Genomic DNA, 43,342 nt, shown 5'->3' on the forward strand with positions numbered 1-43,342 from the left:
TACAATTGCCCTTCGACTTTGTGCGTAAGCTTTTCACTTACGAACGTGTCGCACGATTGTCGTTTCCATATCCTTCCAGAAGGTTTACGACACCCCACACGCCAAGACCTGCGCCGATTGCGACTACAAGAGTTTTTAAAGTTGTAATTGCACTGCTAAAAAATGCCATATACATTCACCAAAACTGACTTCTTTCAGGTGTTTACGGGAACGAAAATACACCGACTAAAAAGCCGGTGCACCTAGTGTCAGTTATTCCTTTCCTCATTATTTTCTGTTCATTCCCAAGGTTACTCCGACAGTTCTACATGAATTACTTCCACCTCTTCTTCAGATTTCGGTGTATACTGCGGATTTAACTCTTTCTCAACTTTGTACCGGTTCTTCTCGTTTTCATCTGCAAGAAGCCGATAGTTTTTGTGTTTCGTGATATCATATTTGTCCGAGAAAAATGGTCTGGCACCACGGATCTGCAGGATACATTTTCCTCCATCCATGACTGCAATCTCATCTTCAGTCATCAGCTGTTTACCTGTTTTCTGGTAATTCAGTCCAAAAGACTTCTGATTACTCCTCGTCTCCGAAGTGTTATACAGGTCAATGGTTTCCTTACCCAGAAGCTCGCTCATTTCCTTTAAGGTAGTTTTCTCTTTTCCTCCAAGAAATAGTGTGGTATCACAGTTACCCAGAATAGTATCTGCACTATCCTTATACATTGCCTTTAGCTGACTCTGTGACTGCAAAATAATAGAAGCAGAGATTTCCCTGCTTCGGATGGTTGCAATCAGCTTGTCAAACTGAGGAATTTGTCCAATATTGGCAAACTCATCAGCAATGACACGCACATGAACTGGCAGTCTTCCACCATATTCATCATCTGCTTTGTCACAAAGCAGATTGAAAAGCTGTGACTGTAACATGGCAATCACAAAGTTAAAGGTTGTATCTGTATCGGACATAATCAAAAACAAGGCTGTCTTCCTGTCCCCAATCTTATCCAGTTCCATTTCATCATAAGACATGATCTCACGAAGTTCTGCTATATCAAATGGTGCCAGCCTCGCACCACAGGAAATAAGAATACTTTTGGCTGTTTTGCCAGCCGCCATTTTGTATTTTTTATACTGTCTGACCGCAAAGTGCTGCGGATCTCTTTCTTCCAGTTCCTGGAACATCATATCCACTGGATTCTGGTAAGTTTCATCCTCTTCACGGGTTTCGCTTTCATTCAAAAGATCCAGAAGGGTATTCAGATTCTTTTCCTCTTCATCTCCTTCATACCAGATAAAAGCAATCAATGCCGTGTACAACAGCTTCTCTGCTTTCACCCAAAAATCTTCGGAAGCTTTTTCCCCTTCGCCTTTGGTATTAACAATAATTGTTGTAACCAGCTTCAGGATATCTTTTTCAGACCGTATATAAGCAAATGGATTGTAATGAAGCGATTTGGAAAAGTTGATAGTATTCAGAACCTTAATCACATATGGTTCGTGTACCACTTTTCCTGATTTATCTTTCATAATATTTCCATTCTTATCTTTCTTAGGTGGTCCCTTTGCTAACATCTTCCCGCACTCCTCGATCAGAGTGCCTTTCGGATCTGTAATGACCATGGAACAGTTCATCTGCATGACTGACGGCTTAACGAAAAATCGAGTTTTTCCGGAACCACTGCCGCCAATGACCACTATATTTTTATTTCTTGCATACTTTGGCTGTTTAGGTCTACTTTCCATAGTCAATGCTTCTGTTGCTGTTAATGGAATATTCATCCAGGGATCTTCCGACATATAAGGTTTAATATCCTCAGCGTTTCCCCATCTGGCTGAACCATACTCGATTCCTTTCCGGAGTTTCTTTGCATCTGACTGTTTCTGCCATACCAGTAATTTCAGAATGACAGCTGCTACAATTCCTGTCAGCATATCACGCCAGTTAAAACTTGGCTGCAATCCAGTAAGAATCCTGTCTGCATGTTCCATCGCATATAATAGCTTGTTCCCAATATCTTCTCCCAGACTGTTTCTGTAAAGAAATGATGCCCGATTTGTATAAAAAGCAGTTAAGATATATGGGATATTGGTAAGAACCAGTTTCTTTTTATCCAGGGCGGACAGCCTGACCCTGATCTTATTCTTCCATTTTTGCATCAGATTTTTACCGATTTGCTTTTTCATCGGCTCTGCTCCTGATGCCGGTTCTTTACTTTGTCCTTCGATTTCTTTGGCATCATTGCTCTGTAAGTTGCAAGACGCTTGTGAATAGAAGGCTTATTCGCTTTTTGAATCTGTTTCTGGGAAAACTCACGGAAAGCAGCATTGAGGGCATCCTGATCACGTCCTTTAAAAAACACCAGATACATCGGTGGATCTTTACTCTTATCTTTTTTCAAAGCATAATTGATCCCGTATTTTCTGGCATAACGTTCAAAGGACTTGATATTCTTATTTGTGATCTCGATATTGACCATCCCGGCATTTTGTTTTGCCAGCTCTTTTACCGTGACCTTTCCCTGTTTCGGCTGATTCTTCTTCGCTTTCTTCTCTACCGATTTCTGCTTCTGATGACGCAGATAAGCAGCAAGAACCTTTTTCAATAAATCTGCTGTTACTTTGGTAGTCCGAATGCAGAACGTGACCGTTTTCTGAGTTACCTCTTCCTGCATGATTTTCCCTCCTTTCAGCGATTTAACTGCTGTCCAGATCTGTAATCATGGCAACCACCTCCTTCATTCTTTACTCTTCCTCCGCACACAACGCTTTAAAAAATTCTTTTCCTTTTGGTGTAACCAATGTCTGTGAACCAAGATGTCCATTGTTAAAATAGTCTTTTACAATAAACAGATCATTGTTCTTCTCCACCGCATAGGGTAACAGCGTGCCGGATGGACTCCTATATAGAAATCCTCTATTTAAAAGAAGTTTCACAAATTTTCTTTCTGGAAATTCAATCTCTTTTGCCGTCGTTCGAATATTGGTGCATTCTCCTGTAATCATGAAATGATCATAATAATCTGCTTTTGGCTGCATATCCTTTACACGATTTTGCAATTCTCGATTTCGATTGTTTTCTGCCAAAAGTCTCTCGGCAAATTCCAAAAGAAGTTCCGGGTTATCTTTTACCCTGTCTAAAAGATCGGTCTCTAAATATCCGCCTGTTTTCCTAATAGCCGGAAGTACCTCATCAAATACCCACTTCTCAAAATTCTGTGCTGACTTTAAACGACTTTTTGTAATCAGCCGATATACATCTCCCTCTGGAATAAAAATCATTGGCTGTACCCCACCTGATGTAAGGACGCCCCGTTTCAGGGCCCCCTTGCAATGAACATTTATCGCATTTCTTGGTTTTGCATATCCCAAAGCAAATGCTACATCAATTCCAGAAAATAAAAGTCTGCCTCCATCTTCAATCATACGGATGGAACCAAACTCCGAATTGTGAAACTCTGTGATTTTATAATCCGTCTTCTCCATCCTCTTCTCCATCCTCTTCTCCTCCTGAACCGGCAAGTAACATCAAACCATTTTCAATGATTGTGCTCCTAATAAACTCTGCTACATTCACGGTTAAATAACCAAGATATTCTGCAAGGAAACTACTATATTCCTCTTCTGTCAACAATTCCTCCAGTGCTTCCAAATGAGCTGTCACTTTAGAAGTCTGCTTTCCGCCAAGCAGCTTGCCTAATATTTCTGTAAATTCCTCTGTGTCACATGACTCAAACATACATAAGATCATCTCCATTGTTGTTTCCAAAACCAAACGATCCATTTTCATTTGCGTCAGCTCTTCCATTGTTTTCATGGCAGTCATAAGCGCATCACTTGTCATATGTTCTGTATTGATTCTTCCTTCTGAATCAACCAATCCTATTGCAAATAATTCTAAAAAGTATTTTCTCATAAATCTTGTCCTCCTATCGAAATGGCATTTCTTGTTCAAGTTCTTCTGGTATATCGAATGGAATCTTCCTCTTCTCTGCTGGTTGAAATCCGTCAGATTCTTCTTTTTTTGTTTTGGCTTCTGCAAACTCTACATTATCCATAATGACTTCGGTATAATAGGATGCAGTTCCAGTCTGTTCATCTTTGATCTGAGAGATTACCAACTCTCCGGAAAGAGCAATCTTAATTCCTTTTTCAAGATATTTCTCCACAAATTCTGCATTATTTCCATAAGCTGTGATCATCACTACAAATGCTTTGCTTGTGCGATTTCTTTTTACTACCAGTGGAAACCTAGATACTTTGGTTTGTCCCTTTTGCGTAGATGTCAGCTTAGTTTCTGGATCTCTGGCAAGTCTACCCATTAAAACAATCGTATTCATTCTTTTTGTCCTCCCTTTCTTCCTGCAACACCCTTCCCTGGTATTTCAAACAGGATAATAATCTGTGCATTTTCTGCACGAAAAAATGAGGAATGGATTCGAACCATTCCCCACTTGCTACAGGATTTCTCCTGTAATATAAATAAGAAAATCTAAGTATTCACATTTGGGCTTTGTCTGTACATATACATCTGATCGTTATCATTCCAGATAACCCGGCTGTAAAAATACAGTCACAGTCTCTGTTTCAGCAGAGGTCCTGTACCCTTCGGTGGTATCATTATTGCTTCGCTCTTCCCGTAGGAGTCTTCGCCTGCACGAGCCGGATTATCTCCGGTAAGCATGTTCCTCAAGATGTATCAGCTCCTTCAATTGTCAAGGTGCAATCGGAAGAACTGTCTGAACCTCTTTTACGTTTGTGATTTTTGGAAATCAGAGGATTTTCAATTTGCCTTCCATATACTCTGTATTGGGAGCGACAAAATCGGACATGATTTTAGAAATTTTTTGAAATTATTTTTTGAAGTGTAAAAAGATATAAAAAAAAGATGCCAGGATTTCTCCTGACACCATAGTGACTATGCCAACTTCGTGCCCACTGGGCACAAGGTTGATTGTATTATTCTTCATTTCCTAATGATATTGGTTCTTTCTTTGTTTTCTTGTTTTTAGATATCATCTTATGACCTGTGTAAATAGCCATAATCATACAAAGCAAAGAACTTGCCGCAAAATATTTATGGCTTGATTTTGAACCTTTATATCCGCTATAAAAAGTTCCTAGCATCGTTATCAATGCTCCGACAGACCAATATTCATGAGCTTTCATTCTAACATCTCCCTTTGTGTTAATTTTAATATGTACCGTTTGATGAAATATGCAAACAGGAATTTGGAACGTGCTTTATAAATTTTTTCCGATCCCCTCAAGTTCGTTCATGGAATCCTTGTTTTTTTCAAGTTCATCTCTGGCTGTTGCATAATATGATTTTTTGAAAAGCATATCCCATGAAAGATATTTTGCCATACAGTCAAACTGCTTATCAATCAGCTCATACTGGATACTGTCTACGGGAGAACCGCCTACAACAATCGTGCCAACTTTTTTATTTTTTAACTGCAATCCACGGCAGTAGCACTTATCAATGATAAGTTTCAATTGTGCTGACATTCCCCACCAATAAACTGGTGTAGCAAAAAGAATCATATCTGCGGCAGCAATTTTATCAATTGTAGGATTTGTATCATCCTTATCGACGCATCCCTTAGAGCATTGACAGACACCACATCCCTTGCATGGTGCAATGTTGAGTTTGTCAGGTTCAATGATTTCAATTTCATTCTTTTCTGATGCTCCTTTTATAAATGCATTGATTGCTGTCAGCGTGTTTCCTTTTCTGGCACTTCCATTAATGATTACAATTTTCATGCGTGTATCCTCCAACTTCCGATTTCATGATATCATTTCTAATACAGATTTTACCGTATTTTTCAGATTCAGTCCATCTTTTAATCCCAGTCGATAGAAAAATTCTTCTGTTTCTGCTCCACTGCTAAAAATTGCATTACAGTATTCCGTAATCACTTCTTCCTGTTCTTGGGATAACGTTTCCAGTAATTTCTGGTATTTCTTATCAATCTCACTTACTGGCTCTTTATCCTGCTTTAACTTCCATTCTGAATATGCTTTCCCCATATGCTCTGTAATTGTCAGATTCACAAATTCCTGCACTTCCTCGGATATGGTGCTCGCAGATTCCTGTTTATCTTTCTTTTTATCATTTGATTTTTCAAGTGTCGTGTCATCAATATAACGAATGATTTCTCGAATATTTGACTTCATCGACTGCAGATATCCTTTCATCAGCACAGCTACTTTTCTAGCATCCGATTTTTCGGTTTCTTTTTCCAGCATATAAAACTCTTCCAGTTCTTTCAGAATATCCATCCCTGCTTTCATCTGAAATTCCACCTCAAGCAAATCATCCATCACTTTATATAATTCTTCCATTGTTTATTTCTGCCTTTCCATATAGCGCCACTATATTTTCCACAATCATCCAAAAATAAATTCCTGTAATCCACATTTCACAACTTCAATTACTGCAACTATCCCCATACCGATATGTGGGAGTAGAACAAACACTACTGTCGTAATAATCGCTGATTTCATTGTCCAGTCCGTACTGATTCCAAACCCAATACTCAAAACTTCTGTCACAACAGAGATTCCGGCTATCAGATAGCAGAATCCAGCAGATAACCCAACCAGGAACACCAGCACAATATTCACCGCTGCAAGTACCAGCCAAACAGGAGCTGCAATAATTCGAAATGGCAGTTTTATCATAAATCTCAACATAATTCTTCCTCCTACTTTGTGCCCAGTGGACACAAGGTTATTTTAGCATATCTGCCAGATATGACTATCTCTTTTTAAACTTCGTGCCCAGTGGGCACAAAGTTCTTACCTGTCTGGAATATCCTTCCCCCAGTACATGTCATGTCGAACTTCAGCATCATAAAACTGATTGATTGTTGCAGGAGCGTTATACAATACCGTCAGCATATACTGCCGGATATTCTTCACTTTGCTTGTACTCCTGTCAAGACTGAAAAACACATACTGGATGTGTTCATACCCGACTTTGAGCAAACGGCTCTTGACCACTTGTGTAGGCACAGCTTCCCCATTGATCTGTTGATATGTCTTTGTCGAACATATTGCATCCAGCATCAGCTCTACCAGCTCTTCTACTCGTCCAGTTCCATAGCTCTGACAAAGGATCTCATATTCGATATTATCATGAATTAACTGTCGATACTCATTTCTCTCCTGTATCCTATCTCTCCCTTTCTCTTGTTCAGATAGATATTGATAAGATTCATTCTCACTAAATTCAGTATAATTATATTCAGTATTATTACAGTTTGTTTTTGAAACTTCTTGAAGTTTGTTTTCTAAACTTCTTGAAGTTTGTTTTTCAAACTCCTTGAAGTTTGTTTTTGAAACTTCTTGAAGTTTATTTTTCAAACTTCCTGAAGTTTGTTTTTCAAACTTCTGTGTATTTACGGGCTTTTCCGGCTCTTTTTTCGCATATTCTTCTATTTCTGTCTCTGTATTTTCTTTTCTCTCTGCTACATTTTCCGGTGTTTCTTCCGAATCAAAGATTGCTGGCTCATCTGGATATTCTGTCAGGCTGAAATTTTTCACGTAAATAACATTTGTTTTTCCAAGTCCGATTCGCCTCTTCTCAATCAATCCAATCCCTTTTTCCTGATCCAGCTCTTTTAGACAATTCACAGCCTTATTCCTGCCACAGTTAAGCATTTCCATAATCTCTTCCACCGAAAAGAAAATATATGCCCTGTCCTCTTCATCAAACCACCGGTTCTTGATGGACAGTGACATCCGGTCTAACATCAGTCCGTACAGCACCTTTGCTTCGCAGGAGAGATTTTTAAAATATTCACTTGTAAACAGCAGTTTGGGAATACGATAAAAACTGTACATATCGCATTCCATTCCTTGAAAATAATGGAATGTTGCTCTTATACTCATGACACATCCCTCCCTTCGTACTTATCAATGATTCTGATTGCTCCATTCCTCCAAAAGCTGACATATAACAGTCCGTATCTTCTGTTCATCATACTCTGGAGGAAAATACTTCTTAATTTCATCCTGTTTTAATGTTACCGTTGTTTTCTTTTTACGCTCTCCTATAACCAGGAGCCGCACAATCTCTTTTGTCAGCGTTTTTTCTTCTCGATGTTGCCTTATTTTTTTTGCCTGTTCCAGACTTGGATATTTTCCGGTACTCTCATGCACTTCCTCCACCATCTCCTGTTCTGGAACCGTAAGGTAGGAAAGCTCTACACCTACCTGCAATCCGATCACATCACGATCTACTGCGTTTAATAGGTCATTCATCAGATAAGTAAGCCGGATATAGCGATACACCTGCCTTGCACTGTCATTTGCGTTCTTTCCAATGTCTTTCGCACTGATACCGCCTGATGTTCCCTGATGATTCATTGCTTCCATCTTCATACGGTAAGCAAATGCCTTTTCACTTGGGAGTATATTAGGTCTCTGCAGATTGCTGTCTACCATCGCACGGACAGCTGTATCTTGATCCATATTTCTGATAATAACCGGAACCTCTTTAAGACCAGCAAGTTGTGCCGCATGTCTCCTTCTGTGACCGGCGATGATTTCATATTCACCATCACCCAGCGGTCGTACCAGTAATGCTGTAAGAATTCCCTCTTCTTTCACACTTTCCACCAGTTCCGCCATTGCCTCATCATCATTTACTTGAAATGGATGGTTCTCGAAAGAATGTAAATGCTCAAGTGAAACCTGCTGGATATCGTTCGTTTCTTCTCCTCCTCCAAGTAATTCATCATAAGATGTCAGTTTTATCTTCGATGCACTTCTACCTTTCATCCAAAAGCACCTCCTGTGTCATCTGCCAATATGCAGCCGCTACTTTTCCTTTTGGATCATGCTCAAATATGCTGATTCCTTCCGCACTGATTTCAGCTGCTCGTACTGAAAATGGAATACTCTGTGGAAAAATCTTAATCTGGTTTCCATATGTATCAAAAATCAGATCAGATATATCTCTTGCATAGTTCGTTCGGTTATCCACCATTGTGATCAATATACCTCCAATTTTCAGTTGTTTGTTAAGCTGTCTTCGCACCTTTCCTATCGTCCGTATCAGCTGTTCTAGACCCTTTACAGGAAGATAAGCCGCCTGGACAGGTATAATAACTGCATCGACACTGGCAAGTGCATTGATCGTCAGCATTCCAAGTGATGGCATACAGTCAATCAATATATAGTCGTATTCTTCTCTCATTCTTTCTATATATTGTTTTAAGACAAGTTCCCTGCTCATAATATTTACAAGTGAAACTTCCATTCCAGAGAGTTCGATGTTTGCCGGAATCAAATCAATTCCTTCCTGGTGATGTAAAATTCCCAGTGTATTTTCAAATAGTTCATCTTCTACAATCTTTGTCAGAATAGTAGCCAGTGTGATTGGTAATTCATCTGGGTTATGATACCCAAGACTTGCTGTCATACTTCCCTGCGGATCATTGTCAATCACAAGCACTTTCTTCCCTGCTTTTGCAAGTCCGACTGCCAGATTCACGCAACTTGTTGTCTTGCCAACCCCGCCTTTTTGTGAACACAATGCCAGCACTTTACAATCCTTCATTACTTTCTCTTCCATCCTTTTTATCCTCCCATAAATAACTTGAACCTTTCAGCATCCATAATGCTGCTTCCAAAAATGCAAGATACCGTTCTGTCATACTATCAAGAACCGGTTCTGAAATAACTGGTTTTTCAGACTTCAAATCTTTTGCCACATCCTCCAAAACCAAACTCATTTCCTTCATTTCTGACCGGATAATCTCAATTGTTTCTTTCTTTCCAACAACACATACATGATTGTAAATGCATGATCGGACGATATAATCCTGTTTTTTCATTCCGCTCACTTTCACTCGTTCTTCAATTGTTGCTTTTTCATAAGAATTCACCCGAAAAGAAATGGTCGTTGTGTTGTGTTTTCCATGTCTGTCACCAGCCATCGCTTATTCCTCCTCTTCCTCATGTTTCTTATCTAGCAAACCTGCTAATTTACTCTGTGTAGACGGATACAGATGTGAATAAGTGTTCAACGTGGTTTCCACCTTTTCATGTCCAAGGCGTTCTGCAATCTCCAATGGAGCCACCCCCATATCAACCAGCATACTGGCATGGGAATGGCGGAGATCATGAAGTCGTATCCGCTTTACACCAGACCGCTCGATTCCGGTAGCCATACAATGTTCCATATGCGATTTGGTAAACCGAAAAAGTCTTTCCTTTTTCATAATTCCATACAAATGACTGCAATACTCCCTAAATTCCTCTGCAAGAAAATCCGGCATCGTAATCACACGGATACTCTTTGGAGTTTTCGGCTGCGTGATCATATCCTTTCCTTTCAGTCTCTGATAAGATTTATTGATTGATATGGTTTTCTCTTCAAGATTGATGTCATTATAAGTAAGTGCAAGCAATTCACCGATACGCATTCCGGTCCAGTACAACAAAAGAAACGCCATTCTTGTCTCCGGCTTATCACTTACTGTTTCCAGAAAAGCATTGAACTCTTCCTGCATCCAGAAGTCCTTCGGTTCTCCTTTACTCTTGCCAATCGCTCCTGCCTTCCTGCAGGGATTATCCTGCAGGTTATAATACCGCATTGCATAATTGAAGATTGCAGTCAGCTGGCAGTTCACTGTTTTCAGATAAGTAGGAGAATATCCTTTTCCATTCTTATCCTTATACGTCAGCAACTCATTCTGCCATGCACGGACGTCTGCCACCGTAATTTCACTGAGAATCTTCTTTTCAAAATAAGGCTTGATTTTCAGGTCAATAATATATCGCTTCGTGTACATAGTGTTTTCTCTGAGACGGACATCCATATCTTTGTAATAAATCTCCAGAAAATTTCCAAATTCAATATCCACACCCTGGCTCTGCTGTTGCAGGAAATCTCTTTCCCATTCCTTAGCTTCACCCTTGGTCCTGAATCCTCTTTTCTGTTTTCTTTTCCGATTTCCCTGCCAGTCTTTGTAATAGACCTGTACTTTCCAGTTTTTTCCTTCTTTGTAAACCCCCATTGCTAATCCTCGACTTTCATGCCATAAATCTTTTCTGCCAGGAATTTCGTAGAGATTTTTCCAGCTACTACAATATAGCCTTTTGCCTTCAATTCTTTGTTGTATTCTCGCATCAGACTATATGCATAAGTTTTTGAAACTCCAAGAATTGCACACACATCATCCACATCCATATACATTTTTTCCTGCATCATACTCATACCGCTTTATCCTCCTTCAAATACTGCTCAACATGTTCCAGACCATAGATCTTGTCCTCTACATAGCGGGTTGGCACCCGACCGAGAATCACATAATAGTTCTTGCTTGCCAGATCGGCATTCATTCTTTCCACTACCCGGTAAGCAAACGAAACTGATAATCCAAAGAGTTCTGCAATGTCTTCCACTGATAAATACATTTTTCTCTTACGCATGAAACCATTCCTTTCCCTCTTCCTGTGGAATCTCACAAGTATCTTCTACTCCGTAGAAACGCTTCACAAAATACTTTGTCGGAACTTTTCCTCTAAGCGTCAGGTAGCCCTGTTCTTCCAGTTCCTTGTTCAGATTTCCGATGATTTCATAAGCCGATGTCTGTTTTACTTCCAGAAGTTCACATATATCGGCTGCCTTTAAAAATAATTTATTCTGCATAATCAGTACCTCCTGTGTTTTGAATATTTATCTCTTCATATACTCTGTACTGGCAGATGCAAAATCGGACATCATTTTCCGAAATTTATCAAATTTTCTTGTTTTTTAATTCTCCATCAGTGTGATTACTGTGTCATGGAGTTTAAGCTCATCGAAAGTAAAGAACCTTTCTGTGGTATCTGTTTTCTAAATGCAGGCAACAAAAAAACAGTCTGCCTTGACGAAAATCACTTCAATCAAAACAAACTGTTCTTCATATTTACTCTAATTTTATTTTATGAGAATAACCGATTTCACGAAATTTGCAGGTGAATCTGGAATATAAACAAGAGAAAAAAATAATTTTTAAACTCCATTTGCACTCCATTTGGTCTTTTCGACACCCCGCAAAGCCTTTATTTATGGGCTTTTCCGCGATTTTTCAAGCTACTCGAATTCAATCGTTCCAGGCGGCTTACTTGTAAGATCATAGAATACGCGGTTTACGCCCTTAACTTCATTGATAATACGGTTCATCACCTTATTAAGTACTGCATAAGGAATCTCAGCGGACTCGGCAGTCATGAAGTCAATGGTCTTAACTGCGCGGAGTGCTACTGCATAATCGTAAGTTCTGAAGTCTCCCATTACGCCTACGCTTCGCATATTTGTCAGGGCTGCGAAGTACTGGTTTGGCATCCAGGATGGGTCTTCTCCGTGTTCTTTTTTGTAGTCGGCGGCTGCTTTGTCGACTTCTTCACGGTAGATGTAGTCTGCATCCTGTACGATGCGTACTTTTTCTTCGGTGACTTCTCCGATGATACGGATTCCAAGGCCTGGGCCAGGGAATGGCTGACGGAATACCAGTCTTTCCGGAATTCCAAGTTCGAGGCCAGCTTTACGAACCTCGTCTTTAAACAGGTCACGGAGTGGCTCGATGATTTCTTTAAAATCAACGAAATCCGGAAGTCCTCCTACGTTGTGGTGGGATTTGATCACTGCGGATTCTCCGCCAAGACCACTCTCTACAACGTCCGGATAAATGGTTCCCTGTGCAAGGAAATCTACAGCGCCGATCTTCTTGGCTTCTTCCTCGAAGATACGGATAAATTCTTCACCGATGATCTTACGTTTCGCCTCAGGCTCTGTAACGCCTGCAAGCTTGTCATAATATCTCTGCTGTGCATTAACACGGATAAAATTCAGGTCAAACTGTCCGTTCGGTCCGAACACACCCTCAACCTCATCTCCCTCATCTTTACGAAGAAGTCCGTGGTCTACAAATACGCAGGTAAGCTGCTTGCCGATTGCTCTGGAAAGAAGTCCTGCTGCTACGGAGGAATCTACACCGCCTGAAAGAGCAAGGAGAACTTTTCCATCGCCGACTTTCTCACGGATCTCTTTGATCGTGTGCTCAACAAAGGCATCCATTTTCCAGTCTCCGGCGCATTCACAGACACCAAGTACGAAGTTGGACAGCATGGTCTTTCCTTCAACTGTGTGCAGTACTTCCGGATGGAACTGGATCGCGTACAGTTTCTTCTCCTCATTCTGTGCAGTTGCTACCGGACAGTCTGCAGTGTGTGCAGCGATCTCGAATCCCGGTGCAGCCTGAGAAATGTAATCTGTATGGCTCATCCAGCAGATTGTTTTGTCGGATACATTTTTGAAGATCTTGGAATCTTTTTTATCAATGAGAAGCTCTGTCTTGCCGTACTCGCTGACATCTGCTTTCTCAACTTTTCCGCCAAGGACATGCATCATGAGCTGTGCTCCGTAGCAAAGTCCAAGTACCGGAATACCAAGCTCGAATAATTCTTTCTGGTAAGTCGGTGAATCTGCCTCATAGCAGCTGTTTGGTCCGCCGGTAAGGATGATTCCCTTCGGATTCATCGCTTTAATCTTCTCAAGATCTGTCTTGTAAGAATAGATTTCGCAATATACATTGCATTCTCTGACACGTCTTGCAACCAGCTGATTGTACTGACCGCCAAAATCAATGACAATAACTAATTCTCTTTTCAAGGCTTTCCTCCTGTTTTTTATAACATCTTTAGAATCTGTTACTCATTATAAATGAGTCACAGAATTTTTACAATGTCTATTTTCAACTCATCGAAAGATTTTGCTGATTTTTGTGTTATAATCTGTTTTGAAAACTTTGACTTTCAGAAAGAGAAAGGAAACCTTTTTATTATGTTCAGATGTCAACCCGGATATACCCTCCGGAAAATCAAAGATACCTGTTACCTGCTGCCATATGGCCAGCAGATCGCAGACCAGAAAAAAAGCTTTATCCTCAATGAGACCAGCTCATTTTTATGGAATATTCTGCAGCACAATGAAGGAGCAGAACCAGAGGAGCTGGTAAAACTGCTTGCCAGGGTTTATCAGCTGGATGAATCTTTTTTCCCTGAACTGTGCAGTGATGTGATGGATTTTCTTACACAGCTTACAGGCCTGGGAATGATCACAGAAGATCTCCATCCGATTTCCAAAGAACCTTCCGGCTCTATGGTCATTGCCGGGATCACAATGAAGCTATATGGTCCCCGGGAACTGTTTTCCAAATGTTTCGAGCCCTTTTATAAAAAGTTTTCTGCGGAACCAGATCAGATACTTGAGCTGATCACTGCACCTCCGGCCAGCCGCTGTTATGAGCAGGTTCTTCTGCAGAATTCTGAAATGACTATCTTCGAAAATTCTGACCGCTACGTTGTTCTTTTTCCTCAGATGCAGAATATTTACGAAGCTCACATGCTCAAGGATGGTTCCTATGTGCGGATCCACTGCCATGCCCAGGCAACTGAGCTTAATACAGACAACCTGTTCCACGCAATACGCCTGTTTTTTCTTTTTATTGCGCAGAAAAAAGGGCTCTTTGCCATTCATTCCGCATCCATTCTTTACCATGATAAGGCCTGGCTTTTTTCCGGGCATTCGGGAATGGGAAAATCAACTCATACAGCTTTATGGCATGAGCTTTTTGGCACGCCGTATCTGAACGGAGATCTGAATCTTCTGGGATTCGAAGACGGTCATATCACTGTTTACGGAATTCCCTGGTGCGGAACCTCGGAGATTTTTACTACAGAACAATATGAGCTCGGAGGGATCGTGCTCCTGGGGCAGGACTCGCAGACAGACCGACTGGAAAAATTACCTCCTTCGGAAAAAATCCTCCGGGTTATGCAGCGTATGATTTCTCCTGCCTGGAAAGAAATTCAGCTTACCAGAAACCTGTCCTTTGCAGAAAAAATCGCAGACTGCGTGCCAGTGCTCCATTTTCTGTGCACAAAAAATCCTTCTGCTGCCTATACTATTAAGAACGCCATTGACCTGCGGAGGAGCTGCAATGAAAGATAAAATATTTCTGGTCTGGAAGCATCTGAAACAGGGCACCTTGAAAAAAATATGGAAACAGACCTTATGGATCTATCAGTACGGCAAACGTTACTGGAAAGCTATGATCCTCTATACTTTGCTTGGAATTACCGGAACCGGCGTTTCCCTGATCTCCAGCCTGATCTCCAAAGATCTGGTCGATATCATCACCGGCCACCAGACCGGAAAACTTCTGAGTACTTTTGCTGCAATGATCGGTTTTTCCGTAGCCAATATCCTGGTTTCACAGGCTTCCGGATATGCCTCCACATTTATTAATTTAAAGGTGGATTCAGAGATCAAAAACGATATTTTTTCCAAAATGCTGGTGACTGACTGGGAATCTCTTACGGATTACCATACCGGCGATCTGGTGACACGGTGGAGCTCCGATGCTTCCAATATTTCCAGCGGAATCCTGAACTGGATACCAAACCTGATCATTTATACGTTCCGTTTTATCAGTGCTCTCGCAATCGTACTTTACTATGATCCTACCTTTGCGTTGTTCGCACTGCTTGGAATACCGTTCAGCGCACTGCTTTCCAGACCGCTTCTTCGGCGTATGCGGGATAATAACCAGCGAAGTGCTGCCATGAATGCAAAGCTCTACGGATTTAACCAGGAGGCCTTTTCCAATATCCAGACCATCAAAGCTTTTGACCTGATCCATTTTTACACGGACAAACTGAAATCTCTTCAGAAAGATTATATCGATATGAGGCTGGATTTCCAGAAAATGTCCATCCTGACCTCTGTCCTTATGTCCATTATCGGTTTTATCGTATCGTACAGCTGTTATGGCTGGGGAATTTACCGTGTGTGGAGCAATGCGATCAGTTACGGAACCATGACCATGTTTCTTTCTCTTTCCGGCACGCTGACAAGTGCAGTGAATTCCCTGGTCAGCCTGATTCCTTCTGCGATCTCACTGACGATCTCTGCCGGCCGACTGATGGATATCGTGGAAATGCCCCAGGAGGATTACAGCCAGGATTCTGCTGTCCGAAGCTTCGAAAAGCAGTATCGGGAGGAGGGAATCGGCCTGAATATGCAGGATCTCAGCTATACTTATCATAACGGAACTTCTGTTTTTGCCAACGCTTCCATGGAGGCTTATCCTCATGAGATCGTTGCCCTGGTCGGGCCTTCCGGCGAAGGTAAGACAACTATGCTGCGTCTGATTTTGTCCCTTCTGGCGCCACAGACCGGTTCTTTCCATGTCTGTGCGGGCAAAAATCACTCGAATATGCTGGATATGTCACCGTCTACCAGAAAGCTATTTTCCTATGTGCCTCAGGGAAACACCATGTTTTCAGGAACGATTGCTGAAAATATGCGAAATGTGAAGCAGGATGCCACAGATGAAGAAATTATCGAGGCACTGAAACTGGCATGTGCATGGGATTTCGTGGAAAAGCTTCCGGATGGAATCGAAAGCGTCATTAAAGAACGGGGCGGCGGTTTCTCAGAGGGCCAGGCCCAGAGACTTTCCATTGCCAGGGCACTCCTCAGAAAATCTCCGATCCTTCTGCTGGATGAAGCAACTTCCGCGCTGGATGTGGCCACAGAACGTAAAGTTCTCAGAAATATCATGCAGGATACTTACCCCCGAACCTGTATCGTGACAACTCATCGGCCTACGGTCTTAAATATCTGTACGCGGGTTTATGCGATACGGGATAAGAGGTGCGAGGTGCTTGGGGATGGGGAGATTCAGAAGATGGTGAAGGAGTTCTGAGCTGCGATATAATCGGCCTGATTTTTAATCATTAACTTGTCAAATGTGTTAAAAAATCCCCCACAGAAATGGTTGCCTGTTTCTGTGGAGGATTTTTTATATTTGAATCATTCTGATCTAATTAGTCTGTGATGCTGACACCGGTAATTGCAAGGCCTGTATCAGCTGTTACAACTAAATCGCCGAAGTCGATATTGTCGCTTGGATTCTGATGATAGCCTAATTGCACCTTAAGCGTTGGTGTTCCATTTCCTGAAATCAGTCCTGCTCCACTAGCCGCATACACACCCTCAGCCATCCCTGCATCAACAAAAAACCACCGGTTTCTCGTATACCTTCACGTTAATCTCCCACCACATCTTACACTATCAAATAAAACAGATATTCACCTTCCACCTCACTGAATATTCATAAATCCAATCTCTCAACATTCGTGTCAAGTGAATAAAATCATCCGCATCCGATACATAGCTCTGCACCGAATAACTGATTCGCAGATTCAGTTAGTTCACAGAGTATGTAAATCCAGTCATCTTCAGATCATCAATACTTGTTCCGTGATTCAGATGAATTCCGATCGTCAGTGGATTACTTGCTGTACTTGCGAATGTAAATGTCGCTGTCTTTCCTGACCAAGAAGTCTGTACAGATGCATCGTCTGTCTCTGCCTGATCCACAGTATCATTAAATGTAACATTCAGTGTGATCGTCCCGTCAATACCAGACCAGTCGGCCATTGCAAGGCCTTTACCGCCATTAGTTCCCCAACGATCCCATACACCATGATATGTTACATTCAGTGTACCCTTTGCACCGCTTGCCGCATATACACCTTCTGCCAGTCCGGCATCAACAGTTACTATCGGTTTTTTATACATTTTCATATTTTATTTTCCTTTCTTATGCCATCAAAAGCTAGTAATTTATCTGTTTCATCTTTTCTTTTATGATATCTATCAGACCCTTGAAAGTCAAGTATTCTTATAAAAAATATTGTGCTGTTTCTGACACGTTTCTGTCAGTTATTGTTGTTCTTTATTTACAGGAATGCTATAATACGCTCTAACTAGGCAAACAAAATCCTCTTCATCGAGCAGATACTCTGCCGGGTACAACCAAACACACCAATATTATACCAAATTTAAGGACGAGCACCATGAACAATACATCCCAAACATCACCGAAAATCGATCTGGAGCAGCTTCTCCGTGACGGAAATATCATTCGCATCAAACCACAGGGCTACAGCATGTACCCTCTTCTTATTCCCGGCCGGGATGAAGCCCTGATCCAGCAGACAGCTTCCACAGACTGCCGCAGAAATGATGTAGTTCTTTACCGCCGTGACCGGAGTATCCTTGTGCTCCACCGCATCGATAAGATCACAGAAGAGGGCTTTTTTATGGTTGGTGATAATCAGTGGGAAATTGAAGGCCCGCTTCGTTCTGATCAGATTATCGGAAAACTTGTAGCTTTTGTACGCAATGGACGGGAGATTTCCGCACAGAATCCTTTTTATCGTTTTCTGTCCTCTGTGTGGCTTTTGATGCTGCCGGTTCGTCCTTTCTGTTTTCGTTTAACTGCATTTTTTCGCCGGATCTGCCGAAAGCCAAACTCTTAGGCTCACAGAAGAATTCCTTTTTCCCGGAAAGTTTTTACCACATTTTTCACATCCTCGTAAACCTCGGATGCTTCTATCCCATATTCGTTTCCAACCAGCTGTGCCAATTCTTCAATATCTTCTGCCTGATCTGCATGGATATAAATAAATCCTGCTGTTTCGCTTAAGGAGATCACCTCATTGACTTCCTCTGTTCTTTCTCCCACCGGAAGCACAATATACTCATCTTCCAGTTCTTTTACAATATATCCTTCTGTCTTTTTCATTTTTTCCTCCCCTTTATTTCCAAATATATTCATGATATACTTACTATTATTTTATACCTTTTCAGGAGATCAACATGGAGCAAATATACCAAACTTATCTGAACATAATAAAAAATATCTGCACAGATTCCAACGATCCTGTTTCTGTCACACCGGAGCAGTTTCCGGCTCTGGCGAACCTGGCACAGGAGCACTGTACCGTTCCCTTCGTGCTTCCCTGTCTCAGATCAGCTTCTGTTTATCCTTCCATGAAGCACAAGGTAAAAGAAATGATGCTGAATTACTATCAGATCGAACATTTTACCCGGACTACCGTATCTCTCCTGAAAGAGAACCATATTGACTGCTACCTTCTGAAGGGTTTAAGTCTTGCCGACTGCTATCCTGTCCCGGAGTATCGCAAGCTGGGAGATCTTGACCTTTATCTGGCCGAACCGGAAATGCTTTCTCAGGCACAGACTGTTCTGGAATCCAACGGATACATTCTCCAGGACGAGCTCAGTGATCATCATGTAACTTACTATTATACATTTCCAAAAACCGGACGCCGTTTTATCCTGGAGCTTCATTACAGAGTTGTCGGACAGTACCAGTACAGCCGAACCAATGAGATCGTAGATCTCGTTTATTCACCGACACAGCTGAAGAAATCATCTCAGATGATCCATGGATACAGCTATACAGTCCTGCCGCCAACAGAATACGTTTTTTACATGATCCATCACATGCTGAAACACTATCTGTACAGCGGATTCGGAATCCGGCTTCTCTGCGATTTCACTTTTTATCTGAAACGTCATGAATCCGAAATTGATTTTGACCAGATACATACATGGTGCAGGGAATCGCGGATCAGCCATCTCTATGAGATCATTCTGGAAAGCTGCCGGATATATCTCGGGCTCCCGGATTCCATAGATCCCCAGACCCACTACGATACCTCTGACTGTCAGGATTTTATCACACAGATCTTGAAAGACGGTGACATGGGAACCGATGTTTCACAGACTCTGGTGGGAAGCAGCTCCTACCAGAAAGTCAACCTGTTTACCTATTTCCGTGAAGGTCATGTCCAGATGAAAGTCCGCTTCCCAAAAGCCAGCCACTTCCCGATCCTCTGGCCGGTACTCTGGGTGATCACTTTCGTCTGCTTCATCCGCAACACCTACAAAGTACGGAATACAACCTTCCTGCAGACACTTCGTAATTTCAAAAAAAGCAACCAGAAAACAAAACTTGTCAAAATTTTTGAAAACAGCGATTCCTGAGTGGGAGTCACTGTTTTTGTATTACCTATTCCCTGATCCCGGTATCAGAAAGTCTTTCATCTACTTTCTGCGTAATCAAAATTTTAACACCCACAGACATCAGCAGGTACCATTTTGATTTCATTCCAAAAGAAAAAATCCGTATCATAGCCTTCCACATCCACTGATTGATCTGAAGCGGCCGTTTTCTATCTGCCAGTTCACAAAAAACTTTCTTTCCCACTGGATGATCACCATATTCTTTCAGTATTTTATGGATTGCTCTTAATCTTTTTTTGCGCTGCATATATTCCATTTTAGCATCAAAAAATGCAGCAAAAAAAATCAAATATCTGGTGAGTGATATATATTCCACAGGCTCTTTATTCTTCTTCTCAATCCATCCCTTCAGCTCATATGCTATCTTAAACCAGTTCTCTGTGGAATCCGAACGATACTGCCAGGAAACTGATACATCATTTTTTCTGTAGACATATCCTACATCTTCCAGAAAAACATACTTTGGATTGCAGATATAGCACTGCATATTGAATAATTTATCTTCCGCATAAGAAATCTCTGTAAAAATAATCTGATTCTTCTTCAGAAATTCACTTCTGTAAAGCTTTCCCCATACATACGAAAGTGTTCCCACAGAAAAGAATCCCCGAAACCTGAATTCCTCTGATAAAGGACTGCACAATGCAAATGACTCATGTTTCGATGCCGGAAGAATCTTATCCTCCCATAATCTTGCATAATTACTTACTACAATATCTGCACCTGTAGGTTCAGCAATACTTATATATTTACGGAATATTTCTGTATCCGGAAGATAATCATCTGCATCCGCAAACACAATATAATCACCCTTTGCCAGTTTCAATCCTCTGTTTCTCGCAGGTCCGGGACCTTTTCCAGGGCCTTTGATCATACGGATTTCCGGATATTTCTTTTCATATTCCCGGATAATATCCGGACTTTTATCCTCCGAACCATTTTCTACCAAAATGATTTCCCAGTTTTTATAGCTTTGATCTATAATACTATTCAGCGTTTCTCTTATATATTTCTCTGCATTATACACAGATATGATCACGGAAATTTTACAATTCTTTTCAGTAAACTCCATAATTCTCTCCATTCTACAGTTTTTCTGTAAACCAGCCATAACAGAATATTCGGTACTATCAGACAGATCATCAGCCTTAATACCAAAACAAAAAATACCTGTCCTGAAATAAACCTGCAGCAATATTCGGTAATTCCCCATACTGCTGCCATCACTCCAAGATATCCGGCATACTTTATGAAAAATCCAGTCACCGGTCTTTCAAGTCTGTATTTATAGATCACATAAGGTTCCACCCATACAGAGGTAAGTACAGTGCTGCAAAATGTTCCCACAAACACTCCTGCCACTCCTAAATATGTTACCAGCAAAACAGAAATCACCAGATTTAAGACAGCCTCTGCCACAGCTTTATAACGATCATACCAAAACAAGCCCATAGATTCTTTGAAGATCAGTACAGCACGCCTCATTCCATTGATAAAAAAGTTAATACAAAGAATCAGCACGATTTCTCTCGCAAACAGATATTTTTTTCCAAATGCAATCTCCACAAAAGGATTCAGAAGTTCCATAAGACAGATTCCCGCAAATCCAAACAGCCAGTATCCGATAAAGAATAATATGTCAAAGATCTGTCCTACCTTTTCCCTATCTTCTGTCACACCGAGATTTCCTACACTTGCCGTAACCCCCAGCATAGCCTGATCCAATACCTGACGCACAGATCCTATGATCAGAAAATAATTGGAATAAATACCGGCTGTGACAACCCCTACAAAACTGGATATCAGAAGATTATCGGTATTATTTACAACCACATTTCCGATCTTATGCATCAACATTGCTTTTACATTCCGAAAGATATCATGATATTCATTCTGCGGAAGTTTATCCTTACAAGGCTCCTTCAAGTAAGGAAAAAGTCTGTCCGCTTTTCTGGACATACAAATATTTCCACTTATCGTACACACAACCGCAACAATAAGAAACAGAATAAAGTTCCCGGTCAGAAGCAATACAACGATCTGACAGATATCCTGCAATACAAGAAATCCATTATGATACATCACAGTAATATAATTCATCTGGTGAGCATCCACCAATGTCTTCTTGTAAATCAGCAAATAAGACACAACTGAATTCGTAAGATACAGAATATAGATCACGACCAGATGATCCACATCCGGCCTGTCCTTCATCAGAATATCCAGAAACGGAATCAGGCACAGTCCTGCCACCAGAACAAAACCTGCTGTCATTCTGTAAAAAGTACGGAACATCCGCATCAGGATCTGCTGTTTTTTGATATCATTTCTGGCAATTGGACCGTAAAGAGCATATGTAATTGCAGTTCCCACTCCAAGTTCTGATAATGATAATATATTTAATATATCCGTAAACAGACCATTGATTCCTACATAACCTTCACTGAGCGTTCTCGTAAAAACGACCCTTGTAAAAAAGCCCATAAGAATTGCTGTCACCTGTGCAATAAAAGCTATTGTCGTATTCATGACAGAGTATTCGGTCCTGGATTTCTGTTTCAATCTTCACTTATCCTTTCTTTTTGGTTATAATACATTATAGTTAATTCATAATTGCATGTATAGATATTTTTTAAAGGAGCAATTATCCATGAAAAAAAAATTACCGGTAATCCTGCATAGTCTTTTTTTTATATTTTGTTTTACATTGGCTGTGCTTATCCTCCATCATTTAATCTCTTCCAGATATCTGAAAATTGAATATACACCTTCCTCAAGCGAAGAATCTTCCCAGAATCTGGATAATCCTTACCGCGGTTTTTATCAAATGGGCGGATACATTCTTTCAGATAAGGAAACACCAAAAACAGCTGCAAACTGGTGCAAAAAAAACTGCACCTCAAATCCCTACCCACTGATGCTTCTGGAAATCAATCTGAAAAATTATTCAGATTCTGATATCAGCACAAATGCTCTTACTCAGCTGGATAAAATGCTGACTATATGTACACAGGCCAAAAAGCAGGTGATCCTCCGTTTTCTCTATGACTGGGATGGAAAGGCTTTATCTGCAGAACCATCCAGCCTTCCGCAGATCAAAAAACATATTTCACGGCTTTCCACTGTTGTCAACAAACATTCTGACTGTGTATATATCCTGCAGGGAACATTTACAGGAAATAATGGTGAGATGAATAATTCCAATTATGGAGATCTCAATCAAATACGTCAGATCATAGAAGAACTTGACAATGATATCTCCCGGGAAATTTATCTGGCAGTCCGTACTCCGGCGCAGTTAAGAGGTATTCTCCGTACCAGTACGCCACTTTCAAGTTCAGAAGCTTACAGCGGCACACTCGCATCCAGATTAAGTCTGTTTAACGACGGTATGCTTGGATCAGTCTATGATCTCGGCACCTACGGAAGTACACCTCTGAAATCCAGCAGCAAACCAGAAGAACAGGGTACCCGCAGTGATGAACTTCTTTTTCAGTACAAACTCTGTCAATATGTTCCTAATGGTGGAGAGGTTACTGTAGACAACGAATACAATGATCTGGATAATGCCATCTCAGATCTCTCACAAATGCATGTGTCTTATCTGAATTCGGAACATGATGAAGCAGTCCTTAACAAATGGAAAAATTCTACTTACACAGGATCAGATACCGATGTTTTTTCCGGATGCAGCGGATATGATTACATCAGTGCTCATCTGGGCTACCGTTATGTTGTACAGCAGTCCTCCATTGATTTTCATTCTGTACTCGATGACACTGCCACTTTATATCTGACAGTTGCCAATACCGGATTTTCCTCTGCATATACGAAATTTACCACAGATCTGATTCTCACCAGCAAAGATACCGGTAAATCAGAAAAAGTTGAAACAACTATTGATAACCGTTCTATCGCAGGTAATGATTTCTCTGAGTTTAAACTCAGCCTGAATGTTCGCTCCCTTAAAAAGGGAACTTATACAGTTTCTCTTCGTATGAAAGATCCATACACAAAAAACTATATCCATTTTGCCAACAAAGGATATGAAAAAAGCAAAACAGCTCCTGTTGGTACTCTTACTCTTCAGTAACTCAATATGTATGCAGGCAGCCAATATAAAGGCTGTCTGTACTGCCTCTATTGGCCAACCGAATACTTCGCCCGTCTGATCTTCTCCGGGCTTTCAGGAAAACTTTCCCGTGGGCAGGCTCTGTCACTGCTTTTCCACAGAGAACAGTTCCCGGCAATATTTTCCGCAGATCCATAGAAACCGGAACTTCTTTCTGCTGATCCTCATTCTCGATCATCAGAAATAATTCCGCATCCTGAAACAGCTTTCCAAATCCGGTATTTTCAATTTCAATGGTAAATTCTGCTTTTCCACGCCATGTACGTTTCATCTGAACACTTTTGACTGTCAGGCGATAACCAAGGTGGCTGCCTATATATTCATAAAGGCTTCGCCCCTGCCAGATCCCGGAGCCTGTATAATTTATCTGTTTCCACCGGTTAAGAACCTCCATATCGTAAGTACTGTCCAGATAAGCAAGATGCATGTTCTTCAGTTCACTGATGATGAAATCTGCCTCCCTGACTTTCGCAGCATCTTTTCCTGTACAGGAAGTCACCTCACCTCCACAGGGCAGGCTTTCTGTAAGCCGGCTGATAAAATCCAGCTCTTCTTTTCGGGTCCATGCACCGCTCCATCCTGCCGCCTCTTTTGTCATAGTACCGAATGTTCCAAGATGTGTCAGAGATCCCAGGATACCATCGTCAAACAACGACAGCCGGGAGTATTTTTTCTGCAAAAAATCCTCTTCACTTTTCAGGGTTCTCCACTGTGACGGCGTACGCACAGCCAGACAGATATCCTCTCCAAGGTACCCCCTCATACAGCTCCACATCTTATGAAGATGTTCCGGAGATAAATATTCGGAATCGTGCATCTCTCCCCAGCTGCCAACCAGCATTCCCTGAAAAATAAACACAGAATGTTTTACACTTTTCAATATTTCTCCGATCTGTCTCATGTGCTCCAGCACCAGTTCAAAAGCATCCGGCTCGCAGCTTCGTCCATTTCCTTCCCGGTCATATACAGGACGAAGAATCACATCCTTTTTGTATTGCATAAAAAAACTGAGAATGTTCCTGATATTTCCAAGGGCATCTTCATCCAGCAGCTTACTGCGATATGCGTGGATATCAAGCAGTACCAGTGCCAGCGACTCCCCCTGTCTCAGACTCCATCTCAGTTCTCCCGGATCTATACTCTGTTCAACCATAAAAGTATAGATCCCGTACCATCCTCTGCCGGGATTTTCCGGTTCATCCAGACTCTCTGCGAGTTCTGCCTGCCGGAAATCCCAGCCATTTCTATTTATCATATTTTTCCAGAGCATGTATCTTACCTTCATCCATCTTGAGGATTTTTTCCCTGATCCATACTGCCAGAACGGAAAAAGTCATGCGGAACATATAGAGTATTGGCTTCAGCCCGGAATGCATGCTGACTCCTTCTGTTCTCATGTGCATCACTGCCGGAATTTCCCTGACCCGGAATCCCAGAAGCAGCATCTGCATCAGCATATTTGCGTCTGGATATTTGTCATCAAAGTTATCATATTTGGAATAAAAAAGAAAAGTTCTCCAGCTCAGCCCCTGCAGGCCTGTAGTCGGATCAGAAATGCTTCTTCCTGTTCCCAGTTTCAGCATTGTCCGAAACCACGCAAATGCAATTTTTTTCGCCGGAGATACCGGGAAATCTGTGCTTCCTTCCATAAATCTTGAACCCAGAACAATATCCGGAAGCTCACCGTTCGCATCTCTGGTCTGCAATGTCTCATAGATTTTCGGAATATTGCATACATCATGCTGTCCGTCTGCATCCATCTGTATCACATAACAGTAACCCTTTCGCACTGCATACTTATATCCAAGCTGCAGGCCACTTCCATATCCAAGATTAAATACATTAGTCACAACATCATGTTTTCTCTTTTTTGTTACATGATTGGTTGCATCTGAGGATGCATCGTTCATAACCAGTACATCTGCGATCTGCGCGATTTCCGGCTGTTCCAGCTTTTCAAGCACTGGAACAATCGTTTTTTCTTCATTGTACGCCGGAATAATAATCAAAACTTCTTTTCTGTTTTCCATGGCTTTCTTTCTCTTTTCTTACGCTATATATATCGAACTTTTGTATTCTGCTCTGCTCCATTCCTGTCATTCCTGCTGCAGCAAAACAGTTTCATTTCATCCTCCTGATTATCTGAGATCCGACGAGAGGCATTTTTTCTGTACTGCATACATTTCTCATCATCTTCCAGCAGTTCTTTTATATTTCTGCTGATGTCTTCCGCTGACAGCTGACACAAGGATCCGTCTATTCCATCATTTACCTGTTCCCGGTTTCCGCTGCAGTCTGACACCAGGATCGCACAGCCAAGAACCTGTGCTTCCTGTACTGCAATGCTTTTTCCTTCAAAACGGGTAGCATGCACATACAGATCACACTGCTTATAATAGGGATAGGGATTTTCCTCTGCTCCCAGCAGGATAAAATCTCCGGTAAGCCCAAGACTGTCTATTTTCTGCTGAAGCTGTTCTTTCAGCTCGCCTTCTCCCAACACATACCAGCGCACATTTACGCCCTGATCTTTCAGAAGTTTCATTGCGTCAATAGCTGTTTCATAAGCTTTCTGAACAGTTAATCTTCCTACAGTCAGTATCCTTTTTCCGTTATATGTATCCTCAAAACCACCTGGAAGTTCTGCTTTTCTTATGATTTCCTTCCTGTCGATCAGATTGTGGAAAATAAAGGTTCTGTCTGCACACTCGGGATATATTTTTTCAAAGCTTTCTTTTACTTCACCGGACACCGTAAAGACCCTGTCAAAATCCAGATAGCAGCTTTTATCCAGTTTTCTGCTGTAGCCTGCATACGAATAGTCCACATGCAAAAATGTGAACTTCTGCTTTGCCATCACATGATCATGGACAAAATATGTGGAACCGCCTTCCAGATAAGCGATTGCCATATCATACTCCTTATCCAGACTCATTCCGCTGTCTGACATAACACGCCACAGAAGCTTGTCTGCATGAATTTTCTTTTGTTTCAGCATAACTGAGATATTTTTTATCAGATACGGAATGTTTTTAAACAAAGCTCCTCTGGTAAACAGCCGCCTGAAAACTTTTTTATTCAGTTTCTTTTTTCCCTCTCTTGTAAGAACCGATTCTGCTGTATAATCTCTGTTCAGGATATTTACATACTCCGGCACCTGACTAATCAGTTCGCCCTGTTCAAGCAGTACATAAAGATCAGTCTGATACTGCTCCGGCGAAAATCTTTTCAGCAGCTCCAGAAGTGCTTTTTCTGCTCCGGCACCTCCAAGAGTGTTGATGACAAACAATACTTTTTTCATTTTTCTTTTTTCATTTTCTCCAGCTCTTTAAGTATTTTCTCACAGTCGTTGTTTAAAAGTGATATCTGCATGGCCATTTCCTGATTCCGTCTTTTCAGAAGGGATACCTGGGTGCTTATAAACCACAGTCCCCATAAAATTCCTGATACAACGATGATGATCAGGATCAGTCCTCTTGTGCTTATGTACCGATCCAGCTGAGACGGATTCAAAAGCACACCGGAAAGAATCATCAGCGCAGATAATAATACCCATGCAAGGCAAAATGGTTCTGTCATTTTTCTTTTTGCAAGTGACAGTACTGCTTTTACAAGCATATATGCTCCTGCCGCAATTACAAATAATCTAAGTATATCTCCTGAAGCCATTTTCTCGTTCCTTTCCTACTGCTCATATCTGTCAAATACTTTTGGCGATGGGCAGTCTCCTTTTTTCTTTTTCAGCAGATGTCCGTTGCAGAATATATGAAAATCCAGATGTTTTTCCATCCACTGAAGCCTCATATAGGCTACTGTCCATCCTGCGAAACTTCCTGCAACAAGTCCTGCACCATACCAGATCTCCGAAAAATGTGTGGAAATCATACTTCCTGCCATCGTGATCAGGCAGAATGCCAGTCCTGTCAGCACACAGCCTTTCATATCATTAAAATAATACATAAAAATAATTTCTGCATACATGAGAAACAGAATAAAATATCCTGCTGCCAGACACGGATAGATCCTCAGTGTCATTCCTCCGAAACCAAGCTGAGGAAGAAAGATCATACAGACCAGAAAGATCACCAGTGTAATAATAAACTGGACTCTTGCAAGGCTCATCAGCTCTTCTGAAAGAGTACGGAACATCCTTTTTTTCGTAATGGCGATATCCGCTCCTCTTCCGCCGATAACTGCCTCTGAATATGCCTTGTATCTGTCGTGAAAATACATTTCCACTCTGCTGATAAAGATAACACTTGCAGAGATATTTGTAAACATCGCAAGGCAGGTTGCCATATCATACGTTATTACACATACAAAGGATTTTACCACTATCATGTGAAAATCTGTTGTCCAGAAAACAAAATTATGAATATAAAGTCCCAGTGTATACAGAAAATTAGTTACAACCAGCGGCCAGTATTCTCTGAAATATCCCAGAACCTCTCTGTACTTTCCGCTGTTTTCCCTGAAATAGCTTCGCACCACAGACATTTCCATACAGGCGATCAGCCAGAACCCGACAGCCAGTGAAAACAGCATTCCGTAGGTGATACTCCAGTGAAATATTTTTACAAGAAGCAATGACAGAAAGAAGGTAACTGTCATGCCTGCTGCAAAGAAAAACGAGATTTTTTTGTAATCCTTACAGATAGACAGATACAGCATGGAATAAAACACCAGGACAAGTGCTATATATCCGCAGTATCCTGTAAAAACATAAATGATATCTACCTTTCCCACGATCACCTCGCGAACACAGAATATAATTCCCAACACAGAACTGAGAAGAATATTCATGAACATTCCCACATAATAGCAGGGCAGGATATCCTCATATTTCTCTTCATAGATCACATCCGACATATATTTTGACAGTACAGAGTTAAACGGTGATGCTGTCAGCAATGAGAAAATAAAAATATACAGCACTGTACAGGAAAACAGTTCCCTTGTAATATAAGCTACAGAGGAAAAATCCAGAAAGTATTCCATAAGTACAAGTGCACCGATCACAACAAGCATTGGCGCAATGGTAACGACCGTACTGTATCCAACTCCTATGATATCTGTTGTCAGCGTATTCTTTTTATATATGTTTGTCAGTTTTACACCTATTCCAGCCATGTATTCTCTCCGTCCTGAGATTATTATTTTCCTATACTGAAAGGCTCCTCCGTCCACTCAAGTCCCTGTTTATCAGAAAATCCTTTGTAAATGTCCTGATACACTGCTTTCATCTGTTCGATCCGGTAAAACGCATTTACACGTTTATAACCGGCTTCTCCCATACGCAATCTTTCTTCTTCCTGTAAGGACATCGTCACCATGGCATGGGCGATCTCCTCAATATTCATAATGTGTGTCAGTATCCCTGCTTCCCCGAAATCATCGTTGCTGCCATAGATCAGCTCCCGGCAGTTTCCTACATCTGTAGCTATAACCGGTTTATGAGCTGCATAGCTCTCAAGGATCGTCAGCGGCTGTCCCTCACTGATGCTGGTGAGCAATGTGAAATCCATTTTTCCCAGATAATCTTTTACATTAACTCTTCCTGTAAACTCGATATCTTTTGTTCCCAGGGACTCCACCAGATCATAACATTCCTGAGCGTATTTCACATCCTCGTCTGCAGGTCCCATGATCCAGAGTTTCAGATTTTTGACCCTTTTTTTTGCAAAATCAAATGCCTGTATCATGGTCTTTACGTCTTTAATCGGGGTTACACGGAGAACAGCTCCCGCATTGATAAACTGCTGCTCTTCTTCATTCTTTCCCGGAAGATCTGCCAGTGCTTCTGTGTTGATACCATTGGGTGTTACTTTGATTTTTTCTTCCGGGCAGCCAAGCTCGATCTGAAGCTCCCTTGCATGATCATACAGACAGGTGACAGTGTCCGCTTTCTCATAGGCCAGAAGAGACATCTTCTTAAACTGCTCGATCCAGATATTTTTATATACGCCCCTGACCCAGGCAGCCTTGATCAGCTCCTCCTCACGCTCTCTGGTGTAAATACCATGCTCAGATATCAGAAGAGAGCTTCCATGAAAATGTTTCGCCATACTTCCCAGGATCCCGGAATAACCGGTAGCTACACAGTGATAAAGATCCGCTTTCGGCACATCCATCTTTAATGTCCAGAACATTGGCAGATAGATCGATCTCAGTGTCCAGAGAAAATCCGAAAAATTGATGTTTGAATAATTTCTGTTATAACATTCCCTAGCGATCAAAAAAAAGTCCTCGCCCATAAGAAGATCATCTACAGAAAGACGTTTCTTATGAAACAGATCAAAGATCACGCCCCAGTCTGTTTTCCGGTTCAGGACCATGTTCAGAAGTTCATCGTATTCTTTACGGGAAATATGAACTTTTTTTCTTCGTTTTCTCTTTCTGTCTCCGCCTTCCCACTCACTGTCCTCCAGATATACCTCATAAACCTGTGTAAGATTTTCCGGAAGCTCATAGACAAATTTTCCCCGAAAAGAACGGTTGGCTACAATTGCCAGCAATATAAATTCCACATTTGGAAATGACTTTATCAAACTGTTGATCCAGCCGGATACACCTCCGACTACATACGGATAACACCCTTCTGCCACAATACAAACTTTCATCTGTGTCCTCTCTTATTTGCTGTAATGGAGTCCTGCTGTTTTTACCTGGATCTTCACAGTTGTATCCTGTGCCTGGATCAGATAAACATTATCCTCCAGTTTTTTCTGTGTGCCGCCTTCGATTTCTTCGATTTCTTCTCCATGGGTTCTTAAGATAAACCAGCTTCCGCTCTCAGATGTTTTCAGAATAATCTCATCATCTGTCCTGGTCTCTGAAAAATCCAGATTCAGGAAGGTTCTTGTTCTGGTATTGCTCTCGGAAAGTGTGGTGCTGTCAAAACCGGTAAATTTTTTCCAGTAGGTGAGAAGATTGCTGGAAAAACGTTTCTGCATGATCTGCCAGCGGTCTTTTTTCCGTTCCGGCCAGAAAATCTTCTGCATATTCAGCATAACATTGGTATAGCCCAGGGAGCTCTGAATACTTCTCATACGGATATCATCGCTGTAGGTATAATTCATTCCGTCACTTGTGACAGACTGCAAGGTTACAGAATCTGTACAGTAGGATATTACGGGCTCATCCTCTGTGTATTCACATACCAGAGTGCTTACATTCTTCATTAATTCAGTATTCATCAGAGCTTTGACGGTGTCCAGATCCTTTTCTTCTGTATAAGCTGCTCCGTATTTATAACTGCTGTCAGCCTTCCGGAAAAACTCAGCATCCTGATTCAGTTTATCTCTTAATGATTCCGCATTTTTATACTGCAGGGACAAACCGGCTTCCGCATTCTGTTCTTTCATCTGTTTCAGATAAAATACCAGATTCTTGCTGGTCGGCTCTATTCCATCCTCGTAGTTTGTCTGCGGCTGCATAAAACAGCTCATCTTCAAGCCGCCTTTTTCGACAATGGATATAAGTGACGGCCACATGATATCTCTGGCCATTCCTGTTATGGACTGACTGTATAACTCCATCATCTGTTCATTATTCTCATCTGCAAATACAGGAAAATTGATCATGGAAAGATTCTGTGCATTGACTACCGGATAAATGTAATATGAAGATGCCTCTGCCACCATGCCATCCAGAAGACCCAGTGCCGTACTGTCTTTCATGTAATCTCCAACTACACAGAAGATGCTTCCGTTCCGGATTCCGTTTCTCCAGATCAGTGTGGGAAGTTCTTCATTTTCTACCGTTTCCTTCTGTTTGGACTGATCCAGGAGTCCGACCATATAGGTCTTGGTTCCGCTGCCAACCTGATACCAGGGCACATTAAGCTGCAGATCCTGTCGATCTCTTTCATCTTTATCTTCCGGCGTTTCATAAATTACCTCTCCACCCAGAAGCAGCCCCTCAAAAAGCTTTGCCCCTGTAAGTTCTGTTTTTTTGGAGACGATTTTATAAATTCCCAGAAAGTCCTGAAGTTCCTGATTCTTTTCAATATTCTTCGGATCTTCCAGACATCCGAAGACAATAATCACACCTTTTTGTTCCAGTTCTTCTATTTTTTTCAGATTATCATCAAGTGCATACTTTTCGGACTCCAAGATCAGCATTCCCGGAAGATTTTTGTCATTCTCTTTAAATTTCTCCATGGAACTGCATTTTGAAATATCCCATTTTGCATAAGTGCACCATCTGCTTACAGCCTCTGCCATATCAGAAGACGAATCACCTACAAAAAGTACATACCTTCTGTCCGTTGTTCCCACAGACGCAGGATCGAGTTCTTCGTTTTTCCAGACATTTTTTCCATCATTCTGTTTTGGTGCAAGATTTGAGTTTACATCATAAGTATTCTGCCTGTCCCTCAGCACCATGGAAAACTGAAACATAAACAGTAATACGAACATCATGATAGCTATGCTGAAAAATTTTCTTCTGGAAACCATTATGTTAATTATTTTCCGTTACTGAAAACTTATAAAAAGTTATAAACTTCTATGTTTCATTCCTACTTCAACGAGTATGCTTTTGATGATATAAATATCTATCTACTCACAAGTTCTTGTACTCTCCATAGGCGTAAATTCCGGATTAACGTACCCGTACATATTTGCACTAACGTTTTAGTGTTAGCTTGCAAATCTTTCTCCATAAGCCTTGAGATTTATAGATGCCTGAAAATCTCTACCAATGACATTTCCACAATCACATTTATAAATTCTGTCAGATAATTTCAAGTCTTTTTTAATATTTCCACAACAATCGCAAAGCTTTGATGATGGATAAAACCGATCAGCCACAATAAGCTGAATCCCTTTATCTCTGCACTTGTGTTCAAGCTGCTTTCTAAACTCAAAAAAGCCCTGATTCTGAACTGCTTTTGATAAATGTCTATTTTTCATCATTCCACTAACATTCAAATCTTCAATACAAATAAATCTTGGTTTTCGATTTACAATTTCAGATGTAGTCTGATTCAAATAGTTCTTACGGATATTTGTTAATCTGTGATTTCGTTTTAATAAAAGTTTTTCCTTTTTGATTACATTATTTGTTTTGCAGTAACTTTCTCCTTTCTTATTTTTCTCGTAAGAGCGAGAGATACTACGCTGTAATCTGCGTTTCTGTTTTTCCAGTTTCTTTACTTTCTGACTTTTATTGATGTTCTTATACTTAGCTCCATCAGAGCAAATAGCCAGATCTTTGATTCCCAGATCTATACCAATTCCATCATCATTAAGTTTTTCTATGCAATCAGGAAATTCCACACATACGCTGATCCACCAGTTCAATCCGTCAAAGGATATTCGCGGATTCATGTATTTAGCATCTGTAGGAATACGACCATGCTCTGCAAGTCTTACCCAATTTAGTTTTTGTTTATTTCTTTTCCTGCTCGAAGAAAATCCTTCAAACTTAACATGAGTATTGCTGAATTGTATCTTAATATTATCCTGATAGAACTTCGGCATTGATCTCTTTTTTGACTTGAATCTTGGGAATTTCTGCAAACCTTTGAAAAAGTTCTTATAAGCAGTGCAGGCATCTTTGATTGCCTGTTTGGTTACATTATTTGAAATACTCAATAACCATGCGTATTCATCAGAATGTCTAAGCTTTGTAAATTCTTTTCTGAGTTCTGCATCTGAAATGAATTTTCCGCCTTTTTCATAGTTTTCTATTTCCCTTGCCAAAGCCCAGTTATAAGCAAATCTTGAAGCACCTGCGTACTGAAACATCTTAGTTTTCTGTACATTGTTTGGTATCAACATTGCTTTTATGGCTTTTACCATCTGCTTCCTCCTGTATCAGTTCCCGGATAAGTTTCTTGGCTTTATTCGCTCGTTTTCCTTGTAATTTGCAACTGAATACTGTGATTATCTGAACCAGATCTTCAACAAGTTCCTGCTGTTCGGATTTTTCAGTATTATCAATGATCTCAATCTCACAATTATAAAGCGAAGCGATATATTCTATCAATTCAAAACCAAATCGCAATAGCCGATCTTTATATAAAACAACAACCTTTTCAACCTGATTTTGAGATATTCACCTGATCAATTCCTGGAGTCCTTTTTTCTTATAATTAATTCCGGAACCGATATCACTTATTATCTCAAATAGCTGTCCTTTTGCCAGAAGATATGTCTTAACATTATCAGTCTGTCGTTCCAGATCATCTTTCTGTCTATGGCTGGAAACGCGACAATATCCAATTGTAATGCGATTTTTAGGCTTTACATTTATTACCTGGTTGAGTTGCTCGTCAGAATAATATCTATAGCCGCTTATTGTAGTATGATGCGGATGAAGTTTTCCATTGGCATCCCAATTTCGTAATGTCTGGGCGGATACGCCTATAATTTTTGAAAATTCATGTATAGAATAATATTTACCCAAAGCATCAACTCTTTTCAATAATATTCTGCTCTAATATTTTATAAAACTCAACATGTACTTATATGATTTTATAATTTATATTTAACTGTTAATAGCCTCCTGTGTCTGAACCTGATTATATCCGTAATCTATAGCAAAATTATACTGATGATACATATTCTGAGGCATTACATAACATATAAAATCTTCGGATTCATAGTATACTTTCATATCATTTGGATATTTTTCCATAAATGCCTGTGCCCAGTAATACATTCTGGACATAAGGATCCATCTTCCTTCTCCCTGATACATGGAAATTCCACCAACATTTGGCAAATTCTGACTGGCCCCTTTTTTTGAGATGGACTGACCACTTCCAGAATACACCACAGAATAATCCAACGGAATTTTTTCTATAAAGAAATATACATTCTTCGTAGGAATAATTACCTTAGTGTCCTTATCCATCTTTTCCAGCTTACGTAAAAAAGTGATTATCTCATAATGCCATCCATGATCCAGGCCCATCTGAGTTTCATCGTTGGCTGATACAATAGTCCATGTCTTATCTTCATTTTCCCTGATAATATTTGTCAGACAGGTCAATGCTCCATTTGATACATAGCCGGACAAAAAATCTGGTGTTTTGATCAGATCCTGGTGAATCATTCCTGCTACAGTTATCACTGTCAGTCCTAAAGCTGCTGCATTTCGAATGACTCTCAAAATCCTGGGCATAAATATCAGGTAAAGAATTCCATCTCCCAATAATGTCAGCACAGCAACCAGAAGATATGCATAGTAAATACTGCATCTGGTCGGATCCATCAAAACCGGAAGTCCCAGATTTCCCGCGCAAAGCAGTAAAGTCAGAATTCCCATACAAAATCCTGCTGACATCAGCATTTCACCATAAGCAGTCCTGCGAAAAATAATAAACACCAATCCTAGCAGAATCAATACTCCAATTCCCGTCAGCACAGCATACGCACACCATTTCTCCGGTAAATTAATAATAAACTCCCGGAGTCGCTGAGCCATCATATTCCATACATTTTTTATTTTTTCCGGAATTTCCCCCACTTTTTCACTAAGAGAAGGATTCGGTGCTTCCGTAATAACTGGAGTATTTGTCTGGGACTGTACTGCCGCGTTTCCTGCATTTCCTGTACTTTCCGTATCTCCGTTCAAACTCGCGGCAATCTCTTCTATTGTCATATTCTGTATATCTATATTCTTTTCTTCCTGTATATTCTTTTCTTCCTGTTTTGTATCAGAGTTTCCACCATTAATAACACTAAGTCCCCAGCCAAGCGAGCCCTGAAGAGGTGTTCCTCCTGCAAAAGCAATCGTCATTGGAAGAACAGCCAGAAATACACTGATAATTCCCGTCATCATAATACGACGAAAATACTCTTTATTCAAGAAGCGAAAAACATATCCAACAGCAATTCCGATGCAGCAGAGTCCCGCAATCATAGTTCCGTAAAAATGAATAGCTAATGTCAACGAAAACGCAATGGCAAAACACCCAAGTGTCAGTTTTGTCTCTTTTGTCTTCAAATTTTCTTTTTCTGTCTGAAAAAACCGGATCAGAAAATATATAGACGGGATTACAAAGATCATACCGAATTCCTGGGGCAATGAAGCACCAAAACGCGAATATGTCTGCCTTGCCCAGAAGCTTCCAAGTATATATACAAGTACTCCTGCATACGGAAAATACAAAGATCTGCACAACATTTTCAGCATTGCAAGAAGAACCACATGAATAAAAAATACCTGTACCAGATAAAACAGACACAAGATCACATAAGTATCCACCCGAAAAACTGTGTGCAGATAATACACCACGCAGTGAAATCCAAAAGGATATACACCACTTACAAAAAGATTTCCCCGGCTCATCTGATTGATCCAGTTAAGATGTACCGGAATATCAGATGCTCGATATCCATAAGTAAGGATCAGCTGTCTGCCGTAAACCCAGAAAAGCGCCGCAGCAATTGCACCTGCCAATATCCATTGCAGGGTATTACATACCACTTCGCAATAAAAGAAACTGATTACATATTTCAGCATTCTGATGAACTTTTGCCATACTCTGTATAAGGCTCCTTTTATTCCCATGCTGCCTTGGAGAAGTTTTCTGCAAGCTTCTGCATTCTTTATGATAAGTTTTCTCAGAGAAATCCGGTTCACTCGGCTCCAGATCAGCACACTCAGAACCACAGTAAGCAGTACAAGTGTCTGAAAATTGGAAATATGAAGCAGCTGAACCGCAAATACAATATTTATAATATAGAAATTTCCAAATGTATAACACATCAGAAACTGCTCTGACAATCGTCTTCCTCTCAGTACTCTGCGAAACATAACTGCCGGAAGCAAAACTGTCAGGCCTGTATAGGCAGCAAATATACCCACAAATTGTAATATAACCAAAGTTGTCATTGACATATCTGTTCACCCTTTTACTTCTACATAAACGTTCTGATCAGTTCAAGTGTCTCATTATCAATAATAATATCCGAACTTCTTAATTCCTGCATGACCTGGAAAAATTTCTCTTTGTTTCCGCAGGAGAAACAGAGCTTCAGCTGGCAGGTGTAACTGGAAAGAACTCTTGGATACTGTTCCATGGCTCTGTCGCACCACAGTGTACATTTTTCGTAGTCTTTGATTTCCAGCAGACGCTGGCAGACTTTTTCGTAGACTGTGCTGCTGATCCTGATCTTGTCCAGATCCCATGCTTTCTGCAGGACTTCCTGCATCTTATCTGTCATGGATTTCTGCTCAATATCTGTGAGTACTTTCTGTTCCAGGATGGGATTCATATACTCCACAAGATTCACGCAATTTTCAACCTGCTGCTCGTTTTCTTCCTGGCACAGAAGATATTTTTTCTGTACCTGGCTTCGGAAATTATTCAGCACGTCCTGGAGAATGGATGCTGCATAATGAGCAGTCTCAGAATCCTTACTGTTCAATGCCAGGTTAATAGAGGACAGGGAATTCTGGTAATCTCCTCTGATCACATTCAGCATCAGAGTACGGAGACTTTTTTTGTCTGTAACTTCCAGTGCTTCTTCAAGAGATACCATATTTCGTTCCATTTCTTCGTCCGGGCGCAGAAAATTCTCTGTTCTGTCCTTACTGAACACAATATCCGAAAGATCCATTCCCTGTGATGAAAACAATTTAAACAGGATAAAAGAAAGCAGCACAAACATAGGCCCGACTACAGGACACAGAAACATCATGACCGCCTTCATCCAGACACTCCGGAGATTTTCTTTTCTCCGGATATGATTCCAGACCAGATAGATCACAATAACAATTAAGTTTACGATCAGCAGAAAAATAAATAATTTCATTCTTTGTGACATACTGCCATCTTCTCCACACATTCTGTTTTATAACCGTTTTTCTCAAATCGTTCCTGTACGATCACAGCACTTTCTCTTGTTGTGTTTGTAAGCAGGATATAAAGATTTCCATCCGGCATGATTCCCAGATAATCGCTGTCTCGCAACTGTCCTGACATATGCTCATCGATCTCACGGTACTGTTCCTTTGGGATATCCACTTTTACAAGCACACATTCCACCAGGTTCTTAATCTCTGCATTCATATAAGCCTGTACCAGGGATTCAAAAGCATCCGGCTCCAGAATTTCAGAATCCCGGCTGTAATGCTGATCTTCCAGTGCCTGCATATATCTCTGTGCACGGAGCATCGCGTTCTGGATCAGATAGCTGACAACAGTTAAAAAATTTGCCTGGCCAAGAGTCATTTTTTCCCAGCGTAATCCCCAGAGCATGATGATCATCTGAACCTCGCCGCCCTCGTAAATTCCTCTGGCCATCAGCGGGTAACGCTCGTCCATATTTTTGTTGATATATACCTTCTGCTCAGTCAGGGCATCGTATATTTCCGTCATTTCCTTATAACGGATAGAGTTTCCAAGACTTCTTGCCTTATCTGAGCTTGCGGAAAAAATACGGGCGTAATCTCTGTTGACTACATTATAAAGAGCTACATCCTTGGTCTGCATCAGCTTCTCCAGCATTTCTACCGCATAGAAAATAACTTCATCGGGCATACGCTGTTCCAGTCCTGCTGTGATGCTGTAGATCTTACCGATACTGTCTTTATGGTCGATCAGCTGCTGTTCCATGATTTCTTTTACACGGACATTACTCTCGTTGATATCGCGGATATCTGCAATCTGCCTGCTCAAATGTTCCTCCAGTTCCTGGCTTTCCAGACGCATGGTACGGATCTGGTCACGCATATATCCTACAACAAGTCCCAAGATAAACAGCTGGGCGATCCACACATAGGTATTGTAATCCACAAGTACCTCAAATCCGCTCCGCGTATACATCTGCCGGAACATATATCCTGCAACCGCCAGTATTGCAGAAAAAGTAGCCTGCTGCTGTCCGTACACAATGGCAAAAAGCAGCACATACAAAAGGAACGGATCAAGATTTGCAAAATACTCGCTTCCTACAGTCCGGTTATTCATCATAAAAAACGGAATAAAGCAGACCATGTTTTCGAAAAACGGGAAAAGCACTTTGATCAGCCATCTCCATTTCTCGATAAGAACCTTCCACCAGGGAAGCTTCAGCTCATCTTCATTCAGAAAAACATTTTTATGCCGCTGCATGTAAGCAGCCATGTCTTTGATATTTTTTTCCAGATTTCCAAATGCATGGACACCGTATTCCTGTTCAAAACGTCTTCCTGACAAGACGCACCTTCCATTGCTGTCTGAGAACACTGCAATGTTGGATTCTGTTCCCATGGCTTCCTGGACCTTTGCAGCAAGCTCCACCTCACTGATCACATCATTGGAAGAAAGATTGTACCGACTGCGTTCGTGCTTTGTATTTTTTACAAGCTGGTAAATATATTCCACTGCATCTTTCTCATAAAGAATAGAAAAAACATGATCTGCTTTTGCCTTGATATGCCCGTCACGCAGACAGTCCAGACACATCCGGGCGCAGATGTTATTTATGTCTTTTTTCTCTTTGGGAATGCTGTAGAGATGATCCAGGCGCAGGGTCACGATATCCAGCCCCCGGTTTATCCTGAAATTCTCACAGATTTCCTCAGCCTGGGACAAGGCATCTGCCCGGATCCCAATTCCGGAAAATTTTTCTTCCTCTTCTATATCATCCTTATAATTTCCATTATAAATTTCATCTGAAGAAAGAAAGATCAGCCGCTTCTTATTTGCCATAGAATAAGCTACCAGAATATTTACCAGATGAGAAATAAAATGCACGGTTTCTCTTTCTTCCCCATTCCAGCGGTAATTGGTATCAAATGCCCCCATAAGAATGGTCACGTCTGCATTGACACTTTCCAAAATATCGTTGAGATTTTCGCAGTCATAGGCGAAGTCATATCTTTCAAATACTTTCTGATATTTATTATGTCTGTATTTATCTCCGGTCAGCAAAAAAACCCTGTGTCCCTCTTTCCGGAGCTTCAGGATCATGCTGTCCATCAGGCTGCAGGAGCCGCCCACCAACAGAATATTCATCTTTATGCCTCTCTTCCTGCTGTTTATAATTTGCGTTCGAATTCTGATTTTTCCGGAAGAATCTGATCCAGCGCGTTATTGATTTCTTTTTTGGCTTTTTCGAAATCAATTTCGTGATTGCTGTCATTGATGCAGATCATTTTTTTCTTATGCCCGATAATGGTCTGTATCAGTTTTTCGTTGGTTTCTTCTACATCATAGTATCCGCAGAATTTCTGTATATTCTCCGGAAAAAAATCTCCGCTGAGCTTCTGATATTCTCTCAGCACATACTGATTAACATCTTCTTTATGCCGGAACGGATGGCTGCATACATTTCCCAGCAGTTCCGGTTCCAGCTGCCACAGTTTTTCATAAGTACTCTTCTTAAGCGGTGACGGGCCATGTACTGTATAGAATCCAGTGAACCGGGGAAAAGCGATCTCCAGCATATTGTAAAAGAAATACATCGGCGGATACCCTATATGAAAATATGCCCCGGGCTGCTTCTTTATATTATCCCGTTTATCGAAATATTTCGCCAGGAGCATGGCGTTATTCAGATAAATATATGGCATGACTTCATCATCTGCATTGGCAACATCCGGTTGAAGAGCCATCATATCTACCGGCCTGCCGTTTCTGAAAAAGGCTTCGGCAGTTATCGGTTTTAATAAAAACATATCATCATTAAAATACACAAAATTTTCTGATAAATCTGGAATTCTATGAAAATTCCATTCAATAGTATGGGAGTTAAATGTAGGGCGGAATTCTCCGGGAATAAAATCTTCGTGTCTGACAATGTTCAGTTTAGGATTCGCTGTATCCAGCCATGCCGGGATATGCCCCCAGGTAACAAAATGGATTTTCCTTACCCACGGTGCATACTTCTCAACTCCACGGAACCAATAATGCAGATTATCCCAATCCCGATAACGTTCCTTTCTGTCATCCACACTGAAAATTCCTTTTTGTATTCTGGTGTTTTTCTTTTCTTCCTGCCATTCCGGATCATTTCCATCAACCCAGGCAATAACAAAATCTATCCCCTGATCTTTATCCTTTGTTTTCATAATTACTCCCCATGTAGTCACTTTAGGGTTAAGTATAACACATCTTTTTACTATGTTACAAACAAAAAGGAAAAACGCAGAAATCCCCTCATTACAGACACATTCTGCAATGAGGGGATCTGTTATTTTATTATTTTTTCTTTGCACGTTCATCCCAGTAAGTGCAGTCATTTCTGCCGATTATTTCTGAGGTGAATGGGGTTCCGTCATTCTTTTTGTAATGTCTTGTAGCACGGAAAACATATTTCGCGCCAACATACACGATCGGAACATTGAAATATACGATCAGGATATTTCCCAGATCGGAAAACGCCCAGAGGTTTCCAAGTTCCAGTCCTGCAATATTGCAGAGGATTCCAAATGCGGCAACAAAAAGGCCGATACAACGTACAATATTGATGCAGATCTTATCCTTGCGGATACGATTTGCCGCGATTTCCGAAAAACTGATCATTCCCAGAAGGCAGGTAAACGCAAAGAGACAGAAACACAATGTCACAAGAAATGTAACGATTCCGTTCATTGCAGTTCCCGGAGTCAGCACAGCGATAGATTCCGTATATTTCGGAAGTTTATCAAGAGCCTGCCAGTTTTCCGCATCCGCACCGGTCCAGCAATGAGCCATAACTACCACAAATCCGGTAAGTGTGCAGATCACAATGGTATCCAGAAAAACTCCCAGGGAGGCGATCACACCCTGCTCACATGGGTGTTTTGCATCTGCTGCCGCCGCTGACATTGTAATAGTTCCCTGACCTGCCTCATTGGACATCAGGCCTCGTTTTACACCCTGTGCAAGAACCGTTCCAAAAACACCGCCAAAGAATGCGTCCGGCTTAAATGCTCCTGCAAAAACGCTTCCGAAGAAATATGGAATGCGGGTAAAGTTTAATATTATAAGAAGTAATACTACTACCATATAGAGCACCGCCATCACCGGCACCATCATATCTGTCCATTTGGAAACTTTTTTGATTCCGCCAAATGCGATGGCTGCTGTGAGAACTACGATCAGTGCTCCTACTATATAATAGAAGGCAGATCCGCTTGCGATGGTTGTTCCGGTTACAATCTCTGCCATACGTCCCACTGAGGAAACAACATTAAATCCCTGTGCAGGCAGACAGCAAAGAGCGTACAGAATATACAATACGGAAAGAAAAACTCCGATCCAAACTTTGTTTCCCAGAAGTTTTCTTCCATAGAAAGGAAGACCTCCTACAAATTCGTCGTCTTTTTTTTCTTTAAAAATCTGGGCAAGGACACCTTCCATATATGCCACTGCCATTCCGAAAAATGCGGAAATCCACATCCAGAACAAAGCTCCCGGGCCGCCCACTGCAATAGCACCTGTTACACCCAGAATATTTCCCGGTCCTACACGCATGGCCGAACTTAAGAAAAACGATGCCAGCGGTGAAATTCCTGTTTCAACGACACGTTTCTCGGTCATAGTCCGAATTCCTTTTTTAAAATAGGTCACCTGCATGAACCCAATCCTGAAACTGAAAAAAATTCCGGATCCAAGAAGCAGTATGATCGCAAAGGATATGTTTCCCAGAATGGGAATGCTGCTGTACCAGTCAAAATTTGTAGGAAAATCCCACAGAAAATCAGACAGTGGACCGATAAAGCTGAACACTCCGTTGATCGCCTCAAACACTCTCTCCATAGCTATTTCCTCCCTTTTTATCTGAAGGTCTCAGAATTGAATACAGACAGGCATTCCCATCCGTCACCTTTCATTTCCGCTTCAGATTTTTATGCTATGGTTTATTATACCGTATCGCCTTGCAAAAGTCCTCTTAATTTTTAGTATTTTTGAGTAAATTCCAGAATTTTCCATCCTTATGGCCTTTTTCACATCCGCTTGCAGATTAGTCTGAACAAACAGTCGAGAAGTTTCGCAGGATTTTATAAGACTTTATGAGATATTTAGATTTTAATCACAGATTTTTAAAATGCTTCTCACAGTTCCATCACATTTTGACGGTATATTATTAAGCAAATAAAGCACAAAGCTTTTTCATCTTATAGATCATTACTTATTTTTCTTTTCATACTCTGCCGGGTCCGTTCCAAGACCCGGCCCTCCTTTTTTTCTGAGATATTCTCCCATACATTCCGCTCCTGATCATCCTTCCTTTTTATCTTCTTACAAACTCCCATCGTATACCATCCTTTCTACTACAATATATTTATGGTTAATATCCCTTACAGCCAGTAAGGAATTATCCA

At 41.0% G+C, this 43,342-nt stretch carries 41 protein-coding genes and 2 pseudogenes; 5 read left to right on the plus strand and 38 right to left on the minus strand.

Annotation, left to right across the window (positions count from 1 at the left end):
• Positions 1–40: 40 nt before the first annotated feature.
• From G5B06_RS13550 to guaA, 19 genes and pseudogenes are all read right to left on the minus strand, one after another.
• Positions 41–169 (minus strand): annotated as a pseudogene (locus G5B06_RS13550) (Maff2 family mobile element protein); the annotation flags it as partial.
• Positions 170–290: 121 nt separating this feature from the next.
• A complete protein-coding gene (locus G5B06_RS13555) occupies positions 291–2,150 on the minus strand; it encodes a VirD4-like conjugal transfer protein, CD1115 family (protein WP_222891062.1) in 1,860 nt (619 codons plus the stop codon).
• Between the two features lie 23 nt (positions 2,151–2,173).
• Entirely contained in the window at positions 2,174–2,665 is a 492-nt protein-coding gene (locus G5B06_RS13560; RefSeq protein ID WP_026650181.1) for a PcfB family protein, read from the minus strand.
• A gap of 70 nt (positions 2,666–2,735) precedes the next feature.
• The gene (locus tag G5B06_RS13565) at positions 2,736–3,416 is read right to left on the minus strand and encodes a phage antirepressor KilAC domain-containing protein (protein WP_242981928.1); all 681 of its coding nucleotides are present in this window, start codon (positions 3,414–3,416) and stop codon (positions 2,736–2,738) included.
• Positions 3,417–3,456: 40 nt separating this feature from the next.
• Complete coding sequence (locus tag G5B06_RS13570; RefSeq protein ID WP_026650179.1) at positions 3,457–3,906, minus strand: hypothetical protein; 450 nt, start codon at positions 3,904–3,906, stop codon at positions 3,457–3,459.
• 13 nt (positions 3,907–3,919) lie between these two features.
• Positions 3,920–4,330: a single-stranded DNA-binding protein gene (locus tag G5B06_RS13575; protein WP_049946959.1), complete on the minus strand. Its 411-nt coding sequence runs from the start codon at positions 4,328–4,330 to the stop codon at positions 3,920–3,922.
• A gap of 619 nt (positions 4,331–4,949) precedes the next feature.
• Positions 4,950–5,159 carry a DUF6219 family protein gene (locus tag G5B06_RS13580; RefSeq protein WP_009300563.1) on the minus strand — a complete coding sequence of 70 codons (210 nt, stop codon included), beginning with the start codon at positions 5,157–5,159 and terminating at the stop codon, positions 4,950–4,952.
• A gap of 75 nt (positions 5,160–5,234) precedes the next feature.
• A complete protein-coding gene (locus tag G5B06_RS13585) occupies positions 5,235–5,759 on the minus strand; it encodes a flavodoxin family protein (protein WP_008119059.1) in 525 nt (174 codons plus the stop codon).
• 24 nt (positions 5,760–5,783) lie between these two features.
• Positions 5,784–6,341 carry a hypothetical protein gene (locus tag G5B06_RS13590; RefSeq protein WP_044925306.1) on the minus strand — a complete coding sequence of 186 codons (558 nt, stop codon included), beginning with the start codon at positions 6,339–6,341 and terminating at the stop codon, positions 5,784–5,786.
• A gap of 45 nt (positions 6,342–6,386) precedes the next feature.
• Complete coding sequence (locus G5B06_RS13595) at positions 6,387–6,692, minus strand: hypothetical protein (protein WP_028087788.1); 306 nt, start codon at positions 6,690–6,692, stop codon at positions 6,387–6,389.
• Positions 6,693–6,797: 105 nt separating this feature from the next.
• Complete coding sequence (locus G5B06_RS13600; RefSeq protein ID WP_028087787.1) at positions 6,798–7,892, minus strand: DUF6017 domain-containing protein; 1,095 nt, start codon at positions 7,890–7,892, stop codon at positions 6,798–6,800.
• 24 nt (positions 7,893–7,916) lie between these two features.
• Positions 7,917–8,783, minus strand: coding sequence for a ParB/RepB/Spo0J family partition protein (locus G5B06_RS13605; protein WP_026650282.1), 867 nt, complete (start codon positions 8,781–8,783; stop codon positions 7,917–7,919).
• Positions 8,773–9,579, minus strand: coding sequence for a ParA family protein (locus G5B06_RS13610; RefSeq protein WP_026650281.1), 807 nt, complete (start codon positions 9,577–9,579; stop codon positions 8,773–8,775). The genes G5B06_RS13605 and G5B06_RS13610 overlap by 11 nt, the downstream gene beginning before the upstream one ends.
• On the minus strand, positions 9,551–9,943 hold the full coding sequence (locus G5B06_RS13615) for a plasmid mobilization protein (protein WP_044925303.1): 393 nt from the start codon (positions 9,941–9,943) through the stop codon (positions 9,551–9,553). Before G5B06_RS13615 ends, G5B06_RS13610 begins: the two co-directional genes overlap by 29 nt.
• Before the next feature lie 3 nt (positions 9,944–9,946).
• Complete coding sequence (locus G5B06_RS13620; protein WP_024854000.1) at positions 9,947–11,026, minus strand: site-specific integrase; 1,080 nt, start codon at positions 11,024–11,026, stop codon at positions 9,947–9,949.
• A 2-nt stretch (positions 11,027–11,028) separates the two neighbouring features.
• Positions 11,029–11,226, minus strand: a complete 198-nt coding sequence (locus G5B06_RS13625; RefSeq protein ID WP_024853999.1) for a hypothetical protein — start codon at positions 11,224–11,226, stop codon at positions 11,029–11,031.
• Positions 11,223–11,441: a hypothetical protein gene (locus tag G5B06_RS13630; RefSeq protein ID WP_008393122.1), complete on the minus strand. Its 219-nt coding sequence runs from the start codon at positions 11,439–11,441 to the stop codon at positions 11,223–11,225. The genes G5B06_RS13625 and G5B06_RS13630 overlap by 4 nt, the downstream gene beginning before the upstream one ends.
• Positions 11,434–11,661: a hypothetical protein gene (locus tag G5B06_RS13635; RefSeq protein ID WP_008705329.1), complete on the minus strand. Its 228-nt coding sequence runs from the start codon at positions 11,659–11,661 to the stop codon at positions 11,434–11,436. Before G5B06_RS13635 ends, G5B06_RS13630 begins: the two co-directional genes overlap by 8 nt.
• Before the next feature lie 426 nt (positions 11,662–12,087).
• Entirely contained in the window at positions 12,088–13,665 is a 1,578-nt protein-coding gene (gene guaA / locus G5B06_RS13640) for a glutamine-hydrolyzing GMP synthase (protein WP_118062570.1), read from the minus strand.
• A 171-nt stretch (positions 13,666–13,836) separates the two neighbouring features.
• Between guaA and G5B06_RS13645 the strand changes: the two genes are divergently transcribed.
• Both G5B06_RS13645 and G5B06_RS13650 read left to right on the plus strand, forming a co-directional pair.
• Positions 13,837–15,006 carry a PqqD family protein gene (locus G5B06_RS13645; protein WP_244092621.1) on the plus strand — a complete coding sequence of 390 codons (1,170 nt, stop codon included), beginning with the start codon at positions 13,837–13,839 and terminating at the stop codon, positions 15,004–15,006.
• The gene (locus G5B06_RS13650) at positions 14,996–16,765 is read left to right on the plus strand and encodes a peptidase domain-containing ABC transporter (protein WP_173772273.1); all 1,770 of its coding nucleotides are present in this window, start codon (positions 14,996–14,998) and stop codon (positions 16,763–16,765) included. The genes G5B06_RS13645 and G5B06_RS13650 overlap by 11 nt, the downstream gene beginning before the upstream one ends.
• A gap of 121 nt (positions 16,766–16,886) precedes the next feature.
• Here G5B06_RS13650 and G5B06_RS13655 read toward each other — a convergent pair whose 3' ends face one another.
• Positions 16,887–17,063: a hypothetical protein gene (locus G5B06_RS13655; RefSeq protein WP_173772269.1), complete on the minus strand. Its 177-nt coding sequence runs from the start codon at positions 17,061–17,063 to the stop codon at positions 16,887–16,889.
• 205 nt (positions 17,064–17,268) lie between these two features.
• The gene (locus G5B06_RS13660; protein ID WP_173772275.1) at positions 17,269–17,649 is read right to left on the minus strand and encodes a hypothetical protein; all 381 of its coding nucleotides are present in this window, start codon (positions 17,647–17,649) and stop codon (positions 17,269–17,271) included.
• A gap of 272 nt (positions 17,650–17,921) precedes the next feature.
• On the opposite strand from G5B06_RS13660, the gene G5B06_RS13665 reads away from it, so the two are divergent.
• A complete protein-coding gene (locus tag G5B06_RS13665; protein WP_173772277.1) occupies positions 17,922–18,386 on the plus strand; it encodes a S24/S26 family peptidase in 465 nt (154 codons plus the stop codon).
• A gap of 2 nt (positions 18,387–18,388) precedes the next feature.
• Here the strand turns inward: G5B06_RS13665 and G5B06_RS13670 are convergent, their stop codons facing one another.
• Positions 18,389–18,652, minus strand: coding sequence for a PqqD family protein (locus G5B06_RS13670; RefSeq protein WP_173755633.1), 264 nt, complete (start codon positions 18,650–18,652; stop codon positions 18,389–18,391).
• A 74-nt stretch (positions 18,653–18,726) separates the two neighbouring features.
• Between G5B06_RS13670 and G5B06_RS13675 the strand changes: the two genes are divergently transcribed.
• Entirely contained in the window at positions 18,727–19,920 is a 1,194-nt protein-coding gene (locus tag G5B06_RS13675) for a nucleotidyltransferase family protein (protein WP_173772279.1), read from the plus strand.
• Between the two features lie 25 nt (positions 19,921–19,945).
• Here the strand turns inward: G5B06_RS13675 and G5B06_RS13680 are convergent, their stop codons facing one another.
• Together G5B06_RS13680 and G5B06_RS13685 are read right to left on the minus strand one after the other, a co-directional pair.
• Positions 19,946–21,031 (minus strand): glycosyltransferase family 2 protein, encoded by a 1,086-nt coding sequence (locus G5B06_RS13680; RefSeq protein ID WP_173772281.1) that lies wholly within the window; start codon positions 21,029–21,031, stop codon positions 19,946–19,948.
• Entirely contained in the window at positions 20,995–22,488 is a 1,494-nt protein-coding gene (locus G5B06_RS13685) for a lipopolysaccharide biosynthesis protein (RefSeq protein ID WP_173772283.1), read from the minus strand. The genes G5B06_RS13680 and G5B06_RS13685 overlap by 37 nt, the downstream gene beginning before the upstream one ends.
• A 121-nt stretch (positions 22,489–22,609) precedes the next feature.
• On the opposite strand from G5B06_RS13685, the gene G5B06_RS13690 reads away from it, so the two are divergent.
• Positions 22,610–24,052, plus strand: a complete 1,443-nt coding sequence (locus G5B06_RS13690; protein ID WP_173772284.1) for a DUF4832 domain-containing protein — start codon at positions 22,610–22,612, stop codon at positions 24,050–24,052.
• A gap of 1 nt (position 24,053) precedes the next feature.
• On the opposite strand, the gene G5B06_RS13695 is transcribed toward G5B06_RS13690, so the two are convergent.
• The 14 genes and pseudogenes from G5B06_RS13695 to G5B06_RS13760 all read right to left on the minus strand — a co-directional run bounded on the left by G5B06_RS13695 (position 24,054) and on the right by G5B06_RS13760 (position 42,776).
• Positions 24,054–25,361 (minus strand): DUF4832 domain-containing protein, encoded by a 1,308-nt coding sequence (locus G5B06_RS13695; RefSeq protein ID WP_244094575.1) that lies wholly within the window; start codon positions 25,359–25,361, stop codon positions 24,054–24,056.
• Positions 25,336–26,121, minus strand: coding sequence for a glycosyltransferase family 2 protein (locus G5B06_RS13700; protein ID WP_173772288.1), 786 nt, complete (start codon positions 26,119–26,121; stop codon positions 25,336–25,338). Before G5B06_RS13700 ends, G5B06_RS13695 begins: the two co-directional genes overlap by 26 nt.
• A 23-nt stretch (positions 26,122–26,144) precedes the next feature.
• Entirely contained in the window at positions 26,145–27,392 is a 1,248-nt protein-coding gene (locus tag G5B06_RS13705) for a glycosyltransferase (protein WP_173762256.1), read from the minus strand.
• Complete coding sequence (locus G5B06_RS13710; RefSeq protein ID WP_173762255.1) at positions 27,389–27,760, minus strand: hypothetical protein; 372 nt, start codon at positions 27,758–27,760, stop codon at positions 27,389–27,391. Before G5B06_RS13710 ends, G5B06_RS13705 begins: the two co-directional genes overlap by 4 nt.
• A gap of 15 nt (positions 27,761–27,775) precedes the next feature.
• Complete coding sequence (pelG, locus tag G5B06_RS13715) at positions 27,776–29,221, minus strand: exopolysaccharide Pel transporter PelG (RefSeq protein WP_173762253.1); 1,446 nt, start codon at positions 29,219–29,221, stop codon at positions 27,776–27,778.
• Between the two features lie 23 nt (positions 29,222–29,244).
• A complete protein-coding gene (gene pelF / locus G5B06_RS13720) occupies positions 29,245–30,711 on the minus strand; it encodes a GT4 family glycosyltransferase PelF (protein ID WP_173762252.1) in 1,467 nt (488 codons plus the stop codon).
• A 12-nt stretch (positions 30,712–30,723) separates the two neighbouring features.
• Positions 30,724–32,514 (minus strand): DUF2194 domain-containing protein, encoded by a 1,791-nt coding sequence (locus tag G5B06_RS13725; protein WP_244092619.1) that lies wholly within the window; start codon positions 32,512–32,514, stop codon positions 30,724–30,726.
• A 219-nt stretch (positions 32,515–32,733) separates the two neighbouring features.
• On the minus strand, positions 32,734–33,897 hold the full coding sequence (locus G5B06_RS13730) for an RNA-guided endonuclease InsQ/TnpB family protein (protein WP_173772290.1): 1,164 nt from the start codon (positions 33,895–33,897) through the stop codon (positions 32,734–32,736).
• Positions 33,845–34,504: pseudogene (locus tag G5B06_RS13735) on the minus strand (IS607 family transposase). Before G5B06_RS13735 ends, G5B06_RS13730 begins: the two are co-directional and overlap by 53 nt.
• Positions 34,505–34,585: 81 nt before the next feature.
• Positions 34,586–36,946, minus strand: a complete 2,361-nt coding sequence (locus G5B06_RS13740; RefSeq protein WP_244094576.1) for a hypothetical protein — start codon at positions 36,944–36,946, stop codon at positions 34,586–34,588.
• A gap of 20 nt (positions 36,947–36,966) precedes the next feature.
• Entirely contained in the window at positions 36,967–37,875 is a 909-nt protein-coding gene (locus G5B06_RS13745; RefSeq protein ID WP_244092617.1) for a hypothetical protein, read from the minus strand.
• Positions 37,860–40,049, minus strand: a complete 2,190-nt coding sequence (locus G5B06_RS13750) for an NAD-dependent epimerase/dehydratase family protein (RefSeq protein ID WP_173762248.1) — start codon at positions 40,047–40,049, stop codon at positions 37,860–37,862. Before G5B06_RS13750 ends, G5B06_RS13745 begins: the two co-directional genes overlap by 16 nt.
• A gap of 23 nt (positions 40,050–40,072) precedes the next feature.
• Positions 40,073–41,104: a Stealth CR1 domain-containing protein gene (locus tag G5B06_RS13755; RefSeq protein ID WP_173762247.1), complete on the minus strand. Its 1,032-nt coding sequence runs from the start codon at positions 41,102–41,104 to the stop codon at positions 40,073–40,075.
• A 130-nt stretch (positions 41,105–41,234) separates the two neighbouring features.
• Complete coding sequence (locus G5B06_RS13760) at positions 41,235–42,776, minus strand: alanine/glycine:cation symporter family protein (RefSeq protein ID WP_173762245.1); 1,542 nt, start codon at positions 42,774–42,776, stop codon at positions 41,235–41,237.
• Positions 42,777–43,342: the final 566 nt, after the last annotated feature.

Origin of the sequence: Blautia luti (assembly GCF_013304735.1) — a bacterium.
Taxonomy (GTDB): Bacteria; Bacillota; Clostridia; order Lachnospirales; family Lachnospiraceae; genus Blautia_A.

Excerpts from the sequence above, each read along its gene's own strand:
- G5B06_RS13660 (WP_173772275.1), bottom strand. The coding sequence starts at position 17,649 with ATGAAAATGTATAAAAAACCGATAGTAACTGTTGATGCCGGACTGGCA.
- G5B06_RS13750 (WP_173762248.1), bottom strand. The coding sequence starts at position 40,049 with ATGAATATTCTGTTGGTGGGCGGCTCCTGCAGCCTGATGGACAGCATG.
- G5B06_RS13580 (WP_009300563.1), bottom strand. The coding sequence starts at position 5,159 with ATGAAAGCTCATGAATATTGGTCTGTCGGAGCATTGATAACGATGCTA.
- G5B06_RS13675 (WP_173772279.1), top strand. The coding sequence starts at position 18,727 with ATGGAGCAAATATACCAAACTTATCTGAACATAATAAAAAATATCTGC.
- G5B06_RS13610 (WP_026650281.1), bottom strand. The coding sequence starts at position 9,579 with ATGGAAGAGAAAGTAATGAAGGATTGTAAAGTGCTGGCATTGTGTTCA.
- G5B06_RS13710 (WP_173762255.1), bottom strand. The coding sequence starts at position 27,760 with ATGGCTTCAGGAGATATACTTAGATTATTTGTAATTGCGGCAGGAGCA.
- G5B06_RS13565 (WP_242981928.1), bottom strand. The coding sequence starts at position 3,416 with ATGATTGAAGATGGAGGCAGACTTTTATTTTCTGGAATTGATGTAGCA.
- G5B06_RS13570 (WP_026650179.1), bottom strand. The coding sequence starts at position 3,906 with ATGAGAAAATACTTTTTAGAATTATTTGCAATAGGATTGGTTGATTCA.
- G5B06_RS13650 (WP_173772273.1), top strand. The coding sequence starts at position 14,996 with ATGAAAGATAAAATATTTCTGGTCTGGAAGCATCTGAAACAGGGCACC.
- G5B06_RS13760 (WP_173762245.1), bottom strand. The coding sequence starts at position 42,776 with ATGGAGAGAGTGTTTGAGGCGATCAACGGAGTGTTCAGCTTTATCGGT.
- G5B06_RS13705 (WP_173762256.1), bottom strand. The coding sequence starts at position 27,392 with ATGAAAAAAGTATTGTTTGTCATCAACACTCTTGGAGGTGCCGGAGCA.
- G5B06_RS13630 (WP_008393122.1), bottom strand. The coding sequence starts at position 11,441 with ATGCGTAAGAGAAAAATGTATTTATCAGTGGAAGACATTGCAGAACTC.
- G5B06_RS13700 (WP_173772288.1), bottom strand. The coding sequence starts at position 26,121 with ATGGAAAACAGAAAAGAAGTTTTGATTATTATTCCGGCGTACAATGAA.
- G5B06_RS13665 (WP_173772277.1), top strand. The coding sequence starts at position 17,922 with ATGAACAATACATCCCAAACATCACCGAAAATCGATCTGGAGCAGCTT.
- G5B06_RS13590 (WP_044925306.1), bottom strand. The coding sequence starts at position 6,341 with ATGGAAGAATTATATAAAGTGATGGATGATTTGCTTGAGGTGGAATTT.
- pelG (WP_173762253.1), bottom strand. The coding sequence starts at position 29,221 with ATGGCTGGAATAGGTGTAAAACTGACAAACATATATAAAAAGAATACG.
- G5B06_RS13595 (WP_028087788.1), bottom strand. The coding sequence starts at position 6,692 with ATGTTGAGATTTATGATAAAACTGCCATTTCGAATTATTGCAGCTCCT.
- G5B06_RS13690 (WP_173772284.1), top strand. The coding sequence starts at position 22,610 with ATGAAAAAAAAATTACCGGTAATCCTGCATAGTCTTTTTTTTATATTT.
- G5B06_RS13585 (WP_008119059.1), bottom strand. The coding sequence starts at position 5,759 with ATGAAAATTGTAATCATTAATGGAAGTGCCAGAAAAGGAAACACGCTG.
- G5B06_RS13620 (WP_024854000.1), bottom strand. The coding sequence starts at position 11,026 with ATGGGGGTTTACAAAGAAGGAAAAAACTGGAAAGTACAGGTCTATTAC.
- G5B06_RS13725 (WP_244092619.1), bottom strand. The coding sequence starts at position 32,514 with ATGATGTTCGTATTACTGTTTATGTTTCAGTTTTCCATGGTGCTGAGG.
- G5B06_RS13600 (WP_028087787.1), bottom strand. The coding sequence starts at position 7,892 with ATGAGTATAAGAGCAACATTCCATTATTTTCAAGGAATGGAATGCGAT.
- G5B06_RS13680 (WP_173772281.1), bottom strand. The coding sequence starts at position 21,031 with ATGGAGTTTACTGAAAAGAATTGTAAAATTTCCGTGATCATATCTGTG.
- G5B06_RS13655 (WP_173772269.1), bottom strand. The coding sequence starts at position 17,063 with ATGGCTGAGGGTGTGTATGCGGCTAGTGGAGCAGGACTGATTTCAGGA.
- G5B06_RS13695 (WP_244094575.1), bottom strand. The coding sequence starts at position 25,361 with ATGCTCTGGAAAAATATGATAAATAGAAATGGCTGGGATTTCCGGCAG.
- G5B06_RS13685 (WP_173772283.1), bottom strand. The coding sequence starts at position 22,488 with ATGAATACGACAATAGCTTTTATTGCACAGGTGACAGCAATTCTTATG.
- G5B06_RS13555 (WP_222891062.1), bottom strand. The coding sequence starts at position 2,150 with ATGCAAAAATGGAAGAATAAGATCAGGGTCAGGCTGTCCGCCCTGGAT.
- G5B06_RS13745 (WP_244092617.1), bottom strand. The coding sequence starts at position 37,875 with ATGTCACAAAGAATGAAATTATTTATTTTTCTGCTGATCGTAAACTTA.
- G5B06_RS13755 (WP_173762247.1), bottom strand. The coding sequence starts at position 41,104 with ATGAAAACAAAGGATAAAGATCAGGGGATAGATTTTGTTATTGCCTGG.
- G5B06_RS13560 (WP_026650181.1), bottom strand. The coding sequence starts at position 2,665 with ATGCAGGAAGAGGTAACTCAGAAAACGGTCACGTTCTGCATTCGGACT.
- G5B06_RS13730 (WP_173772290.1), bottom strand. The coding sequence starts at position 33,897 with ATGGTAAAAGCCATAAAAGCAATGTTGATACCAAACAATGTACAGAAA.
- G5B06_RS13635 (WP_008705329.1), bottom strand. The coding sequence starts at position 11,661 with ATGCAGAATAAATTATTTTTAAAGGCAGCCGATATATGTGAACTTCTG.
- G5B06_RS13740 (WP_244094576.1), bottom strand. The coding sequence starts at position 36,946 with ATGTCAATGACAACTTTGGTTATATTACAATTTGTGGGTATATTTGCT.
- G5B06_RS13625 (WP_024853999.1), bottom strand. The coding sequence starts at position 11,226 with ATGAGTATGATGCAGGAAAAAATGTATATGGATGTGGATGATGTGTGT.
- G5B06_RS13615 (WP_044925303.1), bottom strand. The coding sequence starts at position 9,943 with ATGGCTGGTGACAGACATGGAAAACACAACACAACGACCATTTCTTTT.
- pelF (WP_173762252.1), bottom strand. The coding sequence starts at position 30,711 with ATGAAAGTTTGTATTGTGGCAGAAGGGTGTTATCCGTATGTAGTCGGA.
- G5B06_RS13605 (WP_026650282.1), bottom strand. The coding sequence starts at position 8,783 with ATGAAAGGTAGAAGTGCATCGAAGATAAAACTGACATCTTATGATGAA.
- G5B06_RS13670 (WP_173755633.1), bottom strand. The coding sequence starts at position 18,652 with ATGAAAAAGACAGAAGGATATATTGTAAAAGAACTGGAAGATGAGTAT.
- G5B06_RS13645 (WP_244092621.1), top strand. The coding sequence starts at position 13,837 with ATGTTCAGATGTCAACCCGGATATACCCTCCGGAAAATCAAAGATACC.
- G5B06_RS13575 (WP_049946959.1), bottom strand. The coding sequence starts at position 4,330 with ATGAATACGATTGTTTTAATGGGTAGACTTGCCAGAGATCCAGAAACT.